The following is a 56876-nucleotide window of genomic DNA, read 5'->3' as shown; positions in this document are numbered from 1 at the left end:
TGTGCGGGGTCCCCACCGAAAGCGACCGCAACGAGCGTGACCACGCTCTCGGGCAACGCCGTGCCGAACGCGGCGAGGATCGTGCCGGTGGCGGTCTGCGTGACCTTGAGCTTTTGACCGAGCCACTCGACGCTATTGACGAAGGTCTCGCAGGACAAGTAGATGATGCCGGCCGAGGCAACGAGCAGGGCGAACGTCAAGATCATGACGAACGCTCCGTGGCGCAAATGAGAAGGTGATGCGGGGCGAGACGAGTCATTGTTATTGCCGTATTGTGCGAGCCGGGCACCGAAACCATGACGCTTCCCTTCGCCCGGCCCGGGTGAAAGGGAAAACGTCATAGGTCTCGTCAGGCCGCGCTTTGCAGCGATTCGCTGCAGTCACTCGCAATACGGCTGCCGACGCCATGGTGCAGGGGCACCAATTATGTTGACGGCGGCGCAACGCCCAGGTTGGCGTTGCAGACTACTCCCCTAAGACAGGGGGCGATTATAGCCGAAGTTCATGGCGGCGAGCGATTTTCCGGCGCACTCGCCGCTCGATGCGAATTAGAACTTGTGACGCAGGCCGACCATCGCCATGGCCTGCTTGTCGTTGGTCGCATCGTTGCCGAAGTCGCCGAACGAGGCGACCGCGTTGACGAGTTCGCCCGTCCCCGCATCGATCGTCTTGCCCGAAGCCTTCTGGTAGCCCGCGAGCACGTAGATGTCGGTGCGTTTGGAGAGGAAATAGTCGCCGCCGAGGCTGAACTGGTTGTAGCTCGCGTCTACGCCGTTGCCGTGACCCTTCGTGTAGTTGTAGCCGAAGCCCACGAGCGCGACCGGCGTGACCTGATAGTTGATGAAGGCCTGGCCCGTGTTGAACTTCGTGTTGCTGTTCGCGCCGGCCGCGCTCTGATAGTTCGCGTACTCAACGTTGCTGTACGCGAGACCTGCCGTTACCGGCCCGTACGTGTAGTCGCCGGCTGCACGAATGATCTGCAGCGAGTTCGCGGAGACGAAGCCGCCCGTAATGGCGGTGGAATCCACGTTCACATCGGTGTTCGGATTCAGGCCGTCGAACGTCGCGGCCGTGCCGCCGTTGCTGTTGGCCTTGAAGTAGCCCGCACCGAAGCCGAACGGACCATGGTTGTAAGCGGCCGCCACGGCCCATGTCTGTCCCGCGCCGGTGCTGCCGGGCTGGCCGCCGAACGCGTACATCGCGCTCATTTGCAGGCCCCCGATGTTAGGGCTCGCGTACTTGATCGAGTTGCTCGTGCGGTAGCTGTTGTCGTAGTTGTCCATGTCGCCCGGCGTGGCGAACGCGGACCCGAATGCGCCGTCGTTGGTGAGCGGTTGCAGCAAGTCGATGAGCGGATCGTACTGGCGGCCGAGCGTGACGGCGCCGGCGGTGTTCGAATTCAGGCCGACCATCGCCGTGCGGCCGAAGAGACGACCACCCTGGTTCTGCTTGCCGTTGTCGATATTGAAGCCGCTTTCGAGCTTGAAGATCGCCGAAAGGCCGTTGCCGAGATCCTCAGTGCCGCGCAGGCCCCAGAGGTTAGGCGACAGGTTGCCGGACATCATCTGGAACGTGCCGCCCGAGCCGTTCTTGCCTTGCTGGTTGCCGAACCAGGCAACGGAGGTGTCGAGCGAGCCGTAGAGCGTCACGCTGCTTTGCGCGTGGGCGATGGAGGCGAAGGTTGCCAGCGTAAAGGCGGCGGCGAGAGCGGTTTTTTTCATTGAATGATCTTCGTTGATGAGTGGCGTAGGTGAGAGTGAATTCGCTGCGCGCGAAGGCACGTGAAGACACGATGCGGGCCGGCGCCCCGAAATTCAGCGGCGATTATGCGTATCGCCCTGCATGGACGAATTTTAAAAACGGAAAGACTGAGTTTCAGAAAGCGCATGAGCGCCAATGCACCGTCAGTTCGGCATCACAAGGCCGTGGCGTGTACCGGCGTTGTTTTTTCGCGGCAAGTTTCTGTGATTGATGAGAATGCCTAAATAAATTTCGAAGCCGGTATTGGCAGATCTCTGGTTAAATATTTCTTCATTTTCGTGCGGATGTTTGGCGAAAGTCGCGCCTCTATCCTTGCCTCAAGAGCCGCAACGCGACTCGATGCCGGAGCGCTCAACGCTTGCGGCCCTGACCGATGACCCCGGCCGCGAGGCCGCACAGGAGAAACGAGGTGAAGATATTCCAGAGCGGCGTGTGCGTCGCAATCATGCTGTCGATATCGGCGCTTGCGCATGCACAGGCGGCGAGCGCACCACAAGCACCCGCGCAGCAGTTGGCGAGCGCACAAGTTCCCCAGACCGACGCGCCGGTCACGCGCGCACAGGTGCGCCACGAACTCGTGCACGCCGAGCGCGACGGACAACTCCAGACGCTCGATCGAACGCTGTACGCGCATCACTGACGCCGCTTGCGCAATTGCGTCGCGGCGAAACTGGCCGCGCGTCGTGACGGAACTTCGCACCGCGGCCAGTCAATGTCGGCTCACCCCATCCCGTTCATGAAATCACGCGTTCTTTCTTATGTATTGCGCGCCGCGCTGTGCGTTACGGTCGCTGCGGCCTTCTCCGGATGCGCGAACCTGCATCCGCAGCCCAACGGCCCCGGCGATTGCGTCGGGCCGGCCGGCTTTTGCGTGCCGTTCTTCGGTTCGTAGTTCTCGCGGCGGGTCTTTTCGCTGTCGTGTTCGCGCGCCGCTACGGGCTTCCAGCGGCGCGCATAATACGCGTTTGCGCGGCACATCCGCCATCCGCGCTGACCAGGAAACCCATGAATCGCGATATCCGCACCGACGCCGAAGTTCTCGCATCGTGGCAGCGCAACGCGACGCCCTGGATCGCTGCCGTGCGCGGCGGCGAGATCGCGAGCCGGCGCCTCGCGACGGATGCAGCCGTGCTCGACGCCGTGCTTGCGCGCTCGCCGCGCCGCGTGATCGATCTCGGCTGCGGCGAAGGCTGGCTCGCGCTGGCGCTCGCGCGCCGCGGCGTCGCGGTCACAGGCGTGGACGCGGTGCCGGCACTCGTGGAGGCCGCGCGTGAGGCGGGGCTCGCGGACTGCCGTCTGCTAACCTACGAGCAGATCGCGCAAGGTGCGCTGGACTGCCGCGCCGATGCGGTGGTGTGCAATTTTTCGCTCATTGGCGCGACCTGCGTGGATGATCTGCTGCGCGCGGTGCCCGCGTTGCTGGAGCCGCACGGCACGCTCATCGTGCAGACGCTGCATCCGCTTATGGCATGCGGCGATGAACCTTATGTCGATGGCTGGCGCGCCGGATCGTGGGCCGGGTTCGGCCCTGCGTTTCGCGACGCGCCGCCGTGGTACTTTCGCACGCTGGAAAGCTGGATCGCGTTGCTCGATGCGAGCGGCCTCGCCCTGCGTGCGCTGCGCGAACCGCTCGACCCGCGCAGCGGCAAACCCGCTTCAGTGCTGTTCGAGGCGCAACGGCGCGGCTGACACCGCCCCCGAGCGGGGCCGCAAACCAGGAGGCAGAGACGATGGCGATGATGTCTCACGTCTATACCGGCGTGAACGATTTTGAGCAGGCATTTGCGTTCTATTCCCCACTCATGAAGGCGCTGGGCTTCGAGTTGAAATTCAGTGAGCCCGACTACCCCTGGGCAGGCTGGATGGAACCGGGCGTGCCGCGCCCGCTCTTCCTGGTGGGCCGGCCGTGGGACGGCAACCCCGCGCAGCCCGGCAACGGCCAGATGATCGCGCTGCTCGCGCCTTCACGCGCGGCAGTCGACGCCGCTTATGCCGCCGCGCTCGCACACGGCGGCTCCGACGAGGGCGCGCCGGACCTGCGTCCTCACTATCACCCGAACTACTACGGCGCGTACTTTCGCGATCCTGAAGGCAACAAGCTCTGCGTCTGTTGCCACGATCCCGTGGGCAGCTGACACGCTGCCGCACGCGCCATCACACGGGCGTCCCATTCGCTGTGCTACCCTTGCCCTGCCTTGGGCCGAGGGTGCCGTGCGCGCGCGTGAGCGAGCGCCGGTGGGCGGCCCGGTGTATCGAAGTCGAAAATCGAAGTCCTGAACCAAAGTCCCGGGCCGCGTGTCATCGCGCGCATTTGCCGGGACAACGATCAATAACAGGAAGAAGACCCAGATGAAAAAGCACGAGATACAACGCGCAGGTTCGCGTGGCCGCTTGCGCACGCTGATGGCCGCTGTGGTGCTGGCCGGCAGCGCACAAGCCGCGCATGCCGCCACCGAAATCCAGTTCTGGCACGCCATGGAGTCCGAACTCGGCCAGCGCGTGAATGAGATCGCGCAGCAGTTCAACGCGTCGCAGAGCGAATACAAGATCGTGCCCGTCTTCAAGGGCACCTACGACCAGACGCTCGCTGCCGGCATCGCGGCCTATCGCAGCGGCGACGCGCCCGCCATCCTGCAGGTGTACGAAGTCGGCACCGCCACGATGATGAACGCGAAGAAGGCCGTGCTGCCCGTGTACGACGTGATGAAGACCGCCGGCGTGCCGCTCGACGAAAAGGGCTTCGTGCCGACGATCGCGAGTTACTACAGCGACGCGAAGACGGGCCATCTCGTGTCGATGCCATTCAACAGCTCGACGCCAGTGCTCTACTACAACCGCGACGCCTTCAAGAAGGCCGGCCTTCCCGACGCGCCGCCGAAGACCTGGCCCGAAGTCGCTGCGGCTGCCGCGAAGCTCAAGGCCTCGGGCATGAGCTGCGGGTTCACCACGGGCTGGCAGGGCTGGATCCAGATCGAGAACTACAGCGCGTGGCATGGCGCGCCGATCGCGACGCGCAACAACGGCTTCGACGGCCTCGACGCACAGCTCGAAATCAACAAGCCGCTGCAGGTCGCGCATATCGCCTTCCTGCAGGACATGGCGAAGCAGGGTACGTTCACGTACGTGGGGCGCAAGGACGAGGCCAACGCCAAGTTCTATAGCGGCGACTGCGGGATCATGATGGGATCGTCCGGTGCGCTCGCGAACGTCCAGCAATATGCGAAGTTCAAGTTCGGCACTGGCATGATGCCGTATGACCCGAGCGTGAAGGGCGCGCCGCAGAACGCCATCATCGGCGGGGCGAGCCTGTGGGTGCTGGGCGGCAAGAATCCGGAGGTCTACAAGGGCGTGGCGAAGTTCCTCGCGTATCTGAGCTCGCCGGCCGTGGCCGCGAAATGGCATCAGGACACGGGCTATCTGCCGGTTACGAAGGCCGCCTACGAACTCACGCAGCAACAAGGCTTCTACGCGTCGCACCCGGGCGCCGACACGGCCACGAAGCAGATGCTCAACAAGCCGCCGCTGCCGTGGACCAAGGGCCTGCGCCTTGGCAACATGCCGCAGATCCGCACGGTCGTCGACGAAGAACTCGAACAGGTGTGGACGGGCGCCAAGACGCCGCAACAGGCGCTCGACTCGGCCAATTCGCGCGGCAACGAACTGCTCCGGCGCTTCGAGCAGCAGGCGGCGAACTGAGGCGCGTGGGCTCGTGAGTTGAAGTGATGTGATGCGGTGCCTTCGCGCGAGGCGTCGCGCAGCGCCCCAAACGGCGGACTTCAGTCCCGCCTTTTGGGGCGCTTTGCTTTTTGGCGCGGCGTTAGACTGCCGCGCCGCCGCGACTACGATGGTTTCGTGTTGCCGTTGGCAGCGGATGGCGCAGGCGGAGTCCAGCCGTAGCCCAGCGCCTTGTACAGATTCACGATCTCCGCGAGCCGCTGATCCTGAAGCTGTGACTGCTGCAACTGCGCGTTGAAGAGACTGCGCTCCGCGTCGAGCACTTCCAGGTAACTCGTGTAGCCGCCTTCATAGAGGTCGCGCGAAAGCCCCGCATACTCCGTAAGCGCGCTCACCTGCCGCGTGGTCGCATCGAGCTGATCGCGCGTGCGCGCCGCGCCCACGAGCGCGTTCTCGACATCGGCAAATGCCTGCTGGATCGTCTTCTCGTAGCTGAAGAGCGCCTCCTGCTGCGCTGCCTCGGCCTGATGCACGGAACCCGCGATCGCGCCGCCCTTGAAGATCGGTTGTGTGACCGTGCCGGCGAACGACCATACGCGAGCGGGTCCCGTCCAGAGGCCCGAAAGCGCGGTGCTCGCCGCGCCGAACATGCCGGTGAGCGAGATATCCGGGAAGTATTGCGCGCGCGCCGCGCCGATCTGCGCGTTCGCCGCAATGAGCGTTTGCTCCGCCTGGAGAATATCGGGGCGGCGCTCCAGCAAGGTGGAAGGCAACCCCGAGGGAATGGCCGGCGCGCTCAGGGCGGTGATCGCCTTGCCGCGTGGAATCGGGCCGGGATTCTGGCCGAGCAGCAGCGAAATTGCGTCCTCCTGCTGCGCGATCTGCTGCTGGATGCTGAACACGGAAGTTTGCGCCGACGCGTACTCCGAACGTGCCTGGCTCAACTCCACCTTCGACACGACCCCGCCGGCAAAGCGCTCCTCGAACAGGTCGAGCGACCCCTTGCGGCTCGCGAGCGTGGCCTGCGCGATCTGCAACTGGTTGTCGTAGTCGCGCAGTTGCAGATACGACGTCGCCACGTTCGAAATGATGGCGATGCGCGTGGCCTGCTGCGCGGCCTGCGTACCGAGATAGTCGGCGCGCGCGGCCTCGGTCATGCGGCGCAGCCGGCCGAACAGGTCGAGCTCCCAGGAGACCATGCCGTTCAGCTGGAACTGGTTGCCGACCACGGGCGCGAAGCCGCCCGCCGGCACGCCGCGGCTGCGTGTCGGGTCGAAGTTCACGCCGATTTGCGGAAACAGTCCTGCGCGCGTCGTGACGTAGCGACCGTAGAACTCCTCGACCCGCGCGGCGGCGATCAAGAGATCCTTGTTCTGTGCGATCGCCTTGGCGATCAGGTCATCGAGCACAGGGTCGTTGAATTGGCGCCACCACTCGAGCGAGCCGTCGACTGCCTCGGCCTGCGGCGAGGCGTAACGGTAGGACGAGGGCGTATCCACCGCCGGGCGGTGATAGTCGGGCCCTACCGCGCAGCCGCCGAGACTGGCCACGCTCACGATCAGTGCAAGAGGGCGCAGCGCGCAATGCATACGGCTTTTCATCGCTCAACCCTCCTGTGACGGCGCCGTGGGCGTCGTGGCTTTGCGCTTGCCGCGTTCGGAAAGCGTTTCGAGGCCCCAGAAGAACATGGGGATGAAGAAGAGCGCGATCAGCGTGGCGCCGAGCATACCGAACACCACGCCCGTGCCGAGTGAGCGCCGGCTCGCCGCCGATGCGCCGCTCGCGATGGCGAGCGGGATACAGCCGAGAATGAACGCGAGCGAGGTCATCATGATCGGCCGCAGGCGCATTTTCGCGGCCTTCACCGCCGCGTCGAATGGCGAGAGTCCTTCCTTCTCGCGCATCTCCACGGCGAACTCGAAGATCAGAATGGCGTTCTTTGCCGCGAGCGCGATCAGCACGGTCAGGCCGATCTGGAAGTACACATCGTCTTCCATGCCGCGCAGCAGGATGCCCACCAACGCGCCGAAGACCGCGAATGGCACGGCCAGCAGCACGCCAATCGGCAGCGACCATTTTTCGTACTGCGCCGCAAGGATCAGGAACACCATGAGCAACGCAAAGCCGAACACGAGCCCGGCAGTGGAGCCCGCCGTTTTCTCCTCATAGGACTGCCCGCTCCATGCGTAGCTGTAGCCTTCGCCCAGCGTTTCCTTCGCGATCTGCTCCATCGCCGCGATCGCCTCGCCCGAACTGTGGCCTGGCGCCGCGTCGCCGATGATCTGCGCTGCGGGAAAGTTGTTGAAACGTGTGACGATGTCGGAGCCCGGCACGAAGCGGAAGGTCGTCACCGCCTTGATCGGCACCATCTGCCCGCTGTGATTGCGCACATAGAGCTGCTGGATATCCTCAGGCTGCGTGCGGTACTGCGGCTCGGCCTGCACGATCACCTGGAAGAGGCGGCTGCCCTTGGGGAACTGACTCACGTACGAGGAGCCGAACATCGTCTGCAGCGCGGTGTAGACGTCCTGCACGGCCACGCCGAGCGATTCCGCGCGCTCGCGGTCCACTTCCACGAGCAGCTGGCGCGAGCGCGAGTTGATGGTGGAGTTCACGCCGCGCAACACCGGATTCTTCTTCGCCCTGGCGATGAATTCGCGCACCTTGTCTTCGAGCTGCTGATAAGAGCCGTCGCCTGTGCTTTGCAGCCAGAACTGGAAACCGCCCGTCGTGCCGAGGCCTGGAATGGAGGGTGGACTGAGCGTGACGACCACGCCGTCCTTGAACCCGGCGAACGCCTTGTTGGCGGCAAGCACCAGGTCTTGCGCGCTGCCGTTCTCGCCGCGCTCCTTGAAGCCCTTGAGCGCGATGAAGAGCGTGCCTGCGTTGGCCTTGTACTGCGAGTCGATCAGGCTGTAGCCGATCGGCGCCGCCACCGCGCTCACGGCCGGCTGCTTCGCGAACCAGTCTTCCGCCTTCTTCGAGAGGTCGCCGGTGCGGTCGAGACTCGCCGCATCGGGCATCACGACCGCGCCGAGCAGATAGCCCTGGTCCTCGACCGGTACGAACGAAGACGGGATGTGCTTGAAGAGCCCGCCTGTCGCGATCAGCATGACGGCGATCAGCGCGATGGAAAGCGTCACGCGCCGGATGGCGGTCTGCACCCAGCTGCCATAGCCTTCGGTGAGCCGTTCGAACTTGTCGTTGAACCAGCGGAAGAAGCGGTTCTTCTTCTGCTCGCCGGGTTTGAGCAGGATGGCCGCGAGTGCGGGCGAGAGCGTGAGCGCGACGATACCCGAGAGCACCACCGAAACCGCGATCGTTACCGCGAACTGCTTGTAGAGCTGGCCCGTGATGCCGGAGAGAAACGCCACCGGAATGAACACCGCGAGCAGCACGAGCACGATTGCAACGACCGGCCCGCTGACCTCGTCCATGGCGCGTTTGGCGGCTTCTCGCGGCGCGAGCTTGAACTCCGTCATGTTGCGCTCGACGTTCTCGAGCACGACGATCGCGTCGTCCACCACGATGCCGATGGCGAGCACCATGCCGAACAGCGTGAGCATGTTGATCGAAAAGCCGAACGCCAGCATGCCGATGAACGCCCCGATGATCGACACCGGCACGGCCAGAAGCGGCACGAGCGTCGCGCGAAAGCTCTGCAGGAACAGAAACACCACGATGATCACGAGGATCACGGCGTCGCGCAGGGTCTTCACGACTTCCATGATCGACTCGTGCACGAACTCGGTCGTGTCGAGCGCGATGTCGTACTTGAGTCCGGGCGGGAAGCTCTTGTTCAGCTCGTCGAGCGTTTGCCGCACCTGTTTGGCCACCTGCAACGCGTTCGCGCCCGGCTGCTGATACACGGCGATCAGCGTGGCGGTCTTGCCGTTGTAGCGGCCGCGCAGCGTGTAGTCCTTCGCGCCCAGTTCCGCGTGACCGACGTCCTTCAGGCGCACGAGCGACGCATCGTTGCTGGTGCCCGCGCGCAGGATGATGTTGTCGAACTCGGCGGGCTCGGTGAGGTGGCCCTTGGTGGCAACGGGGAAGGTCTGGTTCACCGGTCCCTGGGTCGGCGCCTGGCCGAGACGGCCCGCCCCGAACTGCTGGTTCTGCTCGCTGATCGCGTTCTGCACGTCGGATACGGTAATGCCGAGTCGCGCCATGCGGTCGGGCTTGAGCCAGATACGCATGGCGTAGTCCGCCGAGCCGAGAATGGCCGCCTGGTTTGCGCCGGGAATGCGCTTGAGCGCGTCGAGCACATAGACGTTCGCGTAGTTCGCCACGTAATCCTGGCTGTAGGCGTTCTCCGGCGAATAGACTGCGATCACCATCATGAACGCCGACGAGCGCTTCTGCACCTGCACACCCTGTGACGTTACGGCGTCGGGCAAGTTGGGCAGCGCGAGGTTCACGCGGTTCTGCACGTCCACCTGCGCGAGTGAAGGATCGGTGCCGATGTTGAAATAGGCGGTGAGCGTCATGTCGCCCGTCGAGGAACTCGACGAACTCATGTACATCATGTTGTCCGCGCCGTTGACCTGCTGCTCGATGGGAGCGGCCACGTTCTGCGCGACGATGTCGGCGTTCGCGCCGGGGTAGCTCGTGCTGACCGTGATCTGCGGCGGCGAAATATCGGGGAACTGAGCAATCGGCAGATTGAACATCGCTACGAGACCCGCGACCACGAGAATGATCGAGATCACCGAGGCGAAGATCGGCCGGTCGATGAAGAAATGCGAGAACTTCATCGCTCAGCCTCCCGCGGCGTGCGTGCCGGATGGGGGGGCAGCTCCAGCGGCGGCGCTGCCAGCGCTGGGCGCGCTCGCTGCCGGCGCGCTCACGGGATGCTCCTTGACCGGCGTGCCCGGCATGAGCCGCAGCGTGTTGTCGACGATCACGTGATCTCCGGCATGCAGGCCGGACTGAATGATCCAGGCATTGCCGTTCCACTGGCCGGTTTCGACCGCGCGCTGCTGTGCCTTGCCGTCCTTGTCGACGGTCCAGACGTACGCGCCTCGCGGCCCTTGCTGCACGGCGTTCTGTGGCACGGCGATCGCGTTGGGGCGCACCGCGCCGATCAGGCGCACACGCACGAACTGGCCGGGACGCAGCGAGCCGCCGGGGTTCGTCACGACGGCGCGGATCAGATAGGTGCCGGTTTCCTCGCTCAGCGATGCGTCGGTAAAGGAGATATGCCCACGTTCTGGATAGACGCTGCCGTCGGCGAGCACGATTTCCACTTCGAGCTGGCCGCGCTCGGGAAGCTTGAGCGTGCCGTTCTGCGTTTGCGTGCGCATGTCTAGCATCTCGTTCTCGGAGAGCGAGAAGTTGATCCACATGGGATCGAGCTTGGCCACGTAGGTGAGCAGGCTGTTGGAGGTGTCGATGTACGAGCCGTCCTGCTTCTTCGCGAAGCTCGAAAGGCCGGTTACCGGCGCCGTGATCGTCGTGTAGCCGAGGTTGAGCTTCGCGGTCGTGACATTCGCGCGTGCCTGCTCGAGCGCGGCGGCCGCGGCACGCTGCTGGCCGATCGAATCGTCGAGGTCCTTCTGGCTCAGCGCGTTCTTCGCGGCGAGCGGGCGCACGCGGTCGAGGTTGGCCTGTGCCGTCTCGAGCCGTGCCTGCTGTTGTGCGTACTCGGCCTGCGCGGCCTCGAGCGCGGCCTGGTAGGGCTTGCGGTCCATGACGAACATCACGTCGCCTTCGTGCACCAGCGTGCCTTCCTGATACACACGCCTTTCGAGAAAGCCGTTTACGCGCGAGCGGATTTCGACCTGCTGCGAGCTTTCGGTCTGGCCGACATATTCGAAAGCTACCGGCACCTCGCGCAGCGCGACCGTCATGGCGTCGACGTTTGCGGTCGGCAGGGCGCTCTCGGGGGGCTTGGCCTTATGACATGCACTGATACCGAGACAGAGCCCGAGTGTGACGCTGGCTAAAGCGTACTGAAATGGTCGAATCATTGAGTTTTTTACGTGGGCGTACCGCCGCGAATTGCTTCATTTCCACCTGGCTGGAAATGGCAACAAGAGGTTGACGGTGCGTATCGGGAGGAAAGGTGAAAAATAAATGAAGATTGCTGCATCTCGAAACTAATCGAGAATGAGTTCTTTGCTTATCGTCATAAGCGGCCGTAATGACTGACAGCGGATGTTTTAGAAACGTATTATTTGGATGGAGGAAATGAGACGATTCTTAAATTTAGGTCGACTTTTCGATCCTTCGTCATCAATAGCCCGACCGGACGTGCTTTACCCAATTCGTGAAAGGTCGTTTCCGCTTTACCTTGCGCATCGCGCGCGCGAAGTGACCTACGGCCGGTGCATCACGACGCGTTTGCCGTCTGCGTCGAAGACCTGCGGCCAGCCATGCCGGGCGGTAGGGTGCGTTGTGTCGTCCTGCTGCTTTTCCACCAGATTCCACGCGCGCGCAGTGGTGGTGAGCAGTGACGCCACGGTGACTTCGCGTTTGATCGCCGAACCCTTTGCCTGTAGGTTCGTAGTCCTCTTTGAATTCAACATCATGGTGCAAATCGGGAGGGTTGGAAGGTGCGCCATCGCGGGTAGGAGCCGGGATGGCGCACGCGGGCGGCGAAAGGGCGAAAGGCGAGCGGAGGGCGGCTACAAGCCGCCGTCGACTCGCCGCGTTACGCCGGTGCCGTGACGCTTAGAAGCGGTGGCGAATACCCGCGCTCACGAGGTACTGGCTCTTGCTCGCCGAGGGCGCGTCTGTGCCGTTGATCTGTGTCATGTTTGTGCCGACCTGGTTGTTGGCGCCGATTTGCGCGACACTTTCGGCATAGAGGTCGGTGCGCTTGGAGAGCGAGTAGTCCGCCATCAGGCCGAATTGATTCCAGTGCGCGGCGCGGTTGTTCGTGTCGCCGCTGGCGGGGGTGTTGCGCAGACTCTGGGTGTATGTGTAGGCCGCGCCCACGAAGAAGGCCGGCGTGAAGTTGTAGCGCGCGTTGACCTCATAGTTGTTGTAGCGCACGGAGATGTCCGCAACCTTGTCCTGGAAGCGCGTTTGCGTGAACACGGTGCCGATGACCGCCGGACCGAACGCATAGTTGGCGCCGAGGCCCCAGACACGCTGATTCTGGATGCCGAGGTCAAGGGCAGCGCCATTCTGCAGCGCGCCGTTGGTGTTGCCGGAGTTCAGGCCTTGCAACTGCAGGTAGGCTGCCGCAACCTGCAGGCCGCCGTAGGTATAGCCAGCGCCCACGCTATATGCGCGGTTGCTGGCGAAGCCGCCTGCCTTGTTCGAGAAGCCATACATGCCGTTCATCGAGAACCCGGCATAGTTCGGGCTTTGATACTTGATCGAGTTGTTGACGCTGAACGTGCCGTTCAGGTTGTCGGCGTCGTCGACGTGGGCGAAGTAGGTGCCGCCCCACGAGCCGGTTGCGGAAATCGGCGCGAGGTAGTCGACCATCGAATCGTACTGACGGCCCATCGTTACCGTGCCGTAGTCGCTCGCGAGACCAACCACCGCCTGGCGATTGAACAGCGAGTTGTCGGCGGTCTTGCCGTTAGTCACGTCAAAGCCGCTTTCGAGGTTGAAGACGACCTTGAGTCCGCTACCAAGGTCTTCCACGCCGCGCAGGCCCCAGCGGCTTTGCTGAACATTGCCGCCGGTCAGGCCGAACATGGCCTTGCCGTTCGACAAACCGCTGGACGTCATATCCGAAGTCGACGCCACCTCGTTGCTCACGTATGTCAGCCCTGCGTCGACGAGGCCATATAGCGTGACGCTGCTTTGGGCGTGTGCTGCGCCGGCAAAGGCTGCGCAAGCCGCTGCGAAAATCAGGGTTTTCTTTTTCATGGGTGATTTACCTACAGAATCTGATCACTAATCGGAGAATGACTACTTCGCGCAGGGGTTATTCTGAAAATCCGGTATCGAGATCGGAATCGGAAATCGCGGCGATGTAGCGCGAACGAAATATAAGATTTATTTGATCATTGAACTACAGATAAACGGGAATTTAATGTTCAAATTATGTGAATAAAAAGCGGGTATATGGGGCGGCATCAAGCGTTTGACTGAAATTTCCTGGCTCATATCTCTAATTAGCTTCGCTTTTTATTCGATTTTGCGTTGTCGCTTCACAACAGGTAATTTGTCTTAAGAAGTTTAAATTGGTAAAAAAACAAATTCGGCCGAAAGAGGTAAATCATGCTTTTTTCTAATTTCCTGAAATATCAGCAAAAGAGTCTGAAGAATCATGTTGAATCAACTGCAGGCAATGCGCGTTTTTCTTAAAGTTGCCGAGAACAACTCCTTCAGCCGGGCCGCAGCGAGTCTCGATCTGTCCAATGCCGCCGTTACGCGCTACGTGGCGCTGCTCGAAGCTCACCTCAATACGCGCCTCATCAATCGCACCACACGCAGCCTCTCGCTGACCGAGGACGGCCGGGCTTATGTGCAGGGATGCCGTCAGATGCTCGAGTTGATGGACTCGATCGAGTCGTCGGTCGGGGGTGGGTCGTCGGAGCCGAGCGGTACGCTCAAGCTGGTGGCGTCCGCTTCCTTTTCGCTGGTCGGATTGCCGCCACTCGTCATGAATTACTGTCAGCGCTATCCGAAAGTGAAGGTGGACCTGACGCTGCTCCATCGCAATGTCGATCTCGTCGAAGACGGCTTTGACGTCGGTATTCTCACGTCGCGCCAGGTGAGCAGCGGTTCGCTGGTCAGGCGGCCGCTTGCGTCGTTGCGCCCGGTCGTGGTCGCGTCGCCTGGCTATCTCGATACGTACGGCGCGCCCGCCACGCCGGCGCAACTGCCGCTACGCGGGTTTCTCGCGCCTTCGCGTGCGATTCACGGGCGCGAATGGTGTTTCGTCAATGCAGCCGGAGAGGAGGAGACGATCAGCATCGACCCGCGCTGCACGGTCAACGACATGATCATGTTGCGCCAGCTGGCGCTGGTGCATATGGGCCTGGCGATCCTGCCCGAAGCCTATGTGAAGGACGACATCGAGAACCGGCTGCTCGTGCCCGTGCTGCGCGAGTACGAAATCCGGGAAGGCGCCAAGGAGTTAGCGCTCGTTTATCCTGGAAGGCGGCATGTTTCAGCGAAGGTGCGCACTTTCGTCGATCTGGCGCTCGAGCATTTCGAGGTTACCCTTGCTTCGGCGAACCACCCCGCCATCGCCGATCGCTCGCTTCAGAGTGCGCACGCCCACGGCGAAGTGTGAGGGCCAATGCACACGTCCCGCGTGACGGGCGTCGTGCAAGCGCAATAGACCCGCGAATTGAGTTGCGGCCGCCATCGTTGCTCTCATGGGAGAAAGCTGGCCGTCGCAGGGGGCTAGTGAGTCCCCCTGGAACGCACATACCGGGGCAATCGTTGCTTCAGAACCAGGCGTCCTGCATGTCGAGTGTCGTGCGATCGAGCGAAGCAAGCAGGTCGAATTGCGCGCCCGTCTTCGGAAGTTCCCACGCGAAGAAATACGCGGCCGCTGCGAGCTTGCCGCGATAGAAGTCCGCCTCCTCACCGCTTGTTCCCGCATGCGCGGCGAGCGCCGTGCGCGCCACGAGCGCCTGTTCGAGCCATACCCAGGCCATGACCACGTGGCCGAACGCTTCCAGGTACACCGAAGCATTGGCGAGCGTCACCGCCGGGTCGCCTGCTGCCCACAACTGCCGCGTGACTTGCGTGAGCCGCTCGAGTGCGGCCGCGAGCGCGCGGGCGTTGGCGGCGTCGTCGGCTGCGCCCGAAGCGTGCGCGCGCTCGAGTGTGGCCTGCACGCGCTTCACGAAGATCGTGAGCGCGGCGCCGTCCTTGATCACGACCTTGCGGCCGAGCAGGTCGAGCCCCTGAATCCCGTGCGTGCCTTCGTGAATCGGATTGAGACGGTTGTCGCGATAGAACTGCTCGACGTTGTACTCGCGCGTGTAGCCATAGCCCCCGTGCACTTGAATGGCAAGATCGTTGGCGGCGAGACACCATTGCGAAGGCCAGCTCTTCGCAATGGGGGTGAGCAGGTCGAGGAGCAGTGAGAGCGGCTCGCGCTCGGCGGCGCTGGCCGCGTTCGCTTCGTCCACGAGTTTGGCGCACCAGAGGTTGAGCGCGAGTGCGCCTTCCACATAGCTCTTTTGCGCGAGCAGCATGCGGCGCACGTCGGCGTGCTCGACCAGCCTCACCTGCGGCGAAGCCGGGTCTTTGCCCGCCGCGCCCAAAGGACGCCCTTGCGGACGATTGCGCGCGTAATCGAGCGCATGCAGATAGCCGGTATAGCCGAGCATCGTCGCGCCGAGGCCGACACCAATGCGCGCCTCGTTCATCATGTGGAACATGTACGCGAGCCCGTGGTGCGGCTCGCCCACGAGATAACCGATCGCGCCCGCCCGGCCGCCCGGCGTGTGTTGCGTGCCTTCGCCGAAATTCAGCAGGCAGTTCGTCGTGCCGCGATACCCCATCTTGTGGTTCAGGCCTGCGAGCACGACGTCGTTGTGCTCGCCGCGCGAGCCGTCCTCGTTCACGAGGTACTTCGGCACGACGAAAAGCGAGATGCCTTTGACGCCCGCAATGAGCTTGCCGTCGGGGCCGGGAATCTTGGCGAGCACGAGGTGCACGATGTTCTCGGAAAGCTCGTGCTCGCCGCCCGAGATCCACATCTTGTTGCCGCGCAGACGATATTGGGCGCCGAGCGGCGAGTCGCATTCGAAGTCGGCGCGCGTGGCGACGTCTGAAAGCGAAGAGCCCGCCTGCGGCTCGGAAAGACACATCGTGCCGAAGTAGCGGCCGTCCAGTTCGGGGCGCACGAACGTGTCGATCTGTTTGGCGCTGCCGTGCGCGAGCAGCAGGTTCGCGTTGCCGATGGTAAGGAACGGATAGGCGCTCGTGCCCACGTTCGCACCTTTGAACCACGCGAAGCCCGCTTTCTCGACGACAAGCGGCAACTGCATGCCGCCGTATTCATAGTCCTGGCCCGCGGCCATCAAGCCCGCGTCGCTGAAGGCCTTCAACGCCGTCTTCACTTCGGGGATGATCGTGACTGTTTCGCCGTCGAAGTGCGGCTCGTGCTGATCGTTCTTCTTGTTGTGCGGCGCGAAGAGGTCAGTGGCGATCTTTTCGCACGTGTCGAGTGCGGCGTCGAAGGTCTCGCGCGAGTGGTCGGCGTAGCGCGCGATGCGCGTGAGGCTTTCGACATCGAGCCATTCGTAGAGCAGGAAGTTCAGATCGCGGCGGGAAAGGATCAGCGACATGGCGGAACGGTCTCGCATCATGGGAGGAGAAGTTGAGAAGCCTACCTAAAATAGAACGATCGTGCTATTGGTAATTTCTCCTGCCTGAAGGAGCCGAAGTCGTGGACGGACGGCATTCACCACGCGCAAACCCATGTGTTTTCATTCCGTGTAAGAAATTAAAATAGGACCATAACGCTGCAAACGTTTGCAAATACTTGTCCTGTAAAGGGTTTCCTGAAGTTTCGCCAGGCGTTGCCGTAAACTCGTTCGCGGGTCCCGATTATCTTGCCGAGCCCGCCAACGAGTCGCGCCGACGCCATTACGGCGGTCCTTCTTGCAGCCGGATTCCATCAGTCGCTCGAAGGTCCACCAGCCGCCGCCGCTTTAACGCCCACCTGCAACTTACTTTTTCCTCATCAAAGTGTCGTTCATGCTGGCAGATTCGCCGGGTCGCACGCAGCCGCTTCGACCGACCGGCTCGCAACAGCGCGTGGCCATTCGCGCGCTCGACGACGTCGCGCGCGCCGCCGACGCAGTGATGTATTGCACGCTCGTTATCTCCGCTCTCGCGGCGGTGCTGATCGGCTTCGTCTATTACGAACCGCAGCTTGCGCTCGTGGGCGCCGCGCTGTTCCTCGGCGCCGGCAGCTTCGTGTTTTTCTGCGCGCGCGGCACCGCGCTTTCGCGCGTCGTGCTCACGCTCGCCAACGCGGCGCTCGTCGCGCTCCATATTCAGGCGGCGCATGGCATGACCGAGTTCCATTTCGGCGTGTTCGTGCTGCTCGGCCTGTTGCTCGTCTATCGCGACTGGCGCCCGATCGTGCTCGCGGCCGGGTTCTTCGCCGTGCATCACCTCGCATTCGACCGGCTGCAGGCGCTCAACTTTGCCGTGTACTGCACGCACGAAGCGAACCTGCCGCGTGTGCTGCTGCATGCCGCCTACGTGGTCGCGCAAACCGCCGTTGAAATCGTGCTTGCGCACCGTTTGCGCGTGGCGGCCATCGAGGCGGCGGAGCTGTCGAACATCGTGCGCAGCGTGGTGCGAGAGCGCGAGGTGTGCCTCGCGGTAGAAGGCGTGCCGGCGAGCGCCCCCACGGCGATCGCGCTCAAAGGGGCGATCGCCCAGCTGGCGCGCGCCATGCAAGAGGTGAGCACGAGCACGGCACATGTGGAGCAAGCCGCGCTCGAAATCGCGGAAGGCAACGCGAACCTGAGCGCGCGCACCGAGCACCAGGCGGGCAGCCTCGAAGAGACGGTCGCCTCGATGGACGTCTTCACGCGTACGGTCAGGGCGAGCGCGGAGCACGCGCGGGAGGCGAGCGCATTCGCTCGTGAAGCGTCGACGGTTGCACAGGCAGGCGACGATGTCGTGGCGCGCATGACCACGACGATGGGCGCCATCGAAGCCTCGGCCAAACGCATCTTCGAGATCGTCGACGTGATCGAGGGCATTGCGTTCCAGACCAACATTCTCGCGCTCAATGCGGCCGTGGAAGCCGCGCGCGCGGGCGAGCAGGGACGCGGCTTCGCCGTGGTCGCCGGCGAAGTGCGCAGTCTCGCACAGCGCGCCGCGGCCGCCGCGCGCGAGATCCAGCAACTCGTGGAGAACTCGGCGAACGAGGTCGGCGCGGGCACGCAGCTCGCCGGCGAGGCGCGCGCCGCGATGGAGGGCGTGGTGCGCAGCATTGGCCGCGCGGCCGACATCATGGGCGAGATCACCGCGTCGAGCCACGAGCAGGCGCAGGGCATCGAGCAGGTCAACGCCATGGTCGCCCAGATGGACGACACCACGCGCCGCAACGCCGCTTTGGTGAACGAAGCGGCCGCCGCGTCGTCGTCGCTGCACGCGACGAGCGCGAAGTTGCGGGAGGTGCTCGGCCTCGTCGCATTGTCGTGATAATGTGGCGCGATGCCCGGGGTGAACGCGTGGTGAACCAGGAGACTTTCCCGTGATGAGCGTAGTGGGCTGCATCGTCTACAAGCACAATCTGTGGCTCGTCGTCGTCGCGCTGCTGATTTGCGCCGCGGGCTCGTGGGTCACGGCGCGGCTGCTCCTGCGCGCGTTCGCGACGCATTCGCTGCAGCGTCTCGGCTGGTCGTTCATCGCGGCCGTGGTCGCCGCCGCCGACATCTGGTGCACACACTTCATCGCCATGCTGGGCTTCGAGCCGGGCGTGCCGATCTCCTTCGATCCCGTGCTGACCATTACGTCGCTGCTTATCGCGCTCGTGGGCAGCTTCCTCGGGTTTCTGCTCGCCACGAGCCAGGTCGCGAACCGCGCGACGCGCGCCGCGCCCGCGCTCGGCGGCGCGATTGTCGGGCTGGCGGTCGCGCTCATGCACTACGCGGGCATGCTCGCGTATCGCGTGCAAGGCATTGTGATCTGGAATCGCGTCGGCATCGCCTTGTCGATCGCGTTCGCGGTCGCGATCTGTGCGCTGGCGCTGCATCTTGCCGGCGTGACGGCGAGACGGCCGCAGGAGAACGCGGCCAGCGCGCGGGCAAACGCCGAAGCCGGCGCGCGCGTCGTGGCGGGCGTGCTCGCACTTGCCATCGCCGCGCTGCACTTCACCGGCATGTCCGCGTTCCAGGTCGTGCCGATGCCGATCGACGGCCACTTCTCGAATCCCGCCGCGCTGCAGGCGCTCGCGCTTGCGGTGGCGTGCATGGCGCTCGTGATCGCGGGCGCGGGCTGCGTGAGCTTTCTGCTCGACGACAGCGTGCGCGCCGAATCCGTCGAGCATCTGCGCACGATGGCAATGAGCGACATGCTCACGGGCCTGCCCAATCGCGCGAGCTTCAACGCACGCATCGACGCCGAACTGGCGCGCACGCAGGACACGCGCAAGCTTGCGCTCGTCGGCATCGACCTGAACCGCTTCAAGGAAATCAACGACCTGCACGGCCATCATGCCGGCGACGAAGTGCTGCGCATTCTGGCACGGCGTCTTTCGAGCCTGATGCACGAAGGCGAGTTCATTGCACGCGTGGGCGGCGACGAGTTCGTGGCGCTCACGCGCTTCGCCTCGCGCGAGGAGCTCGGCGATCTGCTTTCGCGCCTCGAAACCGCGCTCTACCGGCCCGTGCGCTACGACGACGCCGAAGTGCTTTCGGGCGCGAGCCTGGGCGTCGCCATCTATCCCGACGACGCCACCACCAAGACGGTGCTCATCAACAACGCCGACCTCGCCATGTACCGCGCGAAGGCGGACCTCTCGCATTCTGTGTGCTTCTACGAGCCGGCGATGGACGAGATCGCGCGGGCGCGCCGCTCGCTCACGCACGACTTGCGCGAGGCGCTCGCGCGCGGGCAGTTGAGCGTGCACTACCAGGTGCAGACCTCGATCGCAACGGGCGACATTTGCGGCTATGAAGCGCTGCTGCGCTGGGAGCATCCGCGGCTTGGCTTCATCTCTCCCGCCGAATTCATTCCGCTTGCCGAAGAGAACGGTCTCATTCTCGGCATTGGCGCCTGGGTGCTGCGCGAAGCATGCATGCGCGCCGTTTCGTGGTTGCCGCCTTACAAGGTGGCCGTGAATCTGTCGCCCATACAACTCTCGCACGCTGATTTGCCGAAGCTCGTGGAGACCGTGCTGGTCGAGACAGGCCTCGCGCCCGAACGCCTGGAGCTCGAGTTGACCGAGACCGCCATTTTCGCTGACCGCGAGCGCTCGCTCGACGTGCTGCAGCGGATCAAGGCCATTGGCGTGAGTATCGCGCTGGACGACTTCGGCACCGGCTATTCGTCGCTCGACACGCTGCGCTCGTTTCCGTTCGACAAGATCAAGCTCGATCAGTCCTTCATCGGCGAGGCCGAATCGAACCGGCAGGCCACCGCGATCATTCGCGCGGTGCTCGCGCTAGGCAAGAGCCTTGGCATTCCGGTGCTGGCCGAAGGCATTGAAACCGAGGCGCAGCTCACGCTGCTCGCCGACGAAGGCTGCGACGAAGTGCAGGGCTATTTGCTCGGCCGCCCGGCGCCGCTCAGTCATATTGTCGCGACCGGCCAGCTTTCGTTGCTCGCCGACGATGAAGCGACGCTGGGCGAGGTGCGAGGCTAAGCGCTCGCGCCGCCGTAGCTCACGAAGCGCGGCGCGCATTGCGGCTGCCACGCCTCGCCGCTCTGTGCGAACGCGCCGCGCGCGGTGTTGTGCGCATCGAGCGGCGCTTCCGCGAGACTCAGCACGGGCGTCACACACGCATCGCTGCCTTCGAACACGGCGGTCCATGCGTCGCGCGTGCGCGTGGCAACGGCCTCGGCAATGCGTGCCTGCACTTGCGGCCAGTGCGCCCGGTCACGTTGCGGCAGCGCCAATAGATCTTCCGCGCCGATTCCCTTCATGAACGCCGCATAGAACTGCGGCTCGATGCAGCCCACGGCGATATAACGGTTGTCCGCGCAACGATACGTGCGATAAAAGGGCGCGCCGCCGTCGAGCAGGTTCGTGCCGCGCTCGTCTTGCCAGTGCCCCGCCGCGTAGAAGCCGTACATCATGCTCATGAGCATGGCCGCGCCGTCGGTCATCGCGGCGTCGACCACGCAGCCAACGCCGGTCCCTCGTGCGCGCAGAATCGCGGCCACCACGCCGAACGCGAGCAGCATGCCGCCGCCGCCGAAGTCGCCAACCAGATTGAGCGGCACCACAGGCTCGCCGCCCGCGAGACCCACCGCATGCAGCGCGCCCGAGATCGCGATGTAGTTGATGTCGTGGCCCGCCGTGTGCGCGAGCGGGCCGGTTTGCCCCCACCCGGTCATGCGGCCGTAGACGAGCGAGGTGCGGCGGGCCTGGCACACTTGCGGGCCGAGCCCTAGCCGCTCCATCACGCCGGGACGAAAGCCTTCGATCAATGCGTCGGCACTCGCGATCAGGTCGAGTGCGCGGGCAACGTCGGCGTGGCGTTTGAGGTCGAGGGCGACGTATTCGCGCCCGCGCGCAAGCGGTCCGGTTGGCTCGGGCGCACCCGCGCGGCCGATGCAGATCACGCGCGCGCCCATTTGCGCGAGCAGCATGCCGCAGAACGGCGCGGGGCCGAGCCCCGCGAACTCCACGACGGTAACGCCTTCCAAAGGCTTGATCATGTGTGCCTGCTTCCCGGTGTGTCGCTTGGCGCGCCGTTACAGCGTGCGCGCGATGATTTCCTTCATGATCTCGTCGGTGCCGCCGTAGATGCGCATGACGCGCGCGTCCACCCACGCGGTGCCCACCACATACTCGGACATGTAGCCATAACCGCCGTGCAACTGCAGGAATTCGTCGAGCAACTGGTTCTGCAGTTCGGTGGCGTTGAGCTTCGCCATCGCGGCGTCCACCGGTGAAAGCTCGCGCCGCAGATGTCGCGCAATGCAATCGTCGACATAGATGCGCACCATCTCCGCCTTCGCGCGCGCATGCGCGAGCTTGAAGCGCGCGTTCTGGAAGTCGAAGATCGCCTGGCCGAACACCTTGCGATCGCGCGTATAGCGAATCGTGCGCTCGAGCATGCCTTCGATCGATGCGGCCGCGCGCACCGCAATCACGAGCCGCTCCTGCGCCAGTTCGCGCATGAGGTACGAGAAGCCCTGGTTTTCCTCACCAAGCCGCTGCGTGATGGGAACGCGCACGTCCTCGAAGAAGAGTTCGGACGTGTCTTGCGCGCGCAGGCCGATCTTGTCGAGCTTGCGGCCCTTGCTGAAGCCGGGCGTGCCTTCCTCGACCACGATCAGCGAAACGCCCTTGCCGCCGAGTTCCGGCGCGGTCTTGCAGACCACGACCACGAGGCTGGCGTTCTGGCCATTCGTGATAAAGGTTTTCTGACCATTGATGACGTAGTGATCCCCGTCTTTGCGCGCAGTGGTGCGCACCGACTTGAGATCGCTGCCCGTGCCGGGTTCGGTCATGGCGATGGCGCCGATATGCTCGCCGCGCGCGAGCTTCGGCAGCCATTCGCGCTTTTGCGCCTCACTGCCGTACGCGAAGATATAAGGCGCGACGATATCCGAATGCAGCGGAAAGCCAATGCCGCTCGCGTTCACGCGCGCGAGTTCCTCGATCATGATGGCCGCGTGGCCGAAGTCGCCGCCGCCGCCGCCGTATTCTTCAGGAATCGTGCAGCAAAGCAGACCTTCCTCGCCCGCACGCCGCCATACCGACTTCGGCACGATGCCTTCTTGTTCCCATTGATGATGAAACGGCACGATTTCGCGCTCGATAAAGCGCCGGGCCTGTTCGCGGAAAATTTCGTGATCGTCGCGGAATACGCTGCGCATACTTTGTGTCTCCAGTATCTTTAGTAACTTCGTTATCCGTATCAAACTGCCGGCTGGCGGTAGCGCTCCTTGAGAATGCGCCGTAGCAGCTTGCCGTTGTCGTGGCGCGGCAGCGCCTCCTCGAATTCGACCGAGCGCGGCACCTTGATATGCGAAAGCCGCGCCCGGCAAAACGCAATCAACTCCTCGGCGAGCTGCGGGCTGGCGGCGTCGCGCTCGCGCGGTTGCACGACCGCCTTCACGGCCTCGCCGAACTCGGGGTGCGGCACGCCGATCACAGCAGCGTCGGCCACGGCGGGATGCTCGGCGAGCACGTTCTCGATCTCCTGCGGGTACACGTTCACACCGCCGCTGATGATGAGGTCCACGCGCCGGTCGCTCAGGTACAAATAGCCTTCTGCATCGACATGGCCGATGTCGCCGTAAGTGGCCCAGCCGTGGCGGTTGTAGACGCTGCGCGTCTTCACCGGATCGTTGTGGTACTCGAAAGCGGGGCCGCCTTCGAAGAACACGCGACCGATCTCGCCCACGGGCAGTTCGTGGTCCTCATCATCGACGATATGGATCTGTCCGTACTTCGAGCGTCCCACCGAGCCGCGATGCGCGAGCCATTCGTCCGAGGCGATCGCCGTGAGGCCCACGCTTTCGGAGCCGGCATAGTACTCGTAGATCACCGGGCCGAACCACGCGATCATCTGCTCCTTGATGTGCGGCGGGCACGGCGCGGCTGCGTGAATCGCCACGCGCAGGCTGCTCACGTCGTATTGCGCGCGCGTGGTCTCGGGCAGGTTCAGCAGGCGGATGAACATCGTTGGCACCCACTGGCTGTGCGTGACGCGGTAGCGCGCGATGGCGTCGAGCGCCGCCTCGGCGTCGAACTTCTGCAGCACGATGGCGCGGCCCCCGGTGTGCAGCATGCGCATGAGGTAACGCAGCGGCGCGGCATGGTAGAGCGGCGCGGTGCTGAGGTAGACCGAGTCGGCGCGAAAGCCGAAGGTTTGACGCCACGCTGCGGTTTCGGTGTCGTCGGCATCGCGCTGCTCGAACGGCACGAGCGGCTTGCGGATGCCCTTGGGCAGGCCGGTCGTGCCCGACGAATAGAGAAAGTCGCGGCCGCGCGGCAAGGGCGGCAATGGCGCGCTCGCATCGACACCGGCCAGCGCCGCTTCGAGCGAGGCGAAGCCAGGCAGCGCCTCGGAAGCACCGGCAACGAAGCAGGCGACGCCCGGCGCCGCGCCCTCGGCAACGAGCGTCGCCGCGAGTTCATGCATGGCCTGCGAGGCGATCAGCACGCGCGCGCCGCAGTCCTTGAGGACGTGCGCGGCCTCGCGTGTTTTCAACTGGATGCTGATCGGGGTGTAGTAGAGGCCGGCGCGCTCAGCCCCGATGGCGATGACGGCGAGCGCCGGATGATTCTCGAACAGCAGCGCAATGCCGTCGCCGGGTTGCAGGCCGAGGCCGAGGAGCCAGTGCGCGATACGCTCCGCGCGTTCGTCCAGCTCCTGGTAGGTGATGCTCTGCTTGAGTGCGGGGAAGCACAGGGCTTCCCGCGTGGGTGCTGCTACAGCTAGTTCGCGGACACGCTCCACGGTCTCGTCTCCATGTCATGCGCGGCCCCAGTCATGCTGCCGAGCGCTGCCTCCACGCGCCTGACGAGCGACATCAGCCGCGGGGCGATGTCGTCGGTCAACTGGTTGCCGCTGATGTTGAAAACTGCAATCGAACAGCCAAAAACCCAATACTCGTCGTCGATCGGGGCGGACAGCGCAATCGCCACCGAATGGATCTCGCGCTGCATGTCGCCGTGCGAGATCGTGCAACCGTGCGCGCGCAACTCCTGCTGCGCCTGCGCGAGGCGCTGCGAGAGCAACTCGCCCTTCGCGGGATCGCGCGCGAGCGTTTCCTGCAGGTACTGCTCGCGCTCAGCGCCTGGCACGGTCCACAGATACGCGCGGCCCGACGCCGTGCGCGAAAGCGAGAGCCGCGTGCCCGTTTCCGAGCGGTACACCGCGCTGCCTTCGCCCTGAATCACTTCGGCGTACGCCATGTTCAGGCGGTAGCCCACCGCGAGCGTGACCTGGCCGTGGCAGTAGTCGGCCAGCTCCTGCATCATCGGCCGCGCGATCTGCCGGATCGTCATGCGGCCAAGCGCCGGGGCGGCGAGACTCAGCATCTCCGTGCCAAGCACATACTTCGAAATGCGCTCCGAATAGCGCAGCAGACCGAACTCCGCGAGCGTGTTGATGAGCCGCAGCGCCGTGGGCTTGGGCAACCCCGTGCGCTCGACCAGATCGCGCGCCGAAAGCTCCGCGTCGCCCATCGAGAAGCACTGGAGGATCCGGATGCCGCGCGCGAGCGCGCTCACGAGCTGCGAGTCGGGTTGTGACTCGGCGGCGTCGTCGGTGCGGGAGTTGGCCTGGTCGTTCATTTCGGGTCCTTCGTCGGGGTAAGGGTGCGGCGTGCCGATGTGGCCCGCGGCAAACCCCGGATTCTAGCTTTCCGATACTCGCCGGAACAATTTTTTAAGACGCCAGGCTCATTTTTTCGCCCTCGCGATGCGGCGCAGCGCTCCGCTGCGCGCCGATGTCTCCTTTTTCGGTCTTCTGGTGTCAAGTCGTGCAAACAGTGTTGCGGATCGTGAACGAGAAATCAATAAAAATGATCCTATAGAACCGAAATATGTTTACCACTATTGAAATTGTGATTCGATGAGGTGTATTTTGAGTCAAGCGATTCATTTTCCATGAAACTTCCAACCGTTGAGAGAACCATGACCCATAGCGCGGTAATCGTCGACGCAGTGCGCAGCCCGATGGGCCGGACCAAGGCAGGCGGCGCGTTCGTCGACCTGCATCCTGTGGATCTGCTTTCGCAGGTCCTCAAGCAACTGATCGAGCGCAACGACCTCGACCCCGGCAGCGTGGACGACGTGATGATCGGCTGCGTGAGTCAGGTGGGCGAGCAGGCCTCGACGCCCGGCCGCCTCGCGTGGCTCGCGGCGGGCTTTCCGCAGCACGTGCCTTCCACCACCATCGAGCGCAAGTGCGGTTCGAGCCAGCAAGCCATCCATTTCGCGGCGCAGGCGATCATGGCGGGCGTGAACGAGATCGTGGTGGCCGGTGGCGTGGAGTCGATGAGCCGTGTGCCGATGGGGTCGTCGCGCATCGGCCGCGATCCGTATGGCGCGCTGTACCACTTGCGTTATCCCGAAGGCATGGTCGGCCAGGGCGTGAGCGCCGATCTCGTGGCGCAGAAGTGGGCGCTCACGCGCGAGGCGCTCGACGCCTACTCGGCGCAATCGCACAGCCGTGCCGACGCCGCGCGCGCGGCGGGCCAGTTCGCGCGCGAGATCGTGCCTATCGAGGTTCCGGGACCCGAGGGCGTGCGCCGTGTCGACCTCGACGAAACGATTCGCGCCGGGACCACGGTCGAGCGGCTCGCGGGCCTCGCGCCCTCGTTCGAAAGCGCGGAACTGGAAGCGCGCTTTCCGGGCATCCGCTGGAACGTGACGGCGGGCAATGCCTCGCAAATCTCGGACGGCGCCTCGGCGCTGCTCATCATGAGCGAGCAGAAGGCGGCGCAGCTGGGGTTGAAGCCGCGCGCACGCATTGTGGCGTTCGACGTTTGCGGCGACGATCCGCTCATGATGCTGACGGCGCCGATTCCCGCCACGCAGCGTTTGCTGAAGAAACGCGGTCTCGCCATCGGCGATATTTCGCACTTCGAAGTGAACGAGGCATTCGCCGCTGTGCCGCTCGCCTGGCAGAAGTCGCTGGGCGCGGACGGGGCGCGCCTGAACCCGGCGGGCGGCGCGATTGCGCTCGGGCATCCGCTCGGCGCCTCGGGTGCGCGCCTCATGACGACGATGCTCAACGCGCTCGAAGTGAGCGGCGGCCGCTACGGCTTGCAAACGATGTGCGAGGCGGGCGGGATGGCCAACGCGACGCTCATTGAACGCCTCTAAATAAAGCAACCACGAACGACGAAGGAGAAACGACACATGGACGAGCAGAACAAATTCGCCGGCACGGTGGCGGTGGTGACGGGCGGTGCATCGGGTCTGGGTCTCGCGAGCGCGCAGCGCCTGCTGGCTAAAGGCGCACAGGTCGTGATCGCCGACCTCGCCAGCTCGCGCGGCGCGGCGGTGGCCGACGAACTCGGCGCGAACGCGAGCTTTGTGGCCGCCGACGTGACGAGCGCCGACGACATGGCCGCCGTGTTCGAAGCGGCGACCAAGCGCGGCACGCTGCGCTCGCTCGTGCATTGCGCGGGCCGCGGCGGTGCGGTGCGGGTAATCGAAAAGGACGGCTCGCCGGGCTCGCTCGAAGCCTATGAAAACGTGGTGCGCGTGAATCTGTTCGGCACCTTCAACGCACTGCGTCTCGCGGCGGCGGCCATGGCGCGCAACGAGCCCGACGCGGGCGGCGAGCGCGGCGCGTGCGTGCTCACGGCGTCGGTAGCGGCATACGAAGGGCAGATCGGGCAGGTGCCGTATGCGTCGTCGAAGGCGGGCGTGGTGGGGATGACGCTCGTGGCCGCGCGCGACCTGGCGAGCAAGGGCATCCGCGTATGCACGATCGCGCCGGGGCTGTTCGACACGCCGCTGCTTGCGCGGCTGCCTGAGGAGATTCGCGAATCGCTTGGCCGCATGGTGCCGTTTCCGCCGCGCCTGGGTGTTGCCGACGAATTCGCCGCGCTCGCGCTGCATATCCTCGAGAATCCGATGCTCAACGGCGAGACCATTCGCCTTGACGGCGCGATTCGCATGCAGCCGCGCTGAGTGAGGCCGACCATGAGCGACGAATTGCTGATTGAGTATCGCGACGGAATCCAGATCCTCACGATCAACCGTCCCGAGGCGCGCAACGCCTGCACGAAAGCGGTGGCCGAAGCGATAGCCGCCGCGCTGGACGAACTGGAACGGCGCGACGACCTGCGGCTCGCCATCATCACCGGTGCGGGCGGCACCTTTTGTGCGGGCATGGACCTGAAGGGCTTTCTGAAGGGCGAACGGCCGAGCCTGCCGGGCCGCGGCTTCGCGGGCCTCACGCAAGCGCCGCCGCGCAAGCCGCTCATCGCGGCGGTGGAAGGCTATGCACTCGCGGGCGGCTTCGAAGTCGTGCTCGCGAGCGACCTCGTCGTGGCGGCGAACAACGCGCAGTTCGGGCTGCCTGAAGTCAAACGCGGGCTGTGTGCGGCGGCGGGTGGATTGTTGCGTCTGCAACAGCAGTTGCCGGAGCGCATCGCGATGGAGCTAGTGCTAACGGGCGACATGTTCGGCGCGCAACGCGCGTTCGAGTTCGGCCTCGTCAACCGCCTCACCGCGCCGGGCGAAGCGCTGGCGGGCGCGATCGAACTCGCGCAGAAGATCGTGGCGAACGGCCCGCTTGCGGTGGCCGCGAGCAAGCGCGTGATGCGCGAGTCGCGAGACTGGTCCAGCGCGGAGATGTTCGAGCGTCAGCGCGAAATCACCGACCCGGTGTTCGCTTCCGCCGACGCGCGCGAGGGCGCTTCGGCGTTCGCGGAAAAGCGCAAGGCGGTTTGGCAGGGGAAGTAGGACCGCCCCTTCCTCAGGCGTGTTTGAGCGTTCTTCGCAGCGCTGCGAAGAACAGTTCCGACTGCAATCGCTCACCCTGAATCTGGTCCGCCACGCGCTGCGCCACATCGGCCGCTACGGGTCGCAACGCGCGCCCGGTCGATCCCGCGAGCACCTGCGCGGCGCATGCGCGCTCGAGGTAATAGAGGTCGTCGAACGCGTAGTCGATACGCTCGCCGCACACCACCACGCCGTGGTTGCCGAGGAAGCCGATGTCCTTGCCGTCGAGCGCATGCGCAATGCGCTCGCCTTCCTCGGGACCGAGCGCGAGGCCGTTGTATTCGCGGTCGAGCGCGACCCGGCCGTGGTAGCGCATGGCGTTCTGCGACAAGGTGGTATCGAGCCCGCAGTCCTGTGTGAGCGTGAGGGCGGTGGCGTACGGCATGTGGGTATGCAGCACACAGGCCTTCTTTGCGATGGCGTGGATGGCGGCGTGAATGAACATCGCCGTGGGCTCCACGGCATGGCGGCCCGCCATCACGCGCCCTTGTGCGTCGACAATGACGATGTCGTCGGCCATGACCTCGCTCCACATCAGGCCGCGCGGGTTCAGCAGGAAGAGGCCGTCTTCGCCGGGAAGCGCGACGCTGAAGTGATTGCAGACGCCTTCACCGAGCCCGTAATGCGCGGCGGCCCGCAGCGCGAGCGCGAGGTCGGCTCGCAGCGTGGCGACTTCCGGGTGGTGGAACAACGCGTCACCTTCAATGGCTCCAGCATGATGCGCCGTGTTGCTCATGTGTCGTGGCTCCTGTTTTCCAAAGGGCTGTGTTGCGTCGAAATGCGCGTTTCTCATTCGCCGTTCAGCGCGAGCGGCACTTCGAGCCCCACCTTCACGCGGCTCATGCTCACCAGCGTCTTGAACCGCTTCACGTTGTTGTTCGAGAAGAATAGCTCGCGCGTGAGTTCCGTGTACTGGTCCATGTTGCGCACCGCGAAAATGAGCACGAAATCCCACTCGCCCGCGACGTAGTAGCACTGCTGAATCTGCGGGCATTGCGCAAACGTGCGCTTCATGGCGTCGAGCAGGTCGATCTGTTCGCTTTCCACCTCGACGGTCGCGACGATCGTAATGGGATGATCGACCTTCTCGGGCGAAACGATCGCCGCGTAATGGTCGATCACGCCATCGTCCACGAGACGGCGCAAACGCCGGTTCACCGCCGCCGTGGAGAGATTCACGCGCGCGCCGAGTTCGTTCTGAGGAATCTGGGCGTCGCGCTGGACTTCCATCAGGAGCTTGCGGTCGAAGGAGTCGAGATGTGTCGCCATTTGCGCGGGGGCCTGAAAGTCGATATTTTTTTGCGTGATTCGACCGCATTATGAGACTTTTTCGCAGGGGCTGCGCAATATCATTTCGGTACTGCAAGTTCACTGGAGCCGACCCATGCTGATCGCCAACCCCCGCGCCACGCGCAACGCCTACCCGGAAACGCTCAGGGGCATCCTGAACGTGAAGGCGGGCGACGAGAGCCGGGCCTGGCTTGCCGGGTGGGCGTTGATCAGCCCGGAGCCGACGCCGCTTTGGGATCTGGGCGGGGCGGCTGCGCGCCTGGGCGTTGCCCGCATTGGCCTCAAGGACGAATCGTTTCGTTCTCCTCTTGGCAGCTTCAAGGCGCTGGGCGCACCGATTGCGCTGATGCGTCTCATCATGCGCTTGTGGCCTCTGCAGGACGTCGATCCTCGCATGCTGATCGAGGGCCGCTACCGCGAGATGGTCACGAACCTCACGGTCATCAGCGCAACCGATGGCAACCACGGCAAGGCGCTTGCCGCAGCCGCGCGCTCGATCGGCTGCCACTGTGTGATCGTCCTTCATGCGAACGTCAGTGCGGAGCGCGAAGCGGCGATTGCCGCGTATGGCGCGCGGATCGTTCGAATCGCGGGCAACTACGACGAATCCGTGGAGCACGCGGCCCAACTCGCGAAGGCGAGCGGCTGGCACGTCGTTTCCGACACCTCTTATGAAGGATACGAGGCGATCCCGCGCGACGTCATGCAAGGCTACGGCACCATCGCAGCGGAAGTGATCGAGCAGTCTGGCGGTGCCGCATGGACGCATGTGTTTCTGCAAGGCGGCGTGGGCGGTCTGGCGGCCGGTGTGGCGAGTTATTTGTGGGAGCGCGATGGCGCCGCGCGTCCGCGCTTCATCGTGGTTGAACCGCGCCAGGCAGACTGCCTGTATCAAAGCGCCGTTGCGGGCCGCGCGGCGATTGCCACCGGATCGGTCGATTCGGTGATGGCGGGCCTGGCGTGCGGGGAGACGTCGCCGCTCGCATGGACGATACTCGAACCGTGCGTCGACAACTTCATGTTGATCGACGACGCGGACGCCATAGAAGCGATGCGCAGCCTCGCCAACGGCGCGGCTGGCGACGTACCGGTCGTATCGGGCGAGTCGGGCGCGGCGGGTCTCGCGGGCCTCGCGAAACTCATGCACGATCCCGATCTCGCGCGTGCAGCAGGGCTCGATGCGCGTTCACGCGTGCTACTGATCAGCACCGAGGGTGCCACGGCGCCAGGCCTGTACGCGGAGCTTGTCGGCGCGTCTGCGCAAACCGTGGCGGCGCGTCGCGACGCGTGGCTGACCCAGCTCACGCAGTAACCGGAAAGAGGACATCGACATGGAAAGCACGCTGCAAGGCCAACTCAAAAGCTGGCGACAGCATTTGCACCAGCGTCCCGAAACCGGCTTCGAGGAGATCCATACCGCCGACTACGTGGCGAAGATCCTCGAGACACTGGGGCTCGACGTGCATCGCGGCATTGGCGGCACGGGGCTCGTGGCGAACCTCACGGTGGGCGACGGCAAGCGCGCGATCGGCGTACGCGCCGACATGGACGCGCTCAATATCGCGGAGCATGCGCCGGGCCGCGCGCATGCCTCGTTGAACGCCGGAAAAATGCACGCGTGCGGGCACGACGGCCATATGTCGATGGTGCTCGGTGCGGCGCGGCTGCTCGCCGAGCGGCGCGATTTCAACGGCACGGTGCGCTTCATCTTCCAGCCGGCCGAGGAGCACGGCCGCGGCGCCAAGGCGATGATGGCCGCCGGCCTGTTCGAACGCTTTCCCGTCGACGCGATCTTCGGCGCGCACAACATGCCGGGCATGCCCGCCGGCACGTTCGCCACGCGCGCGGGGGGCATCATGGCGAGCGAGGATAATTTTGTTATCCATATCAAAGGCCGTGGTACGCACGCGGCGCGCCCGCATATGGGTGTCGATCCGATCGTCATCGCGTCGCAAATCGTCCTGGCACTGCAAACCATCGTGTCGCGCAATCTCGACCCGAGCCTGCAAGCGGTGATCTCCTGCACGGAATTCATCACCGACGGCATTCGCAACGTCATCCCGTCGAACGTGATCATCAAGGGCGATACGCGCAGCTATTCGAAGGCCGTGCAATCGCTGCTCGAAACCCGCATGCGAGAGGTCAGCATAGGCATTTGCCAGGCCCACGGCGCCGAGTGCAGCTTCGAGTACACGCACGAGTTCGCGCCAACGGTCAATTCGGAGCAGTTCGTCGAGCTGGCGGCGAACGCCGCGCGCAACGTAGCGGGAGAAGCCGCAGCGAACGCGAACGTGCAGCCGATGATGATTTCCGAGGATTTCGGCGCGTTCCTGCAGGTCGTGCCGGGCAATTTCATTTTTATCGGTAACGGCGACGTGCCGGAGCGCGGCGGTATTCCGCTGCACAACGCCAGCTACGACTTCAACGACGATATCCTGATGACCGGCGCGCGCTATTTTGCGGAAATCGCGCGCCTCGCGTTGCCGGTCGGAATCAACGATTACGTCGCGACCGCCGCCGCTTCGTCGAGCGCATCGTAAATGCCGATGACGCCCGCCGCAACGTTGCTCCAATGATCGATGGCGTGCGTGCCGACGACATCGTCCCAGAACGACTCCGATCCATATTGCAGACGTTGCGCGTGCAAGCGCCGCGTGTAGAGTTGCAGGTCGTACTCCTCGGTGATACCCATCGCGCCCACCAGCGCGTGCGCGCCGTTCGCCACCAGCGGTGCGGCGCGGCTCGCGCGCGCCTTCGCAATGGCCGCCGCGATGCGCTGCTCCGAAGTATGGTGGCCCGCACAGCCCAACTGGGCCGCGACGCGCGTGGCGGCCACGTGCTCGGCCATGACGCTCAACTGCTGCTGCACGGCCTGGAACTTGCCGAGCGAGCGGCCGAACTGCTGGCGCTCGTTCACGTAGCCTAGCGTCATGTCGAATACGCGCTGCATGCCGCCCGCCATCGTCGCGGCCGTGGCGAGCGCGCCCAGCTCGCCCACGCCACGCACACTTGCGGGCAACGCGCGCGCCGCGTGCGCCGGGTAGGTGAGCGTGGCGTCGAGGCTGTCGCCGTGTGCGCGCAATTCGGCATTGTCGAGCGGGACGAGGCTCGCGCCATCGGCGGTTTCGACGATGAGCGTGTCGGCCACGAGACCGTACGGCACGAACGCCGTGCCTTGCCGCGAGGCATTGCCAAGCGCGATGGCGATGGGACCGCGAGGCGCTTCGACGCCCGCGCGGGCAAGCAGGTCACGCGCAATCATCGTGTGCGCGGCCGGCAGCGGCAGCGCGTGCGCGCCGAATTCGAACAGCGCGCCCGCCGTGGCGGCGAGGCGCATGCCCGAACCGCCTTTCTCCTCGGGCACGAGTGCGTCGAGAAAGCCGAGCGCGTCGAGCTGGTCCCACAGGGCGCGTCCCGCGTTGCGCTCGCGAGCCGCTTCCACGGTGCGTACGAATTGCGGCGTGCAATGGCGTGCGAGCACGTTGTGCGCCGATTCGGTCAGCATGTCATCCACGGTGTTCTTCTCCATGTTCGTCGTTCGTTTAGCGCAGCCCGAGGCCGCGCGCGATCATGCCGCGCAGGATCTCGCGCGTGCCGCCGCGCAGCGAGTACGACGGCGCGATCTTCGTCACGTAGTCCAGCGTATCGGCAAGCTCGCGGGGCACGGCTTGCTGCGGTTGCGCGCCGAGCGCGTCGCCGATCAGCGTGGGCACGCTCTGCTCGAAGCTGGTGCCAAGGTCCTTCACGAGGGCGGCCTGGGTGGCGGGGCTTGCGCCGTCGGCAAGCGCGCCCGTGACGGCGACGGACATCGCTCGCAACGTGGCCAGTTCGGTCACGAACGCGCCGAGCGTGCGGCGCTCGCTTTCGCCAACCGGCGTACGGGTTGCGCGCGCGGCTTCGCGCAGCGTATGCGCCCATTCCTCAAGCAGCACGATGCTCGAATAGATGCGCTCGGGGCCGCTACGCTCGAACGCCAGTTCGGCGGTGACCTGTTCCCAGCCTGCGCCTTCGGTGCCGATCAGCGCGCTCTCGGGCAATTCGACATCGTCGAACGTGACTTCGGAGAAATGCGCGTCGCCGGCGAGGTCGCGGATCGGCGCGACATGCACGCCTGGCAGCGATAAATCGACGATCAGTTGCGAAAGCCCACGATGGCGGTCTTCGGGTACGCCCGAGGTGCGCACGAGGGCAATCATGAAATGCGAATGCGGCGCGTTCGTCGTCCAGATCTTGCGGCCCGAGAGGCGCCAGCCGGTGGCCGTGCGCTCGGCGCGCGTGCGCACGCTCGCGAGGTCGGAGCCCGCGTTCGGCTCACTCATGCCGATGCAGAAAAACGCTTCGGCCTTGCAGATGCGCGGCAAGTAGAACGCTTTCTGCGCTTCGGTGCCGTAGCGCGCGATGAGCGGGCCGCTTTGGCGGTCGGCAATCCAGTGAGCCGAAACCGGCGCGCCGGCCGCGAGCAGTTCTTCCACGAGCACGAAGCGCGCGAACGGACTGCGGCCGCCTCCGCCATATTCGCGCGGCAGCGTGAGGCCCAGCCAGCCTTGCGCTGCGAGCTCGCGGCTGAAGTTGGCGTCGAAACCTAGCCACGAACGCGCGCGTACGGCGGGCGGCACGCCTTTGAGCGCTTGCGCGAGAAATGCGCGCACCGGCGCGCGCAAGGCTTCGTCTTCGGGGGGAATCGTTCTGAGTGCGAATGGGTCGTTCATAACGTGCTGCGCGTTACAGCGCAGTTCCTGGCAGTGCGAAGTCGTCGGGCGCTTGCGCGCTCATTCGGGGCGGCCGGCGAGCATGCGCTTGACGGTGTACGAGAGCACGAGTTCGTCGCGCTGATTGAGTACTTCCACGCGGCTCGTGACCACGGCGCGATTGTGCTTCGAGGTGGGCTTCACTTCCTCGACTTCCACCACGCCGTAAATCGTGTCGTTGACGAGGACCGGCGCGTGCGCCTTCATCGAAAACTCGAGCATGGCGAGGCCGGTGCCCTGCACCATGGTCTGAAACAGCAAGCCTTCGATCAGGCCGCTCGTGAGTGCGCCCGGCACGGGGCGGCCGCTCATGGCGCCGTGTTCGAAATGCGCGTCGATGAAGATCGCCTCCAGCATGCCGGTAGCCGAAATGAAATTGACCAGATCGGTTTCCGTCACCGTGCGCCGGAAGGTGCGAAAGCGCTGACCCGCTTGCAGCTCCTGCCAGTAGAAGCCGCGTCCGAGCAGTTGGGCGTCCTCGTGTGTCGTCATGCCTGTCTTCCTCCAGTGTTGGATGGCGCGTTGCGCCGGTATCGTGTTCCGATTCTAGAATCGTGTTTCGATATCGGCAACACTGTTCGAATATCGGAACAGCATGGTCGAGTTGTGAAGGTGCAATAAGCTATTGTTTACAAGGAGAAATAGACTATAAATTGGGCGTTTCGCGGGTATACGCCAGGCGTAGCGTTCGTTCGACATTCGGAATCCAGTGCTACATTCGGAACCCGTGACCGGTTCCACCGGCCGAGCAGCCAGAACGATTCGAATAAACCTGAAAACAGGAATCAAGGAGACAAGCTGGATGAACGCCAACCCCGAAATCGCGCAGGCAGGCGCGGCAGCCGAAGCGGTGCCGCGACGCACGGCCAGCGTCATATTCGCCGGCAGTGTCGGCAACGTGGTGGAGTGGTTCGACTGGTCGGTGTACACGACCTTCGCGATCTACTTCAGCAAACAGTTTTTCCCCGCCGAGAACGACACGGCCTCGCTGCTCGCGACCTTCGCCGTATTCGCCGTGGGCTTCTTCATGCGGCCGCTGGGCGGCTGGGTGATCGGCGGTTTTTCAGACCGCTTCGGGCGGCGCGCCGCACTCACGCTCACCATCATGATGATGGCGGGCTCCTCGTTGCTGATCTCCGTGCTGCCCACCTATGCGAGCATCGGCGTGCTCGCGCCGGTGCTCATGACGGTGCTGCGCATGGTGCAGGGCCTCTCGGTCGGCGGCGAGTACGGCGCGGCCACCACGTTCCTCGCGGAATCCGCGCCCGCGAAGCATCGCGGGCTGTATGGCAGCTTCCTGTTCTTCAGCATCGCGGCGGGCCTGCTGCTCGCTTCCGCGCTTGCCAGTGTGATGACGAACGTCATGCCGAAGGAAGCGCTCGTCGCGTGGGGCTGGCGTATTCCGTTCTTCATCGGCGGCTGCGGCTCGCTCGCGGGCTTCTGGATGCGCCGCAACGTGGGCGAAACGCACGCGTTCGAGCAGCTGCGCCGTTCGGGCCGCATCGAGCGCCGCTCGCTGTGGTGGACATGGACGCAACATCGCACGGCTGTCCTGCGCCTCGTGGGCATTAGCGTGCTGGGTGCGTTCAGCTTCTACCTCTTCATCAGCTTCATGCCGATCTACGCGATCCGCCACGCGGGCGCAACGCCGGCCGACGCGTTTCTGGCGAGCACGCTCAGCATTGCCGTCTTCATGATCGCGCAGCCGTTTTTCGGTGCGTTGTCGGACCGTTTCGGGCGGCGTCCGCAATTGATGGTGTTCGCGCTGGCCTATCTCGTGTTCCTGTATCCGGTCGTGCGTGCGATCGGACCGAGCATCACGTCGATGCTGCTCGTCGAATGCTTCGGGCTGCTCACTTACGGACTCTATTCGGCCATCGCGCCCGCGATCATGGCTGAGCTGTTCTCGACCGCGGTGCGTGGCATCGGCATTGGCGCCGCGTACAACCTCGTGGTCGCCTTGCTCGGCGGCACGACGCCGTATCTCATGACCTGGCTGCAATCGCAGCAGCGCGAAGGCTGGTTTCTCGCCTACGTGTGCGCAGGCGCGGCCGTGAGTTTTGTTGCTTACACGCGCATGCCCGAAACGGCGGGCAAGCCGCTCGAATGAAATTGCGCGCGCGCCGCGCGCATGAACGTGCAGTTCCGCACTCCAGGCAGAGGTCATTTCACATGCAGCAGATGAAAGCAGCATCGCCATCGCAGTCGACGAAAACGCAGGCACGGCAACAAGCGCAGCAAAAGCGCGGCCGCCCGCTGGAAGGCATACGGGTGCTCGATCTTTCCCGCGTGCTGGCAGGGCCGTGGTGTACGCAGAATCTCGCCGATCTCGGCGCGCAGGTGATCAAGATCGAACGGCCCGGCCCGGGTGACGAAACGCGTGCGTGGGGACCGCCCTATCTGCGTGACGAAGCGGGACGCGACACGGTGGAGAGCGCGTATTACCAGTGTGCGAACCGCGGCAAGCTTTCGATGGCGGTGGACATCGCCGCGCCCGAAGGTGCCGCGCTGATTCGCGAACTGGCGCGTCAGTGCGACGTGCTGGTGGAGAACTTCAAGGTGGGCGGCCTGAAGAAGTACGGGCTCGACTATGAGAGCCTCGCGGCGCTCAATCCCGCGCTCATCTACTGCTCGGTCACGGGGTTCGGTCAGAGCGGGCCGCTCGCACACCGCGCGGGGTACGACTTCCTCATTCAAGGCATGGGCGGCCTCATGAGCGTGACGGGCGAGCCCGACGAAACGCCCGGCGGCGGTCCGCAGAAGGTCGGCGTGGCGGTCACGGATCTCATGGCCGGCATGTATGCGACGACAGGCGTGCTCGCCGCCGTAATCGAGCGGCAGCGCAGCGGCCTCGGACAGCACATCGACATTGCGCTGCTCGACTGCCAGCTGGCGATGCTCGCGAACCAGTCGATGAACTACCTCTGCTCGGGCGAGGTGCCGCGGCGCCTGGGCAACGCGCATCCCAACGTCGTGCCGTACCAGACCTTCGCGGCGAGCGACGGTCATCTGATTCTCGCGTGCGGCAACGACAGCCAGTTCCGCTCGCTGTGCGGCGCGATGGATCTGAACGAACTTGCGGCGGACCCGCGCTTCGCGACCAACAGCGCGCGCAGCGTGAATCGCGCGCTGTTGCTGCCGGTGCTCGAAAAGGCGTTTCGCACGCGTACGCGCGATGCGTGGATCGCCGCGCTCGAAGCGTGCGGTGTGCCGTGCGGGCCGATCAACGACGTGGCGCAGGCGTTCGGCTCCGAGCATGCGCGTGCGCGTGAATCCGTGCGCCGCATTGCGCATCCGCTGGCGGGCACGTCGCCGAGCGTGGCGAGTCCGCTGCGCCTGTCGGCCACGCCCGTGCAATACGACGTGCCGCCGCCCTTGCTCGGCGAGCACACGCACTCGCTGCTCGGCGATCTACTCGGGCTCGATGCGGCGCACATCGACACGTTGTGCGCGAGCGGGGCGATCGCCACTGGCGCGCGAGTGCACACGCGCGGCGAGCATGAGGAAGCCGTTTGAGCAGGCAACGGCGATACCGTCATGGACGGTTCGCCTCTCTTTTGAGGGCAGGGCGGCATGTATAATTTTTCGCACCGTTCAACCGTCAATCGATCCATGGCGCACCACCCCGAAGACCGCGAACCGGGCACCGAATCCACCGCGTCGCCCGGGCCGCGGGCCACTACGCGCATCGTGCAGGTGCTGCGCATTCTCGCCGACCATCCGCAGGGCGCCACGCTCACCGAACTGGCGGACTTGAGCGCCACGCCGAAAACGAGCCTGCTCGCGCTGCTGCGCGCGCTCACGCACGCGCACTATCTCACGCATAACGGCGGTAAATACGCGCTTGGCGTAGAAGCCTTCAAGCTCGGGGCGGCCATCGTCGCGCAGCGGCGCTTTCCCGAAATCGCTCGCCCGGTAATGGAGCGCCTCGCACTCGAGGCGGGCGAAACGATCCTGATCGGTCAGCTCGCGAGCGACCGGCCTTCCATGGTCTACGTGATGTCGGCGGAGAGCCGCAGCGCGATCCGCTTCATTGCGGGCATAGGCGAGCGGCGCGAGCTGTTTTCCTCCTCGGGCGGGCGCGTGTTGCTGGCCGCGATGAGCGAGGCGCAGCAGACCGAGTATTTCCGCACCGCCGAGTTGCGTGCCCACACGCCGGTCACGCGCACGCAAAAGCGCGAGCTGAAGGCGCTTCTCAAGGAAGTGGCCGAGACCGGCGTGGCCGTCACGGTCGAGCAAAGCTCAGCCGATGTGGTGGGCTTTGCCGCGCCGATACGCGACGAATCGGGCGCGGTGATCGCAGCGCTCGTGATGGGCACGCCGGTAAGCCGCGGCTTGCCGGGCATGGAGCGCTTCAAGGCGCTGATCGCGCGCGGCGCGGTGGAAGTGTCGGCGCTGCTTGGGTATGCGGGACCCAGTACTTTGGCGTTTTCAAAGCCGGCGGCATAACCCGGCTCGCCTGATCGCACGTTGGCTGCCCGATGATCGGGCAGCCATTTGTCTAATCAAATAATTGATTTGGATAACGAAGTTATTGCCGGCTTTTGACAGTTGATCTGTCACTTACAACGAGATAAACGCGTAAACCGCCTCAAGCTCGACGCGTTTGAGCCGTTAGTAGGGGAAAGCTCAGATGTCACGTGAAAAAGCAGCCGTGCCGATGGACGCGGGGTCGCCGCGCGCCGACATTAAGGTCCGACTCGCCGGCTGCAAATTGTCTCCCTCATGCGCCGGAGACCCGCACCGAGACAAGCCGGATGACCGGTTCCCGAGCCGGTTCGCGACAGAACATTACGGAGTACAAAGTGAAGTCAATGCAACAACATGGCGTGGATGAGCGTACCACCCTGACGAGCAATAACCGGCTCGAACTGCTCCTCTTTCGCCTGGGTTCGGCGCGCAAGGGCGCGGCGCGCGGCCTTTACGGCATCAACGTCTTCAAGATTCGCGAAATCGCGACCATGCCCGAACTCACGCCCATAGCGGGCTCGCCCGAGCATCTGGCCGGTGCGGTGGATATTCGCGGCCAGATCATCCCGGTGATCGATATCGGCTCGATGATCGGCTCTGTCTCGGAGAAGCCGCCCGGCATTCTGCTCGTGACCGAGTTTTCGCGCGGCACGCAGGCGTTCGCTGTGGAGGAAGTGGAGGACATCGTCCGGCTCGAATGGAGCGAGGTGCTGAGCGCCGAGTCGAGCGGCACGACGGGCTACGTGACGGGCGTGGCGCGCATCAATCCGGGCACCGAGAACGCGCGTCTGGCGCAGTTGCTCGACGTCGAGCAGATCATGCGCGACGCCTTCCCCGAGCAGCATACCGAAGTGGGCGCCGACGCCGTGGGCGAAGCGGTGCGCCTCGCGGGCGGCCGCATTCTCGCTGCCGACGACTCGGGCTTTGCCCGTGCGCTGATCGGCCAGGCGCTCACCGCGCTCGAAGTGCCGCACGTGATTGCTCACAACGGCCAGGCCGCATGGACGATCCTCCAGCAGATGGCCACCGACGCGCAGAACGAGGGCATTCCGGTTCGTGACAAGGTGTCGCTCGTCATCACCGACCTCGAAATGCCCGAGATGGACGGCTTTATGCTCACGCGCAAGATCAAGGCGGACCAGCGATTGAAGCACCTTCCCGTGCTCATCCACTCGTCGCTTTCGGGCAGCGCGAATGAGGCGCACGCGCGCAACGCGGGCGCGAATGGCTACGTCTCCAAGTTCGCCCCGGCGGAGCTTTCGGCGGCGATCCGCAAGGCGCTGGCAGCCTGACCTGGACTACCCAAACGGGCGCGCGCCGGGCGCCGTCACTGCCCCGGCGGCGCCGTTCCGGGTGGCCGCGCCGGTTTGACGCGAAAGCGCTTCGGCCGCCGCAATTCCATGAACACCCCCCCTTAAACCCGGCTTTTCCATCGATTAACCGGGGGGTGGTTGGCTGACAATCTCTAGAAACGCGGGGTGGGCTCGCACTTTCTCGAGGCAGATATGTCAAGCAGCATTACGATCACGGACGAACTGGTTGCGGAAATCGCGGAACGGATGGCCGACGAGGGCCAGAAGGTTTCTCCCATGGCCATCTGGTCCGAAGTGCATACCGGCTCGGTGGTCGCAGTCGCTGCGTCGCTGCGCAAGTGGCGCGAAGAGCGGGCCCCGCGCGTGCAGCAGGTCGTGGAACGCCCGGCGTTGCCGGAAACCGTGACGGACACGATGCGCGACGCGCTCGACCGTCTGTGGACCTCGGCGCAGGACGAGGCTGAGCGCGCCGTGGCGCGCCGGCTGCAGTCGATGCGCGAGCGCGTCGAAGACGCCTGCAACGAACGCGACAATGCGCTCGAAGAGCTGCAGACCACCGTCCAGGAGCTCGACGCCCTGCAAGTCCAGCTGGACAAGATGACGCGTGCCTACGAGACGAAGACCGACGCCGGGTCGGGTCTGGAAGAAGACATCGCGAGCGCGGTGCAGCGTGCCGAGGCAGCGGAAAAGCGCGCCGAGGAACTGGCGGAGCGCGTCTCGACCCTCGAGGCGGAACTTGAGCGCGCGGTCGCCGAATTGGCAGCCGAGCGCGAGGCGCATGCGAGCCAGGCCGCCGAAGGCGCGGCAGGCGAAGCCGCAGCCGCGGAGGCGGCCGAGCAAGCCGAGCCTGCCGTCTCGACCGAACATGAAGAAGCGGAGCGCGCCGCGCTGGACGCGGCTCATGCAGAGGCCGTTGCGAAGCTCGAAGGCGAACTGGAGGCCATTCGCGCCGCGCTGCAGGCCGAGCAGGAAGCCCACGCGGCCCAGCGCGAACAGGTCGCCGGTGCGCAGGCCGAACGCGACGCCGCCGCAACCGAACTGCAGAACGCCCAGCAGCAGCTCGCCAGCCTGAGCGAAGAGCGCACGGCCGACGCTTCCGAAATTGAACGTCTGACGGCGAGCTTGACCGAAGCGCAGGAGCGCGCCGAAGCCGCACAGCAGCGCGCGACCGAACTGGCCGAGCTGGGCGAATTCGCCAATGCCGCGGCGTCGAGCGAAGCGGCGGAGGGCGCAGCCGAGGCAGTGACGGCCGCCGCCGACCCGGAAGAAGTCGAGGCGCTGAAGGCCCAGCTTGCCCACGAGACGGCAACGCACGCCGCCGCGATTACCGATGCACGCGAGAACATCAAGCGCTGGTCCGAGTACGCAAACGGTCTGAAGCAGCAACTGGCCCAAGCCAACGAAAAGGCGATCGTGGGCCTTGCCCGAAGCGCAGGCGAAGCCTCGCTGAGCCGCCGCCTTGCCGCCGAGCTGGGCCAGGTCGCGCCGGAGCATGACCTGCTGCGCAAGGAGGCCCAGCAGCAGGTGGTCGTCGAAGCGGTCAGCGCTCATCTGGAGCAACAGGGCTATGCCTACGACGCCAAGACCGGCATGGTCTCGAAGCTGGCCACTGAAAACGCGCCGGCCTGAGCGCATCCATAGACCGTCCGTTTGACGGCGCACACCCTGTGTAGTGCGCCGAGCCGTTCCCCAAGACCGCTGCCTGAGTGCAGCGGTTTTTTTTCGCCCCTCCTCAATGGCTCCGCCGGCTGCGCGTGCCGACGCATCGGGACAAATGCCGACTTCCAGCCAGCCGAACGCCCGCTTTCCCGAAAACGAATTGTTGGCCCCGCCCGGCTGAACCACACTGGCACCTGTCCAGTAGTGGCGCGTACAGGCGAATCAGACGGCCGCCGCGCAGCAACACGCCAAAGTACACAAAAGCCCCGGAAGGCAAAGGAGGAGACATGACGCGACTCAAGACGCGCGCGCAGCACGCGGGCATCGGCAAATCCGCACGTGTGCGGCCCGCGCAGGCGCGCCTGTGCAGCGCGCTGGCGGCGGCACTGGCCATCGCCCTCGCGCCGTCGCTTGCGCACGCAACGGAATGGCGCGTGGGCGTGGAGCTGCCGCTCACCGGCGCGCTCGCGCAGGCGGGCACCGAGATGTACCGCGGCATCCAGGTGGCGGCCGACATTTACAACCGGCGCCATCCGCAGGACAAGATCACGCTCGTCGCCGTGGACGACGAATCGAACCCGGCCAAGGCCGTTGCCGCCGTCGAACAGCTCGCCTCGCAGCATGTGGTCGCGATTGCGGGCGCGGCCAATTCGAACTGCGCCGGCCCGGCGTCCGAAGCCGCGAACAAGGCCGGGCTCGTCTACGTGACCTCGGGCGGCACCAGCGACGACATGGTCACGCGCGGCCTGAAGAACTTCTTTCGCGTGAGCAACACGCCCGGCTACACGAAGGGCATGGTGGGTCTCTTCAACACGCTGGGCGTGAAATCGGTCGCGATCCTCTACTCGACGAAGGATGCGACGAGCGACTTAGCCAAGCAGCTCGACACCGCCCTCAAGGCGCAGGGCGTGAAGACTTTCCTGCATGCCTACGATCCCTCGATCAGCGACTTCAAGCCGCTCATCAACAAGGTCAAGCTGCAGGACAAGCCTGACGCCATGGCGATGCTCGGCTACGAAAACGATTACGTGGGCATACTGCGCGCCTCGCGCGTGCTCAAGCCCGACCTGAAGGCGATTGCGGCGCCGTGGGCGTTCGCGAGCCCGAAGATGGCGCAGTCGTTCCCCGACCTCGTGCCCAACGTATACGGCGCGACCGTGCTGTCCTCGCCGGCTGACTACCGCTCGGCGGACCAGCGCGACTTCTCCGATACCTACCAGCGGCTCTTCAAGACCACCTCGAACTATCAGTCGCAGACGTCGTTCGTCTACGCGCAACTGCTCTTCGACGCGATCGCCTCCGCGCAGAAAGCCGGCACGCTCGACAAGGGCGGTCTCGCCGACACGTTGCGCGCCACCCAGCGCGACGACACGTTCCTCGGCAAGGTGGCGTTCGACGCGCGCGGCGACAACACGAACTACGTGGCGCACATGGGCCAGTTCGCGCACGACGGCAAGCTCGCGCTCGTATGGCCCGCCAACTACGCAACGGCGAAGGCGGTCTACCCGGGCGTGCCGTGGTAAGCAAAACATAGAACAACGAAACAGGGCGAGCGCCGCGTATGAACGGCGCCGCTACCTATCACCGAGACTAAGGTTTGGAGGTTCGATGGTCCGCTTCGCTACTCGCAGCAAGCCGCGCGCCCTCGTGCGCGCGCTCTTTCGCATCGGCGCGGGGGCGGCCAGCGCCTGCGCGCTGCTCGCCCACACGCCCGCCGCATTTGCCGACACGCTGCCCGTGGGCGTGGAGTTGCCGCTGACCGGGTCGATGGCGCGCGCAGGCAACGCGCAGCTCGAAGGCATTCGCCTCGCCGCCGATCTCTTCAACAAGGGCAGCGGCAAACATAAAGTGGCGCTCACCGTGGTCGACGACGAGGCACAGCCCGCGAAAGCTGTTTCCGCGGTGGAACAGCTCGCCTCACAAGGCGTGCTCGCCATTACGGGGGGCTACGGCTCCAATTCGGTGAGCCCGGCTTCTGAAGCGGCCGACAAGGCCGGCGTCGTCTATATCACCTCGGGCGCCGTAGACAGTGCGATGACCTCGCGCGGCCTCAAGCATTTTTTCCGCATCGGACCCGCATCGGGCTATTCGAAGGCCGTGGTGGGGCAGTTGAACGCCATGGGCGTGAAGTCGGTTTCGATTGTCGCCTCGACGAAACAGGCCACCACCGATCTTAGCAACGAAGTCTCCACGCAACTGCGCGCTCAGGGCGTGACGGTGACCGTGCACGCGTTCGACCCGGCGATGACCGACTTCAAGCCGCTCGTGAACAAGGTGCGACTGCAGGACAAACCTGTAGTGCTGCTGATGATCGCGTACGAGAACGACTATATCGGCATTCTGCGCGCCGCCAAGGTGTTGCGCCCGCAACTGAAAGCCGTGATGGGCGCGTGGTCCATCGTCACGCCGAAGATGACCACCGACTACCCGGACCTCGTGAACAACGTGATCGGCTGCGCGATGCTGCCGTACCCCGCGGACTTCGGCACGGCGGACGGCAAGGCTTTCGTGCAGGCGTATCAGGCTGCATATCACAAGGAACCGGACTACCTGGCCGAATTCGCCTATGTGCAATCGCGTCTGCTGTTCGATGCCATGGCGCGCGCGGCCGATGCGGGCACGCTCAAGCAGGACGGCATTGCCGCCGAACTGCGCGCGAAGCCGCACGACACGTTGATCGGCAAGGTGAGCTTCGCGCCGAACGGCGACAACCCCGCGTTCCTGAACAACATGGCGCAGATCCAGGGCAATCGCATCGTGCTCGTGTGGCCGAAGGAGCGCGCCACCGGCAAGCTGAACTACCCCGCGCTGCCGTGGTAATTGCGCGCGCAACGAAGGAGGAGCCGCGATGACGGACCTGTTGCTGCAATCGCTGTATTCGGGCGTGCTCGTGGGCGGCGCGTATGCGCTCGTCGCGCTGGGGCTCGCGCTGGTGTTCGGCTCGATGCGCATCATCAATCTCGCCCACGGCGAACTGGTGCTGCTGGCCGCCTATATCGCCTACACGTTCGAGACGAAGCTCGGTCTCAATCCTGTGTTCGCGATTCCGGTGGCGATTCCCGTGGTCTGCGTGGCCGCGGCGGCTGCGTGGTATCTCGTGAGCCGCATCAAGCGCGACCGCGAGCTGAACTCACTGATCCTCACCTACGGCATCGGCATCGTCCTGACCAATGCCGTGCTGCTCGGCTGGGGCGCCGACGTGCGCTCGACCGGCAGCGCATGGCTGCAGGACAGCGTGATGCTCGGCAGCCTGCTTTCCATGCGCAGCGAAGTGCTCTCGTTCGGCATCAGCGTCGTGTTGATGCTCACGCTCTGGTGGTGGCTCTCGCGTTCGTGGTATGGCCGCGCCGTGCGCGCGATCTCCAGCAACCGCGACGCGGCGCGCCTGATGGGCATCGACCCGCGCAAGACCGAACTGATCTCGTTCGTCGTCGCGGGGCTGCTCGCTTCGTGCGCGGGCGTGTCGATCTACGCGTCGAGCGCAATCCAGCCTTCCATTGGCGAGGCGCTGACCGTCAAGGCGTTCATCATCACCGTGCTCGCGGGCGTGGGTTCGATTCCTGGCGTGCTGGCGGGCGCGATGCTGCTCGGCATTACCGAGGCGCTCACTGTCACGCTCGCCAGTTCGGCGCTGCAGGAACTCGCGGGCATGTTGCTGTTCCTGCTCGTGCTCTACGTGCTGCCGAACGGCTTGTTCGGCGTGGCGAAACGAAGGGGATGAGAACGATGTCGACATCGAAAACCACAACGGCCGGGTCCGGCCCGCGCGTGGCCGTGCTCACCGTGGTGCTGGTCGTGCTCTACGCGGGCGTGCCGCTCGTGTTCGGGCAGAACCTGTATCTCATGAGTCTCGCGGTGGCCTCGCTCACGATCGCCGGCGTGGCGCTGGCGTGGGCGCTGCTCGGCAACCTCGGCGGCATGGTGAGCTTTGGGCACGCGGCGTTTTTTGGCGTGGGTTCGTATATTTCCGCACTTCTTACGCTGAAGGCCGGCTGGCCCGTGTTTCCCGCGATGCTCGCGGGCGGTGTGGGAGCCGCAATCGCCTCGCTCGCCATGGCGCCCGCGCTGCGCCTGAAGGGACCGTACTTCGCGCTCGCCATCCTCGCGTATGCGCAAATCTTCCGCATCATCGCGACCGAATGGTCCGATCTCACCGGCGGCGCGAGCGGTCTCTCGAGCATTCCGGGGCTGCCGAAGGTCGCGGGCTTCGACTTCGGCAGCAAGAGCGGCGGCTATCTCGTCGTGCTCACGCTCGTGCTCGTGTTCGCCGCGATTTACGCGCGGCTGCGCGGCAGCCACGTGGGACTCGCGCTGCGCGCCATGCACGAGTCGGAGGACGCCACGCGCGTGGTGGGCGTGAACAGCGTGATGCTCAAACTCGCCATGCTGATGCTCTCGGCGCTGATGACGGGGCTCGTCGGTGCGTTCAACGCGCACTACATCAACTTTCTCGAACCCGACTACGCGTTCAATGCGAGCTGGGCCGTCGTGCCGATCATCGCGGCGATCTGCGGCGGCTATCGCACCATACTCGGGCCGCTGGTGGGCGCGGTGACGGTTTATCTCGTGGATCAACTCGTGCTCAAGAGCCTGCTGCCAACGGGGCACCAGATCGTGCTGGGCATCCTGCTCGTGGCAATGATCATCGTGAGCCCCGCGGGTCTGACCGCGCTGCGCTTCAAACGTACCCGGCGAGGTGTTTATGCAGCAAGCTGACCAGGCAGCGGAACTGCGCTTGCAGGACGTATCGATCCGTTTTGGCGGGATCACGGCAGTCAACGGTGTTTCGCTGTCGCTCGGCACGCACGACGTGGTGGGTCTGGTTGGCCCGAACGGCGCAGGCAAGACCACGCTCTTCAACGCGATTTCAGGGCTCGTGCGGCCCACGAGCGGCTCGATCCGCTTCGGCGACGTCGATCTTCTGAAGTCGCCGCTTTATCGCCGCGCGCGCCTTGGCATCGGGCGGACGTTCCAGGTGCCGCAGCCCATGCATGAGCTTACGGTGCGCGAGAACCTGATCGTCGCGCAACGCTTCGGCACCGGGCGCGTGGACGAGGCGCGCATCGACGAGATCCTCGCTTTCATGGGTCTCGAGGGCAAGGCGCAGCGCGACGCGGCCACGGAACTCGCGCTGACCGAACTCAAGGCGCTGGAAGTGGCGAAGGCGCTTGCCACGGGGCCGAAGCTGCTGCTGCTCGACGAGGTTCTGGGCGGCCTCGAGACCGCTACCAAACGCCGCTTCATGCAAACGCTGCTGGCGGTGCACGAGCGTTACAACGTAGGCATCCTGATCATCGAGCACGATATCGAAACCGTGATGAACCTGTGCCGCCGCGTGTGCGTGCTCAACTTCGGCAAGCTGATCGCCGACGGCCCGCCCGCCGATGTGTTCCGCGATCCGGAAGTCGTGCGCAGCTATACGGGGGAGGCCGCCCATGCTTGAAGTCAGCAGCGCCCGCGCAGGCTATGGCGCGATCAACGTGTTGTGGGACGTTTCGCTCAATATTGTGAGCGGGGAAGTCACGACCATCGTGGGCCCGAACGGCGCAGGCAAGACCACGCTGCTGCGCGCGATCATGGGGCTCGTGCCGCTCGAGCGCGGTCAGATCACCTTCGACGGCGCGCCGCTCGCGGGCGTGCCTACGTGGGACATGGCGCAGCGCGGCATTGCGATGGTGCCCGAAGGGCGCATGATCTTCCGCGACATGTCGATCGAGGAGAACCTGATGCTGGGCGCGTTCGCGAAAACGCGGCGCGCTGGTGCGAAATCGCAGCTCGAAGAGGTCTACGCGCTGTTTCCGTTGCTCAAGGAGCGCCGGGCGCTGCCCGCCGGCACGCTTTCGGGTGGTCAGGCGCAGATGCTGGCGCTGGGGCGCGGGCTCATGTCGTCGCCGCAACTCATGCTGATCGACGAGCCTTCGCTTGGGCTTGCGCCCGTCATGGTGCAGGAAGTGTTCGCGATTCTCGAACGCCTCAAGGCTGCGGGGCGCACCATCGTACTGGTGGAGCAGAACACCAACATGGCGTTGCGCCTGGCCGATCAGGTGTATCTCATGCAGGGCGGCAAGGTCACGTTCGCTGCGCGCGCGAAGGACGTGAACGTGGATGAGCTTCACGACATGTACTTCGCGCGCTAGCTTTTACGCCGAGCCGGTGTCGAGGCAGTTCTCGGCGCGCCAGCCGTAGAGCCATTGCAGCGAGTCGTAGAACTGGTCCTGGGTGCGGCCCACCCACAGCGCATTGCGCACCAGACGCTCCACGCCCTTCGCGTGGTAGATGCGGCCCATTTCGCGCGCGGAGTAGAGCACACGCGCCGTGCGCGGAATGCGCGCCGCTTCATAGCGCTTGAATGCCTCGACGAAATCGCCATCGGCTGCCTTGACGGCAACGCCCAAAGTGACCGCGTCTTCGAGCGCCTGGCAGGCGCCCTGCGCCATGTACTGCGTCATCGGGTGCGCGGCGTCGCCGAGTATCGTGGCGCGCCCGAAGCTCCATTGTTCGACCGGGTCGCGGTCGGCCGTGGCCCAACGCTTCCACGACGTGGGCCGGTCGAGCATCTGGCGCGGCAGGGCGTCGATTCCCTGGAAGTACGAAAGAACCTCCTCCTTGCTGCCGTCGCGCACGCCCCAGACTTCCTGCTCACGGCTGTGGAAGGTCACGACGAGGTTGTACTGGCGGCCGCCGCGCAACGGGTAGTGCACGAGGTGGCAGTGCGGCCCCGCCCACACCACGGGCGCGTTGATCTGCAGATCCTTCGGCATGTTGTCCACGTCGACCACGGCGCGGTAGACCACGTGGCCCGTCACGCGCGGCTCGTCGCCGATCAACGCCGCGCGCACCGCGGACTTCACGCCGTCGCAGCCGATCACGGCGTCGGCGCTGTAGCGCTCGCCATGCTGATCGATCACGGTGACACCTGACTCGTTTTGTTCGAGCGATTTGATTTGCGTGTCGGTGCGGAACTGGATGAGCGGGTTGTCTTTCACCGCTTCGAGAATCGACAGATGAATGTCCGCGCGATGAATCACGCCATACGGATTGCCAAAGCGCTCGCGAAAGCGCTCGCCCGTTTCGATGCGCGCAACGGGCTTGGCGTTGGTCGCGTCCATGAGCGTGAGCGAGTCAGTGAATACCGCGCGATTGCGCGCAGCCTCGCCCGCGCCGAGTGCGTCGAGCGCCGTGAAGGCATTGGGGCCGAGCTGGATGCCCGCGCCGATCTCGCCGATCTGCGGCGCCTGCTCGAGCAGCAGCACACGAACGTCGGCCCGCGCGAGCGCGAGCGCCGCGGCCAGTCCGCCGATACCGCCGCCCACCACGATCGCGCTGCGCCTGCCGTTAGAGGTATGCATGTCTTGTCTCCTGAATGATTTGTTTGAGGCGCGTGGCTAGCGGGTGTAATCGGGCTGACGCTGAGGCTCGGCCGCTGCGAATGCGGGGTGCTCGCTAGCGTGCCGATACACAGCCATGCTGCGTTCATAGGCTGAGAGGTCGCAGCCCATACGAAGCGCATTGGCGATTTGCGGCACGAGGCAGCAGTCGGCCAGTGTCGGCGCCGCGCCGAAGCACCATGGTCCATCGTGCACCGTTGCCGCTTGCGCGAGCAGGCGCTCGACGCCCGCCATGCCTTCTGCGATCCAGTGGCGATACCACGCGTTCTTTTGTTCCTGCGTGACGTCCAGCACGTCCTGCAGATACTTGAGCACGCGCAGGTTGTTGACCGGATGGATATCGCAGCCAATCAGATACGCGAGTTCAAGCACGCGCGCACGCGCTTGCGCCTGGGCCGGAATCAGGCGCGGCTCCGGATAGCGCGCGTCGAGCCAGTCGATGATGGCGAGCGACTGGCCAAGATGGAGGTCGCCTTCGACGATCGCCGGCACCGCCGCCGAAGCGTTGATGTGCTCGACATAGTCCGGCGCGCGATGCTCGCCGGTGCGGATGTTCACGCCGAGATAGTCATGCTCGACGCCCTTGAGCCGCAACGCGATGCGCACGCGGTACGAAGTCGAGCTATTGAAGAAGCTGTAGAGCTGCACGATGGACTTTCCTGTAAAACGGCTGCGCTTCAAACCACCTTGACGGTCAGCTCGCCCAGGCGTTCGACGCCCACCTTCATGGTGTCGCCGGCTTTCACGGGGCCCACGCCTTCGGGCGTGCCGGTGAAGATCACATCGCCCGGTTCGAGGCGGAAGAACTTCGAGAGATACGAAACCGTTTCGGCCACCGACCAGATGAGGTGAGAGACATCGCTCTTCTGTTTCGTTTCGCCGTTCACGGTGAGCCACAGGCCCGCGTTGTCGAAGTGGCCCGCGACGCTTGCCGGATGCACGGGCCCCACCGGCGCGGATAGATCGAACGCCTTGCCGATCTCCCAGGGGCGGCCCATTTCGCGCATCTTCATCTGCAGGTCGCGGCGCGTCATGTCGAGGCCCACGGCGTAGCCCCACACGTGCGAGAGCGCATCTTCCAGGGCGATGTCCGAGCCTGCCTTGCCGATCACCGCCACGAGTTCGGCCTCGTAGTGGTAGTTCTGCGTTTGCGCGGGATACGGGAGTTCGAGCGTTTGCCCATAGGCCACGGGCACGATGGCGTTATCGGGCTTGCAGAAGAAGAAGGGCGGCTCGCGGTCCGGGTCGAAGCCCATTTCGCGCGCATGCGCGGCGTAGTTGCGGCCCACGCAATACACGCGGCGTACGGCGAACTGATCGGTCGAGCCGGCAACGGCAAGGGCGACGGGCGCCTCGGGCTGAAAAACGAATGCCATGATGGTTGCTCTTTGGGAGAGTGACTAGATTGATATGGATTGCGAATTAATGGGTAAGCCCGTATCGAATCGGACACGCGCTTGCCACAAAGGCGTTAGCCGATGCGTTCCTCGCGCAGCAGATTGAGCGCGGCGAGCACAGGGCGATCGGAATAGCTGAAGAGCACGGCGTCGCTTTGTGCTTCGAGTTGCACCGGCACCCATGAAGGCGCGACGAACACGTCGTGCGGGTCGAACGTGAAGCGCTCCTCGCCGACGCGCACCGCGCCGTGGCCTTCCACCACGCAATAGACGGTCGAATCGGTGCTGCGGTAGGTCTTACCCTTGAAGCCCGCAGGCAAGAACTGCATGAAGGTCGCCATGGTGGGCATGGGCCAGCCGCCCGTGGCCGGATTCACGTAGCGCAGCTTCACGCCGTCCCAGTTGTCGAGTTCGCCGTTGCGGTAGAGCGTCTCTAGCGCTTCGCGGCTGCGCGCATACGGGTAGCTGAAGATCGGCGAAGTCGGATCACTCACCGTATGGCGCACGGGCAGCATGTTGTGGCCAAAGCGCGCGAAGCTGTCGCCTTCGGGGCGCGCGACGGGCTGCGTGGCCTCGGGGTAATTTTCGGCGAAGCCCGCGTCGAGATGCGCGATCAGCGGAATATCCAGACCGTCGAGCCACACCACAGGCTCGCCGCCTTCCTCGACCGACGGATTGCCATGATCGTGCCAGGTCCACGAGGGCGTGATGATGAAGTCGCCGGGGTGCATGGTGGTGCGCTCGCCGTTCACGGCTGTCCACGCGCCTTTGCCTTCGACGATGAAGCGAAGCGCCGATTGCGTATGGCGATGGCTCGGCGCGATCTCGCCGGGCAGGATCAGCTGCAGGCCGGCGTAGAGGTTGGGCGTCAGGCTCGATTTGCCTGGCAGTCCGGGGTTTTCAAGCACGAGCACGCGCCGGATCGCCTCTTCGGCGCTGATGACCGAGCCCGCCTGCATGACGAGTTCGCGCAGTTGCGCGTACTTCCAGATCGCGGGCAGGGCCTGCGGGCGCGGCGACTTCGGCACGAGGGCGTGCAGCGACTCCCAAAGCGGCGACATGCCGCTGCGCGCGATCTGCGCGTAGTAGGCCGCGCGTTCGGGCGTGACTGCGTTGGCTGACATGCTGGACATGCGAGTCTCCTGTGTTCCGGTGTATTTGTCGGTGCTGCGTTCGTTTCCATTGCCGCTGAACGAATTTATAAGTCAGCAAGCCATATCCGGTAAAATCACAAATTCTTCTTATCCATATGTTTTTGGATATAGCTAGGCGGGGGACACATGGACTGGACACATCGCCTGCGTTTGCGGCACCTGCAGATGCTGCTTTCCGTGGCGCAGACCGGCAATCTGAGCCAGTCGGCCGAAGCGCTCAACACCACACAGCCGGCGCTCTCAAAGTGGCTCAAGGACCTCGAAGCCGACATCGGCTTGCCGCTGTTCGAGCGCCACGCGCGCGGCCTGCGGCCCACGCCCTATGGCGAGGCGCTGATCGAGCACGCGCGGCGCATCGAGGGCCACCTCGACAGCGCGCGCGACGACATGGACGCGCTGCGCGAGGGCGGCAGCGGGCTGATCTCGATTGGCACGTCGGGCGTGTCGGCGGCGGACACGGTGCCGCTCGCGGTCGCGCGGCTCATTGAGACGATGCCGCGCGCGCAGGTGCGGCTCGTGGAAAGCACGATGAACCTCATGATGCCGGCGCTCGTGCACGGGGACCTCGACGTCGTAGTGGGACGCGCGGCCAATGCGCAGGTCGACCCGACGCTCGAAATGGAGACGCTCTATCGCGACCCCGTGAACTTCGTCGTGGGGCTCGGGCATCCGCTAGCGAAACGCCGCAAGCTGGACTGGCCCGATTTGTTCGAGTACGCGTGGATCGTCTGGCCGGCGGGCACGCCCATTCGCACGGCGCTCGAAACGGCGCTCGCGGCGGCTGGGCGCAGCATGCCGCGTCACACCGTGGAATCGAATTCGTCGATGCTCAATGTGACGCTGCTGAACCAGACGCGCCTGATCGGCGTGGCCTCGCATCGCGCGGCCGTGCGCTTCGAGCGGCTCAACGTGCTGCGCGTGCTTGCCATGCCGATGCCGCTTGGCAGTTCGGGCGCGGTGGCCATGTACTGGCGGCGTGACAGCGTGAGCCGCGCGGCCGTGGGGCTGGCGCTGGATTGTTTGCGCGAGAGTGCGAATCCGGCGGGGGATGGCGCGGGGCAATGAAGTGAAACGCTGACGAGGGACAACCTGATGCAACCAGCCTGACGTTATGCTGCGCGGCTGGATTTTTCCCATGCATAGGTCCTACCCCGAAATGAAAAAGCTCACCCTCGCAGGATTCGTACTCGCCAATGTGCTGTGCGCCGGCAGCGCGCTTGCGCAGACTCCGTTTCCACAGACGGCCCAGACCGCGGCGACTGCGGCACAGGTCCAGGCTCCGGCCCCGGCCCCGGCACCGTCACAGAACCAGGTCCCCACGATCGATCAGGGCGACGTCTTCCTCGGCGTATGCCAGAAGCCCGAGAATGTCGACGCTTGCGTCATGTATTACGCCGGCTACACGAACGGCGTGCTGGTGCAGTCCCTCGTCGACAAGCAGCGGCCACGGTACTGTGTGCCGCCGAATATCAGCCGCAAGGACCAGCTCGCCGCCGTGACGGCATGGATGAAGCGCAACCTCGATCATGTTCTCGAGCCGACCGCGGCCCTTATCTACAAGGCGCTGGTCGGAACGTTTCCCTGCAAGTAAGCGCGACGCACTTTGCCACTGTGCGGCAGGCGCTTATCCCGCCTCGTCGACAGCCAGCTCGAAGCCTTCGTCGAGCCAACCCGTTATACCGCCGATCATCACCTTGACGGGCCTTCCCAACTGCGCGAGCCGGATCGCACCACGCGTTGCCCCATTGCAATGCGGACCGGCGCAGTACGTCACGAACAACGTTTCGGCAGGCCAGGCCGCGAGCTTCGACGCGACGATCTTCCCGTGCGGCAGGTTGACCGCGCCGGGCACATGGCCGGCTGCATAGAGCGCGGGACCACGAACGTCGAGCAGAACGAAATCCGGCGGTTCGTTGCCCGCGAGTGCGGCATGCACATCGGAGCAGTCGGTTTCAAAACACAGCGACGCGGTGAAATGCGTGAGCGCTTGGGCGCTGCCGGCGGCAGGAATGGCGGATACGGTCGACATGAATACGGCTCCTGAGTGGCGAGTTGAGATGGCATCCATTGTGCGAGGCAGGCTGCATGACGAGCCAGTGGCGCGATTGCCAATCTCCGGTAACATTGCGCCATGAATGAATCCACCGATCATCTTGTCGTCGCGCTCGCCTACGACAAGCTGTGTACCTTCGAATTCGGCTGCGTGACGGAATTTTTCGCACTCGAGCGGCCGGAGCTGGACGTCGACTGGTATCGCTTCGCCGTGTGCGCGCTCGAGCGCGGGCCGCTTCGCGCTGCCGGCGGCATCACGGTGCAGGCGCCTTATACGCTCGCGATGCTCGATCGGGCGCAGACCATCGTCATACCGGGCTGGCGCGAAGCGGACGAGTTGCCGCCCAAGGCGCTGCTCAAGAAGCTGAGTGCGGCCTACGCGCGCGGCGCCCGTCTTTGCTCGATCTGTTCCGGAGTGTTCGTGCTTGCCGCCGCGGGGGTGCTGGACGGCAAACGCGTGACGACGCATTGGCGCTACGCCGAGCGTCTGCAGCAGCGCTATCCGCGCGTCATCGTGGAGCCGCAGGCGCTGTACGTCGACGAGGGGCAGATTCTGACTTCGGCGGGCTCTGCTGCCGGGCTCGACATGCTGCTTCACCTCGTGCGGCGGGATCATGGCCCTGCGGTCGCCAATCGCGTGGCGCAGCGGCTCGTGGTCGCGCCGCATCGCGAAGGCGGACAGGCACAGTTCGTCCCGCGCCCCATGCCGCCCGACGAGGCCAGCCGTCTCGCGCAACTGATGGACTGGGTGCGGGCGAATCCGAAGCGTGAGCACAGTGTCGAGTCGTTGGCCGCCAGGGCCTCCATGAGCCCACGAACGCTGCAACGGCAGTTTCAGGAGGCAACGGGCATGGGGCCGTATGAGTGGGTCTTGCGTGAGCGCGTGGCGGTTGCGCGCGATCTGCTCGAGTCCCGGCCTCGCCTCGCCATCGCACGCATTGCCGAGCTTGCGGGATTCGGTTCCGAAGAATCGATGCGGCGGCACTTCAGGCGCATCGCGCTGACGAGCCCGAGCGCATACCGGGCGAAATTCGGTGCGCGCACAGCTAACGGGACTGCGTGAGGCATTGCGGGCGTGACCGTCACGCCTGCGCGTATTCGTCGATTTCGTCTGCGAGCGGCGCTTCAAGACGGCCCGTGTTTGCTACCCGCAACCCGCGCGCTCGCCGGCGACCGTACGGCAATCATGCTAGGATGCGCCCTTTCGTCCGTCCGGACCGTGCCATGGCGCGCGTGCGCCTGCACGGGCCTCCTGAAAGCGGCGCCACACCGCCGCTTCGCGCGCCGAGCTTTCCCCGCCGCCTTTCGAGCCCACGCGCCGCGTGGGGCGTGGTAACGACATCCAGCCAATCTGCCGCAAATCCCTAACGCTTCATGGAATCCGACCGTTCCGGCTCGCGCCGCTCTTCCCGCTTTTCGTCGCTGCGTAGCGAACTGCTCGCGGGCATCACATCGTCGTTTGCGCTCGTGCCCGAGTGCATTGCCTTCGCGCTCGTCGCGCGCGTCAATCCGCTCGCGGGCCTGTACGGCGCATTTTTCATCTGTACGATCACGGCGCTGTTCGGCGGCCGGCCCGGGATGATTTCGGGCGCGGCGGGGTCGATGGCCGTGGTGATCGTCGCGCTCGTGGTTCAGCATGGCCCGCAGTATCTGTTTGCCACGGTCGTGCTGAGCGGTATCGTCATGGTGCTGTTCGGGGCGTTGCGCCTGGGCAAGCTGATTCGCATGGTGCCGCATCCGGTGATGCTCGGCTTCGTCAATGGCCTCGCGATCATCATTGCGCGCGCACAGTTCGAGCACTTCAAGGTGCCCGGCCCGCAGGGGCCGCAGTGGATGCACGGCCCGGCGCTCGCGCTGATGGCGGGGCTCGTTGCGCTCACCATGGCGATCGTGTACGTGCTGCCGCGCGTGACGAAGGCCGCGCCGCCCGCGCTCGTGGCGATCGTTGGTGTGGGGCTTGCCGCGCAGTGGCTGCACCTGCCGGTGCGCACGCTCGGCGACATGGCGCACATTGCAGGCGGCCTGCCCACGTTTGCGCTGCCCGCCGTGCCGTTCGACCTCGCCACGCTGAAGATCGTGCTGCCCTACGCGGTACTGATGGCGATGGTGGGGCTGCTGGAGACGCTCCTCACGCTCAACCTCACCGACGACGTGACGGCCACGCGCGGCCGCCCCAACCGCGAGTGCGTGGCGCTCGGCGCGGCCAACGTCGCTTCGGGCCTGTTCGGCGCGATGGGCGGCTGCGCGATGATCGGCCAGACGGTCATCAATCTCGGCTCGGGCGGTCGCGCACGCATCTCGGGCGTGACGAGCGGCGTAATGATCCTGCTCTATATTCTTTTCCTTTCGCCGCTGATCGAGCGCATTCCACTCGCGGCGCTGGTGGGCGTGATGTTCGTGGTGGCTGCGCAAACCTTCGCTTGGGGCTCGCTGCGCGTGCTGCACAAGGTGCCGCGCAACGACGCCGTGGTGATCGTTGCGGTCACAATCATCACCGTGTGCACGGATCTCGCGACGGCGGTGCTTTGCGGCATCGTGATCGCCTCGCTCAATTTTGCGTGGCAGCATGCGCGCGAGTTCCGCTGCGAGACACGCGACACCGCTGCGGGCGAGCGCGTGTACGTGCCGCGCGGTACGCTGTTCTTCGCCTCGGCCACGCACTTCCAGATGTTGTTTGATCCGCAGAGCGATCCCGCGCACGTCACGATCGACTGCGCGCATCTGCATGTGGCGGACCATTCGGCGATCGCCGCGCTCGAAGCGGTGCAGGGGCGCTACGAGCGCGCGGGCAAGCGGGTCGTATTCGCGCATCTTTCGCCGCGTTGCAGCGGCTTGCTGGCGCGCGCGGAGGTGGAGGTGCGGGTTTCCGTATGATGTGCCGAAGGCGGGGATACCCCGCCTTTTTTGTTTATGCTTGCGCGATGCGAT

49 protein-coding genes and 1 riboswitch (1 of these 50 running past the window's edge) are annotated in these 56876 nt (G+C 64.9%); of the genes, 27 read left to right on the top strand and 22 right to left on the bottom strand.

Features of this window, described 5'->3' with window-relative positions:
* Positions 1-206 carry the 5' end (the start) of a sodium:calcium antiporter gene (locus U5A57_RS36025; protein WP_321916543.1) on the bottom strand. It extends 793 nt beyond the left edge of the window, so only the first 206 of its 999 coding nucleotides appear in the window; the start codon lies at positions 204-206; its stop codon lies off the left edge, out of view.
* Positions 207-279: 73 nt separating this feature from the next.
* Positions 280-486: riboswitch (yybP-ykoY riboswitch) on the bottom strand.
* 62 nt (positions 487-548) lie between these two features.
* The gene (locus U5A57_RS36020) at positions 549-1721 is read right to left on the bottom strand and encodes a porin (protein ID WP_321916541.1); all 1173 of its coding nucleotides are present in this window, start codon (positions 1719-1721) and stop codon (positions 549-551) included.
* A gap of 449 nt (positions 1722-2170) precedes the next feature.
* On the opposite strand from U5A57_RS36020, the gene U5A57_RS36015 reads away from it, so the two are divergent.
* The 4 genes from U5A57_RS36015 (at position 2171) to ugpB (ending at position 5457) form a co-directional block, all read left to right on the top strand.
* Positions 2171-2401, top strand: coding sequence for a DUF4148 domain-containing protein (locus tag U5A57_RS36015; protein ID WP_321916539.1), 231 nt, complete (start codon positions 2171-2173; stop codon positions 2399-2401).
* A 365-nt stretch (positions 2402-2766) separates the two neighbouring features.
* Positions 2767-3450: a methyltransferase domain-containing protein gene (locus U5A57_RS36010; RefSeq protein ID WP_321916537.1), complete on the top strand. Its 684-nt coding sequence runs from the start codon at positions 2767-2769 to the stop codon at positions 3448-3450.
* Positions 3451-3497: 47 nt separating this feature from the next.
* Positions 3498-3896, top strand: a complete 399-nt coding sequence (locus U5A57_RS36005) for a VOC family protein (RefSeq protein ID WP_321916569.1) — start codon at positions 3498-3500, stop codon at positions 3894-3896.
* A 268-nt stretch (positions 3897-4164) separates the two neighbouring features.
* On the top strand, positions 4165-5457 hold the full coding sequence (gene ugpB, locus U5A57_RS36000; protein WP_321916568.1) for a sn-glycerol-3-phosphate ABC transporter substrate-binding protein UgpB: 1293 nt from the start codon (positions 4165-4167) through the stop codon (positions 5455-5457).
* Positions 5458-5600: 143 nt separating this feature from the next.
* Here ugpB and U5A57_RS35995 read toward each other — a convergent pair whose 3' ends face one another.
* The 5 genes from U5A57_RS35995 to U5A57_RS35975 form a co-directional block, all read right to left on the bottom strand.
* Positions 5601-7037 (bottom strand): efflux transporter outer membrane subunit, encoded by a 1437-nt coding sequence (locus tag U5A57_RS35995; protein WP_321916536.1) that lies wholly within the window; start codon positions 7035-7037, stop codon positions 5601-5603.
* Between the two features lie 3 nt (positions 7038-7040).
* Entirely contained in the window at positions 7041-10190 is a 3150-nt protein-coding gene (locus U5A57_RS35990; protein ID WP_321916534.1) for a multidrug efflux RND transporter permease subunit, read from the bottom strand.
* Between the two features lie 3 nt (positions 10191-10193).
* Positions 10194-11405, bottom strand: a complete 1212-nt coding sequence (locus tag U5A57_RS35985) for an efflux RND transporter periplasmic adaptor subunit (protein ID WP_321916532.1) — start codon at positions 11403-11405, stop codon at positions 10194-10196.
* Positions 11406-11753: 348 nt separating this feature from the next.
* On the bottom strand, positions 11754-11897 hold the full coding sequence (locus tag U5A57_RS35980; protein ID WP_321916530.1) for a hypothetical protein: 144 nt from the start codon (positions 11895-11897) through the stop codon (positions 11754-11756).
* A 211-nt stretch (positions 11898-12108) separates the two neighbouring features.
* Complete coding sequence (locus tag U5A57_RS35975; RefSeq protein WP_321916528.1) at positions 12109-13263, bottom strand: porin; 1155 nt, start codon at positions 13261-13263, stop codon at positions 12109-12111.
* A gap of 403 nt (positions 13264-13666) precedes the next feature.
* Between U5A57_RS35975 and U5A57_RS35970 the strand changes: the two genes are divergently transcribed.
* A complete protein-coding gene (locus U5A57_RS35970) occupies positions 13667-14638 on the top strand; it encodes a LysR family transcriptional regulator (protein ID WP_321916527.1) in 972 nt (323 codons plus the stop codon).
* A 157-nt stretch (positions 14639-14795) separates the two neighbouring features.
* On the opposite strand, the gene U5A57_RS35965 is transcribed toward U5A57_RS35970, so the two are convergent.
* Entirely contained in the window at positions 14796-16652 is a 1857-nt protein-coding gene (locus U5A57_RS35965) for an acyl-CoA dehydrogenase (RefSeq protein ID WP_321916525.1), read from the bottom strand.
* 412 nt (positions 16653-17064) lie between these two features.
* On the opposite strand from U5A57_RS35965, the gene U5A57_RS35960 reads away from it, so the two are divergent.
* Both U5A57_RS35960 and U5A57_RS35955 read left to right on the top strand, forming a co-directional pair.
* On the top strand, positions 17065-18531 hold the full coding sequence (locus U5A57_RS35960; protein WP_321916524.1) for a methyl-accepting chemotaxis protein: 1467 nt from the start codon (positions 17065-17067) through the stop codon (positions 18529-18531).
* A gap of 55 nt (positions 18532-18586) precedes the next feature.
* The gene (locus U5A57_RS35955) at positions 18587-20695 is read left to right on the top strand and encodes a putative bifunctional diguanylate cyclase/phosphodiesterase (RefSeq protein WP_321916567.1); all 2109 of its coding nucleotides are present in this window, start codon (positions 18587-18589) and stop codon (positions 20693-20695) included.
* On the opposite strand, the gene U5A57_RS35950 is transcribed toward U5A57_RS35955, so the two are convergent.
* Genes U5A57_RS35950 through U5A57_RS35935 form a run of 4 tightly spaced genes read right to left on the bottom strand, consistent with a single transcriptional unit; the run spans position 20692 to position 25309 of the window.
* Positions 20692-21714, bottom strand: coding sequence for a CaiB/BaiF CoA-transferase family protein (locus U5A57_RS35950; RefSeq protein WP_321916522.1), 1023 nt, complete (start codon positions 21712-21714; stop codon positions 20692-20694). The genes U5A57_RS35955 and U5A57_RS35950 overlap by 4 nt on opposite strands.
* A gap of 36 nt (positions 21715-21750) precedes the next feature.
* Positions 21751-22881, bottom strand: a complete 1131-nt coding sequence (locus U5A57_RS35945; protein WP_321916520.1) for an acyl-CoA dehydrogenase family protein — start codon at positions 22879-22881, stop codon at positions 21751-21753.
* Between the two features lie 41 nt (positions 22882-22922).
* The gene (locus U5A57_RS35940) at positions 22923-24470 is read right to left on the bottom strand and encodes an AMP-binding protein (RefSeq protein WP_321916518.1); all 1548 of its coding nucleotides are present in this window, start codon (positions 24468-24470) and stop codon (positions 22923-22925) included.
* Entirely contained in the window at positions 24449-25309 is an 861-nt protein-coding gene (locus U5A57_RS35935; RefSeq protein ID WP_321916516.1) for an IclR family transcriptional regulator, read from the bottom strand. The genes U5A57_RS35940 and U5A57_RS35935 overlap by 22 nt, the downstream gene beginning before the upstream one ends.
* A gap of 342 nt (positions 25310-25651) precedes the next feature.
* Here U5A57_RS35935 and U5A57_RS35930 point away from each other — a divergent pair, with 342 nt between their 5' ends.
* Genes U5A57_RS35930 through U5A57_RS35920 form a run of 3 tightly spaced genes read left to right on the top strand, consistent with a single transcriptional unit; the run spans position 25652 to position 28438 of the window.
* Positions 25652-26845 (top strand): thiolase family protein, encoded by a 1194-nt coding sequence (locus tag U5A57_RS35930; RefSeq protein ID WP_321916514.1) that lies wholly within the window; start codon positions 25652-25654, stop codon positions 26843-26845.
* A 36-nt stretch (positions 26846-26881) separates the two neighbouring features.
* A complete protein-coding gene (locus U5A57_RS35925; protein WP_321916512.1) occupies positions 26882-27661 on the top strand; it encodes an SDR family NAD(P)-dependent oxidoreductase in 780 nt (259 codons plus the stop codon).
* A gap of 12 nt (positions 27662-27673) precedes the next feature.
* Entirely contained in the window at positions 27674-28438 is a 765-nt protein-coding gene (locus tag U5A57_RS35920; RefSeq protein WP_321916511.1) for a crotonase/enoyl-CoA hydratase family protein, read from the top strand.
* A gap of 13 nt (positions 28439-28451) precedes the next feature.
* On the opposite strand, the gene U5A57_RS35915 is transcribed toward U5A57_RS35920, so the two are convergent.
* Both U5A57_RS35915 and U5A57_RS35910 read right to left on the bottom strand, forming a co-directional pair.
* A complete protein-coding gene (locus U5A57_RS35915) occupies positions 28452-29213 on the bottom strand; it encodes an aldolase (protein ID WP_321916509.1) in 762 nt (253 codons plus the stop codon).
* Between the two features lie 53 nt (positions 29214-29266).
* Complete coding sequence (locus U5A57_RS35910) at positions 29267-29746, bottom strand: Lrp/AsnC family transcriptional regulator (RefSeq protein ID WP_321916507.1); 480 nt, start codon at positions 29744-29746, stop codon at positions 29267-29269.
* Between the two features lie 115 nt (positions 29747-29861).
* Here U5A57_RS35910 and U5A57_RS35905 point away from each other — a divergent pair, with 115 nt between their 5' ends.
* Together U5A57_RS35905 and U5A57_RS35900 are read left to right on the top strand one after the other, a co-directional pair.
* Positions 29862-31079: a diaminopropionate ammonia-lyase gene (locus U5A57_RS35905; protein WP_321916506.1), complete on the top strand. Its 1218-nt coding sequence runs from the start codon at positions 29862-29864 to the stop codon at positions 31077-31079.
* 19 nt (positions 31080-31098) lie between these two features.
* Positions 31099-32307, top strand: a complete 1209-nt coding sequence (locus U5A57_RS35900) for a M20 aminoacylase family protein (RefSeq protein WP_321916504.1) — start codon at positions 31099-31101, stop codon at positions 32305-32307.
* Here the strand turns inward: U5A57_RS35900 and U5A57_RS35895 are convergent.
* From U5A57_RS35895 to U5A57_RS35885, 3 genes are read right to left on the bottom strand one after another with little or no spacing between them, the layout of a single operon-like run.
* The gene (locus tag U5A57_RS35895; RefSeq protein WP_321916502.1) at positions 32268-33296 is read right to left on the bottom strand and encodes an acyl-CoA dehydrogenase family protein; all 1029 of its coding nucleotides are present in this window, start codon (positions 33294-33296) and stop codon (positions 32268-32270) included. The two genes, U5A57_RS35900 and U5A57_RS35895, sit on opposite strands and share 40 nt — an antisense overlap.
* Positions 33297-33309: 13 nt before the next feature.
* Entirely contained in the window at positions 33310-34476 is a 1167-nt protein-coding gene (locus U5A57_RS35890; RefSeq protein ID WP_321916501.1) for an acyl-CoA dehydrogenase family protein, read from the bottom strand.
* Between the two features lie 60 nt (positions 34477-34536).
* A complete protein-coding gene (locus U5A57_RS35885; protein ID WP_233888092.1) occupies positions 34537-35007 on the bottom strand; it encodes a MaoC family dehydratase in 471 nt (156 codons plus the stop codon).
* A 310-nt stretch (positions 35008-35317) separates the two neighbouring features.
* Here U5A57_RS35885 and U5A57_RS35880 point away from each other — a divergent pair, with 310 nt between their 5' ends.
* From U5A57_RS35880 to U5A57_RS35830, 11 genes are all read left to right on the top strand, one after another.
* Positions 35318-36625: an MFS transporter gene (locus U5A57_RS35880; protein ID WP_321916497.1), complete on the top strand. Its 1308-nt coding sequence runs from the start codon at positions 35318-35320 to the stop codon at positions 36623-36625.
* 71 nt (positions 36626-36696) lie between these two features.
* Positions 36697-38031 (top strand): CaiB/BaiF CoA-transferase family protein, encoded by a 1335-nt coding sequence (locus tag U5A57_RS35875; RefSeq protein WP_321949398.1) that lies wholly within the window; start codon positions 36697-36699, stop codon positions 38029-38031.
* Positions 38032-38127: 96 nt separating this feature from the next.
* Complete coding sequence (locus U5A57_RS35870) at positions 38128-38964, top strand: IclR family transcriptional regulator (RefSeq protein ID WP_321916493.1); 837 nt, start codon at positions 38128-38130, stop codon at positions 38962-38964.
* A 365-nt stretch (positions 38965-39329) separates the two neighbouring features.
* Positions 39330-40277, top strand: a complete 948-nt coding sequence (locus U5A57_RS35865; protein ID WP_321916566.1) for a chemotaxis protein — start codon at positions 39330-39332, stop codon at positions 40275-40277.
* A 213-nt stretch (positions 40278-40490) separates the two neighbouring features.
* Positions 40491-41927 (top strand): DNA-binding protein, encoded by a 1437-nt coding sequence (locus U5A57_RS35860; protein WP_321916491.1) that lies wholly within the window; start codon positions 40491-40493, stop codon positions 41925-41927.
* A gap of 317 nt (positions 41928-42244) precedes the next feature.
* Positions 42245-43480, top strand: a complete 1236-nt coding sequence (locus U5A57_RS35855) for an ABC transporter substrate-binding protein (RefSeq protein ID WP_321916490.1) — start codon at positions 42245-42247, stop codon at positions 43478-43480.
* Between the two features lie 85 nt (positions 43481-43565).
* Entirely contained in the window at positions 43566-44777 is a 1212-nt protein-coding gene (locus tag U5A57_RS35850) for an ABC transporter substrate-binding protein (RefSeq protein ID WP_321916488.1), read from the top strand.
* A gap of 28 nt (positions 44778-44805) precedes the next feature.
* Positions 44806-45678 carry a branched-chain amino acid ABC transporter permease gene (locus U5A57_RS35845; protein WP_321916486.1) on the top strand — a complete coding sequence of 291 codons (873 nt, stop codon included), beginning with the start codon at positions 44806-44808 and terminating at the stop codon, positions 45676-45678.
* Positions 45679-45683: 5 nt separating this feature from the next.
* Complete coding sequence (locus tag U5A57_RS35840) at positions 45684-46673, top strand: branched-chain amino acid ABC transporter permease (RefSeq protein WP_321916484.1); 990 nt, start codon at positions 45684-45686, stop codon at positions 46671-46673.
* The gene (locus U5A57_RS35835; protein WP_321916482.1) at positions 46660-47400 is read left to right on the top strand and encodes an ABC transporter ATP-binding protein; all 741 of its coding nucleotides are present in this window, start codon (positions 46660-46662) and stop codon (positions 47398-47400) included. Before U5A57_RS35840 ends, U5A57_RS35835 begins: the two co-directional genes overlap by 14 nt.
* Positions 47393-48094: an ABC transporter ATP-binding protein gene (locus U5A57_RS35830; RefSeq protein ID WP_321916480.1), complete on the top strand. Its 702-nt coding sequence runs from the start codon at positions 47393-47395 to the stop codon at positions 48092-48094. Before U5A57_RS35835 ends, U5A57_RS35830 begins: the two co-directional genes overlap by 8 nt.
* Positions 48095-48097: 3 nt before the next feature.
* Here the strand turns inward: U5A57_RS35830 and U5A57_RS35825 are convergent, their stop codons facing one another.
* From U5A57_RS35825 to gtdA, 4 genes are all read right to left on the bottom strand, one after another.
* On the bottom strand, positions 48098-49306 hold the full coding sequence (locus U5A57_RS35825; RefSeq protein ID WP_321916478.1) for a 3-hydroxybenzoate 6-monooxygenase: 1209 nt from the start codon (positions 49304-49306) through the stop codon (positions 48098-48100).
* Between the two features lie 36 nt (positions 49307-49342).
* Positions 49343-49993 carry a maleylacetoacetate isomerase gene (gene maiA, locus U5A57_RS35820; RefSeq protein ID WP_321916476.1) on the bottom strand — a complete coding sequence of 217 codons (651 nt, stop codon included), beginning with the start codon at positions 49991-49993 and terminating at the stop codon, positions 49343-49345.
* Between the two features lie 29 nt (positions 49994-50022).
* Positions 50023-50721, bottom strand: a complete 699-nt coding sequence (locus U5A57_RS35815) for a fumarylacetoacetate hydrolase family protein (RefSeq protein ID WP_158762985.1) — start codon at positions 50719-50721, stop codon at positions 50023-50025.
* Positions 50722-50816: 95 nt separating this feature from the next.
* Positions 50817-51866, bottom strand: coding sequence for a gentisate 1,2-dioxygenase (gene gtdA / locus U5A57_RS35810; RefSeq protein WP_321916564.1), 1050 nt, complete (start codon positions 51864-51866; stop codon positions 50817-50819).
* Between the two features lie 156 nt (positions 51867-52022).
* Between gtdA and U5A57_RS35805 the strand changes: the two genes are divergently transcribed.
* The gene (locus tag U5A57_RS35805) at positions 52023-52961 is read left to right on the top strand and encodes a LysR substrate-binding domain-containing protein (protein ID WP_321916473.1); all 939 of its coding nucleotides are present in this window, start codon (positions 52023-52025) and stop codon (positions 52959-52961) included.
* 91 nt (positions 52962-53052) lie between these two features.
* Positions 53053-53487: a Rap1a/Tai family immunity protein gene (locus tag U5A57_RS35800; RefSeq protein ID WP_321916471.1), complete on the top strand. Its 435-nt coding sequence runs from the start codon at positions 53053-53055 to the stop codon at positions 53485-53487.
* A 33-nt stretch (positions 53488-53520) separates the two neighbouring features.
* Here U5A57_RS35800 and U5A57_RS35795 read toward each other — a convergent pair whose 3' ends face one another.
* On the bottom strand, positions 53521-53925 hold the full coding sequence (locus U5A57_RS35795) for a rhodanese-like domain-containing protein (protein ID WP_321916468.1): 405 nt from the start codon (positions 53923-53925) through the stop codon (positions 53521-53523).
* Positions 53926-54027: 102 nt separating this feature from the next.
* On the opposite strand from U5A57_RS35795, the gene ftrA reads away from it, so the two are divergent.
* Positions 54028-55011, top strand: coding sequence for a transcriptional regulator FtrA (gene ftrA, locus U5A57_RS35790; protein WP_321916466.1), 984 nt, complete (start codon positions 54028-54030; stop codon positions 55009-55011).
* Positions 55012-55322: 311 nt separating this feature from the next.
* Complete coding sequence (locus tag U5A57_RS35785) at positions 55323-56822, top strand: SulP family inorganic anion transporter (RefSeq protein WP_321916464.1); 1500 nt, start codon at positions 55323-55325, stop codon at positions 56820-56822.
* Positions 56823-56876 lie beyond the last annotated feature (54 nt).

The sequence above is a fragment of the Paraburkholderia sp. J11-2 genome (assembly GCF_905220185.1).
In the GTDB taxonomy this organism is placed as follows: Bacteria; Pseudomonadota; Gammaproteobacteria; order Burkholderiales; family Burkholderiaceae; genus Paraburkholderia.
The sequence above is the reverse complement of the archived record's forward strand: the minus strand, read 5'-3'. Positions and strand labels throughout refer to the sequence as shown.

Excerpts from the sequence above, each read along its gene's own strand:
- U5A57_RS36005 (WP_321916569.1), top strand. The coding sequence starts at position 3,498 with ATGATGTCTCACGTCTATACCGGCGTGAACGATTTTGAGCAGGCATTT.
- U5A57_RS35840 (WP_321916484.1), top strand. The coding sequence starts at position 45,684 with ATGTCGACATCGAAAACCACAACGGCCGGGTCCGGCCCGCGCGTGGCC.
- U5A57_RS35795 (WP_321916468.1), bottom strand. The coding sequence starts at position 53,925 with ATGTCGACCGTATCCGCCATTCCTGCCGCCGGCAGCGCCCAAGCGCTC.
- U5A57_RS35850 (WP_321916488.1), top strand. The coding sequence starts at position 43,566 with ATGGTCCGCTTCGCTACTCGCAGCAAGCCGCGCGCCCTCGTGCGCGCG.
- U5A57_RS35825 (WP_321916478.1), bottom strand. The coding sequence starts at position 49,306 with ATGCATACCTCTAACGGCAGGCGCAGCGCGATCGTGGTGGGCGGCGGT.
- U5A57_RS35845 (WP_321916486.1), top strand. The coding sequence starts at position 44,806 with ATGACGGACCTGTTGCTGCAATCGCTGTATTCGGGCGTGCTCGTGGGC.
- gtdA (WP_321916564.1), bottom strand. The coding sequence starts at position 51,866 with ATGTCAGCCAACGCAGTCACGCCCGAACGCGCGGCCTACTACGCGCAG.
- U5A57_RS35890 (WP_321916501.1), bottom strand. The coding sequence starts at position 34,476 with ATGAACGACCCATTCGCACTCAGAACGATTCCCCCCGAAGACGAAGCC.
- U5A57_RS35950 (WP_321916522.1), bottom strand. The coding sequence starts at position 21,714 with ATGATCAAGCCTTTGGAAGGCGTTACCGTCGTGGAGTTCGCGGGGCTC.
- U5A57_RS35995 (WP_321916536.1), bottom strand. The coding sequence starts at position 7,037 with ATGAAAAGCCGTATGCATTGCGCGCTGCGCCCTCTTGCACTGATCGTG.
- U5A57_RS36020 (WP_321916541.1), bottom strand. The coding sequence starts at position 1,721 with ATGAAAAAAACCGCTCTCGCCGCCGCCTTTACGCTGGCAACCTTCGCC.
- U5A57_RS35815 (WP_158762985.1), bottom strand. The coding sequence starts at position 50,721 with ATGGCATTCGTTTTTCAGCCCGAGGCGCCCGTCGCCCTTGCCGTTGCC.
- ugpB (WP_321916568.1), top strand. The coding sequence starts at position 4,165 with ATGGCCGCTGTGGTGCTGGCCGGCAGCGCACAAGCCGCGCATGCCGCC.
- U5A57_RS35965 (WP_321916525.1), bottom strand. The coding sequence starts at position 16,652 with ATGTCGCTGATCCTTTCCCGCCGCGATCTGAACTTCCTGCTCTACGAA.
- U5A57_RS35855 (WP_321916490.1), top strand. The coding sequence starts at position 42,245 with ATGACGCGACTCAAGACGCGCGCGCAGCACGCGGGCATCGGCAAATCC.
- U5A57_RS35830 (WP_321916480.1), top strand. The coding sequence starts at position 47,393 with ATGCTTGAAGTCAGCAGCGCCCGCGCAGGCTATGGCGCGATCAACGTG.
- U5A57_RS35870 (WP_321916493.1), top strand. The coding sequence starts at position 38,128 with ATGGCGCACCACCCCGAAGACCGCGAACCGGGCACCGAATCCACCGCG.
- U5A57_RS35880 (WP_321916497.1), top strand. The coding sequence starts at position 35,318 with ATGAACGCCAACCCCGAAATCGCGCAGGCAGGCGCGGCAGCCGAAGCG.
- U5A57_RS35990 (WP_321916534.1), bottom strand. The coding sequence starts at position 10,190 with ATGAAGTTCTCGCATTTCTTCATCGACCGGCCGATCTTCGCCTCGGTG.
- U5A57_RS35955 (WP_321916567.1), top strand. The coding sequence starts at position 18,587 with ATGAGCGTAGTGGGCTGCATCGTCTACAAGCACAATCTGTGGCTCGTC.
- U5A57_RS35835 (WP_321916482.1), top strand. The coding sequence starts at position 46,660 with ATGCAGCAAGCTGACCAGGCAGCGGAACTGCGCTTGCAGGACGTATCG.
- U5A57_RS35960 (WP_321916524.1), top strand. The coding sequence starts at position 17,065 with ATGCTGGCAGATTCGCCGGGTCGCACGCAGCCGCTTCGACCGACCGGC.
- U5A57_RS35895 (WP_321916502.1), bottom strand. The coding sequence starts at position 33,296 with ATGGAGAAGAACACCGTGGATGACATGCTGACCGAATCGGCGCACAAC.
- U5A57_RS35915 (WP_321916509.1), bottom strand. The coding sequence starts at position 29,213 with ATGAGCAACACGGCGCATCATGCTGGAGCCATTGAAGGTGACGCGTTG.
- U5A57_RS35805 (WP_321916473.1), top strand. The coding sequence starts at position 52,023 with ATGGACTGGACACATCGCCTGCGTTTGCGGCACCTGCAGATGCTGCTT.
- U5A57_RS35925 (WP_321916512.1), top strand. The coding sequence starts at position 26,882 with ATGGACGAGCAGAACAAATTCGCCGGCACGGTGGCGGTGGTGACGGGC.
- U5A57_RS35930 (WP_321916514.1), top strand. The coding sequence starts at position 25,652 with ATGACCCATAGCGCGGTAATCGTCGACGCAGTGCGCAGCCCGATGGGC.
- U5A57_RS35985 (WP_321916532.1), bottom strand. The coding sequence starts at position 11,405 with ATGATTCGACCATTTCAGTACGCTTTAGCCAGCGTCACACTCGGGCTC.
- U5A57_RS35900 (WP_321916504.1), top strand. The coding sequence starts at position 31,099 with ATGGAAAGCACGCTGCAAGGCCAACTCAAAAGCTGGCGACAGCATTTG.
- U5A57_RS36010 (WP_321916537.1), top strand. The coding sequence starts at position 2,767 with ATGAATCGCGATATCCGCACCGACGCCGAAGTTCTCGCATCGTGGCAG.
- U5A57_RS35885 (WP_233888092.1), bottom strand. The coding sequence starts at position 35,007 with ATGACGACACACGAGGACGCCCAACTGCTCGGACGCGGCTTCTACTGG.
- U5A57_RS35945 (WP_321916520.1), bottom strand. The coding sequence starts at position 22,881 with ATGCGCAGCGTATTCCGCGACGATCACGAAATTTTCCGCGAACAGGCC.
- U5A57_RS35970 (WP_321916527.1), top strand. The coding sequence starts at position 13,667 with ATGTTGAATCAACTGCAGGCAATGCGCGTTTTTCTTAAAGTTGCCGAG.
- U5A57_RS35910 (WP_321916507.1), bottom strand. The coding sequence starts at position 29,746 with ATGGCGACACATCTCGACTCCTTCGACCGCAAGCTCCTGATGGAAGTC.
- ftrA (WP_321916466.1), top strand. The coding sequence starts at position 54,028 with ATGAATGAATCCACCGATCATCTTGTCGTCGCGCTCGCCTACGACAAG.
- U5A57_RS35785 (WP_321916464.1), top strand. The coding sequence starts at position 55,323 with ATGGAATCCGACCGTTCCGGCTCGCGCCGCTCTTCCCGCTTTTCGTCG.
- U5A57_RS35800 (WP_321916471.1), top strand. The coding sequence starts at position 53,053 with ATGAAAAAGCTCACCCTCGCAGGATTCGTACTCGCCAATGTGCTGTGC.
- U5A57_RS35860 (WP_321916491.1), top strand. The coding sequence starts at position 40,491 with ATGTCAAGCAGCATTACGATCACGGACGAACTGGTTGCGGAAATCGCG.
- U5A57_RS35875 (WP_321949398.1), top strand. The coding sequence starts at position 36,697 with ATGAAAGCAGCATCGCCATCGCAGTCGACGAAAACGCAGGCACGGCAA.
- U5A57_RS35975 (WP_321916528.1), bottom strand. The coding sequence starts at position 13,263 with ATGAAAAAGAAAACCCTGATTTTCGCAGCGGCTTGCGCAGCCTTTGCC.
- U5A57_RS35905 (WP_321916506.1), top strand. The coding sequence starts at position 29,862 with ATGCTGATCGCCAACCCCCGCGCCACGCGCAACGCCTACCCGGAAACG.
- U5A57_RS35935 (WP_321916516.1), bottom strand. The coding sequence starts at position 25,309 with ATGAACGACCAGGCCAACTCCCGCACCGACGACGCCGCCGAGTCACAA.
- U5A57_RS35920 (WP_321916511.1), top strand. The coding sequence starts at position 27,674 with ATGAGCGACGAATTGCTGATTGAGTATCGCGACGGAATCCAGATCCTC.
- U5A57_RS35865 (WP_321916566.1), top strand. The coding sequence starts at position 39,330 with ATGCAACAACATGGCGTGGATGAGCGTACCACCCTGACGAGCAATAAC.